Raw genomic sequence first — 47,046 nt, 5'->3', positions numbered from 1 at the left:
TCCTCGACGCCCTCGTCTGCCGTAGATGTGTCGTCAGTCATGGTGATCACCAGGTCCCCGAACCGCTGTTGCCATCATCCTCCTCGAACACGTTTCGCCGGGCGATCTCCATCGCGTCGAGCCGGTCGTCGTGAGCAGCGGTGGGAAACTGCAGCCACTCCTGCTGCTCGAACGACGACCAGGTGTCGTCGGTCGGGCTGCCGACGATCCGGAGGTCGCCCGCTTCGAAGTCGCCGGCGAGATCGTGGATCCGCGCCTCCTTGCCCCCTGACGATGTCGTCCCCTCCGCGTTGACGTCCGAGTCATCGCGAAGGCGCTGGGCGACTCCGCGGTTCGCGTTCTGCTCGACAAGGAGCTTCTCGATGGTTACCTCGTCCGGCAGGTTCCGTACGGCCCAGTCCGCGGTCGACTTCACCGACATGCCGCGGTCGCGAACGAGCCTGTAGACGTAGCCGATCTCGGCGGCCGGGTCCCACGGCAGGACCGCAAGCGCTGAGTAGTCCGAGTCACCCTCGACCGCCTGTTGAGGATCGTCCACGAGCCCGACGTCAAGCCCGGCGTACCACTCGTAGGCAGTCCGGGACTTCGGGAGCTCGTCGACGTAGACCAGCCAATCGCTTTTGAACACCTCGCCGGCGAGCGCGTTCGGGTCCTGTTGGTTCTCCCGGCGCCAGATGGCCGTGGAGTTCGACCCGCCGACGATGTCGTACAGCAGCGCCTCGGGCGGCTGCAGCTCCGGCCAGAGGACGCCGACGTCGCGGTTCGGGATGACGCCGTTGTTCGCGATGGCGACGTCCGGGGGGAGGTCGCCGACCGAGTCGTAGAGCTCGCCGTCCTGACCGCGGACCTGCCAGTCGCGTGCCTCGACCACCGACCAGTCGGCCTCGTCGATCGCGGTGTACACGCCGACGTCCCACCGCGGATCGTCAAGGATGTCCGTCTCGTAGATGTCCTCGGGATGCTTGCGCGTCCCGATGGCGACCTGAACGGGGCCGTTTGGAAGGATCGAGTCGTTCGTCGGCAGGTTGTCGACGTAGTCGCCGAAGTAGTGGCGGACGTTCCGTCGCTGGGTGGACGTCCGCTGGTTCTCCCAGTCGGCGATGTCGTCGTAGACGATAACGTCAAAATGCTTCCCCGTTAGCTGGGACTCGAGGCCGTACGGCGAGATCGTCGCCTCCTTGTGGTCGTTCGCCTCGGTCGTCAGCTCCTGGTCGGACGCCTTCGCGATGTCGACCCCGAACAGCGGGGCGTTCCGCTCGACGTACTCGACCACCTTCTCGGTTCGTTCGGCAGCCAGCCCTTTCGTCTTCGAAATGACTGCGACACGGATGTCTGGGTGCGAGAGAATCGCCCAGGTCGGAAAGACGACGCCCGCGGACTCAGTCTTCCCGTGGCCGCGGGGAAGCAAACGAGCGACCCGTGTGGGCGCGTGCGGGTAGTTCTCGTCAACGGCCTTCCAGAGCGTGTTGTACAGCTCTTTCAGGTGCGTTCCCGGCGCCGTCGAAAAGTCGAACAACCGGATCGACGTGATCGCCGGGTGCGCGAGCGGGTTCCGCTCCGCGATCTCGTGGACGTTCATCGCCGGCGAAGCGACGTCATCGGAGGAAGCAGTCTGGCTCATTGTGGGTCCTCGTCGAATGCCTGGTCGAGCTGCTCTTTCTCTGCCGGCGTGAGCCCGAGATCCGTCTCGACCTCGAGCTTGTCCGGCGCCGCCTCGATCAGCCCGAACTCCGACGCCCACTGCCGGGCCTCGGCTGCCTTCCTCGGGTCGCCGGTGATCCGGAACTCGTGGGTCAGACGGCGGACCATCGTCTCCGCGAACTGCTGGCCGTACTCGTCGAAGTCGACTGACTCCAGCACCTCTCGGTGCTCGTCCGGCGCCGGCTTCATCATGTAGTCGTCGAACTCCTTGAGGTTGGAGTAGCCCCCGTGGCTGTGGTTCGGGTTCGACTCGCCCCACTGCTCGCCTTCTACGGGGTGGTTCTTACACGGGCCGACCTCACGATCAACGCCCCAGCCCGCGGCCTGGAGGCAGTAGTTGACGTCGTCACGAGACCGACCGTGCGGCGCCGGCGTCGACCGGTCTGATTTCGTCGCACCACAGATCCGGTGCCCCCGCTCTGGGTGGATTGGGTGCCCCCCGTCGTCGCGTGGGGGTTCATCGGAGATCTCGAATTCGTCGTCTGTCATGAGTGGTTCCGCAAAAGGTGATCCGTCATGAGTGGTTCAGGGCCCCGGACGGGAGACAGACCCCGTCGGTCGCGACGTCCGGCCGCTCGGAGGGCTGACCGTCGGGGCGTCGACGTTGAGCCCGTGTTGACCACCGAGGTGGCACTGGTTGCACAGGGCAACGAGGTTGTGACGGTTGTTGTTCGTCGGGTTCCCGTCGCGGTGGTGGACGTGCATCGCGAGCGTCTCGTCTCGCGACCGACCACACCCGGGGCATCGATAGCGACCAGCGTCGTGAAGGTGCCAGAAGAGCTCCCGGGCACCCTCCCGAACATCGGTCGCGTTGGAGCGGGCCATCAGTAGTTCGTGAGAAGATCGACCGCGCAACTGGGGCAGATGGTGACGGCGTCGTGGAGCTCGTAGCCGGCGTCCTGCATCAGGCCGCCGAACTCGTCGGTAAGCCACGTGGCCTCGCGGAACTGGCCAGCGATCGCCGGGACATCGCCGCCGCGCTCACAGACGCCCTCGATCTGGACGTCACACTCGTAATCGTAGGACATGGATCCGGAGTGTCACGGGCGGTGCTCGTGGGAACGCTCCGTGAGGTCGTCCGCGGTCGGCGGCTCCTCGACGAAGGCGATGTAGTACCAAGTGCCGATGCCGAGCACCAGGAACACGAGGTTGCTCACGATCGCGAATGTCTCGATGAGCGTCGGCGACGTCAGCGCGAGTGCGGCCGAGCCCATGATGATCCCCGAACCGAGGAGGAACGACCCCAGCACGAAGTGCGGGTGGGCTTGCTTGGCGTAGATGAGCTCGTACCAGATCGCGGCGCACACCCAGACCGAGCCCGCGATCAGCCCGAGTGTGTTGACGAGGTTACTCATCGTCCTGGGTCTCCCACGACAGGCTGGGGAGTGACTCCATGAGCCGCTCCAGCCCGAGCAGGCTTGCGATGAGGCTCAGGAGAACGATCTTGTCCTCGATGCTCAGCGTGATGTTCGGGTCGACGGTGTCGAGTACGACGAGCCCGAGGAAGACGAGCAGCGCCGCGAGACCGCCGATTGCTTTGACTCGGTTTCGAGAGGTCATTCATGGTCCTGATGTTGGTTGGCTAGTGATCGACGGCCGCGCCCGGTATCGAACCGGGGACGGGGTAGCCGCGTAGCTCGGTTGTCCCGAGCCCGATATCGGCTCCCGTCACCTCACCTGAGGCGCGGCAAAGCGGCCGGACTTGTGGGTTTGCTCGAAGCTCTGAAGAAGCGGAGTTGGAACGACGTGTAGCGTCTCCCTCGCACGGTGCTCACGGTGGCGAGACTGCCGGCCGCCCGTGTGGCTGTGCGCCTCCCCGGGACAGTGGCGTGACCTGGCCTCGGCGACAACACGTCGCCTCCTGTCCGCTGGGGAGATGCCGTCGCGCGGAGTCGAACCGCGTCTGGGCCCGGCACCCGACGGTCCGCAACGCAGTCGATCAGTCCTCGTCGAGCGGGTCGACCTCGCTCCCGGTGACCCGCCAAGTGACGCCGTCGAGCTCGACCGTGAGGAGATCCTCCGGCCCGGTGCCGACGTCGCCGGCGGGCTCGCGCTCGACCACGGTCGCGACCGTCGGCTCCCCGCGGGGTGTCTCCACGCGGACGGGGTCGTCGACACTCGGATGGCGGGCGCTCATGCGGGAGCCTCCGTCGACGGTGCCTCGAGGACGCCCGCATCAGCGGCACCGGCGAGGACCTCGTTGATGGTGGTAGGGGTGTCCTCGCGAGCAGGGCCGATACCGCGGCCGGCAGCAGACGCAGGCGGGAGTTGGTGGTAGATCTCATCGGCACCACGTGCGAGCTGCCGGGCGTCGACTGTGTAACCCTTCGCGACGAGCGTGTCGTAGAGGTTGACGACGAGATCTCGGAGCCGAGCTGCATCGACATCAGCATCGTCCCAGATGCGCGTGAACGCGTCCGGCGACCCACACTCACAGAACGTCTGGTGTTGGTCGCGGACGGGGACGTCAGGAACGTCGTCGACGGTGGTCCGCCAGCGCAGCCGCTCGCTGTAGCTGGCGATGAACACGCCCTCTTCCTGCACGCGGTTCTGCTTCTCGTCGACATCCGCGTTCCGGTACCGGACCGGACGGGACGCACGTCGACGGAGCCGACCCATGCAGTTGTTGCAGACGTGCCCGTCGTTGAGCACGTCCTCTTGGAAGTCGATCATGGTCAGAAAAGCACCTCCCGGGCGCTCCCGGCGCAGTCTCCCCCACGGCCCCACTCTCGGGTGGTCACGACCGTCTGAGAGGTTATCGTGTCTTGCTTACCCATACCTATAAATCGGCGTTTTTCGGTCCATTTTGGCGCTCGTCTCGGGCGATCGTCCAGACGTTTGGCGAGCCAGAGCCGAACCCGGGCCGCCGCTCGACGAGATCTGCATCGGCGAGGTCCTGAAGCGCGTGCCGGACCGTCGACGAGGCCGAGACCGTGGCCTCTGAGAGCTCGGGCGCACTCAGGGGCGCTTCCGCGGTCATCAGTGTCAGGTAGACGAGTCGACACGACAGCGGGAGATCGTCGAGCCGATCGCGGACGTCCTCGGGGGCGGTCGCGAGCGCCAGGGAGTCGGCGTCGCTCACTGCTCGATCACCCACTCGATCCCGACGACTCCGGCCGGGTCGGCCACCGTGTTGTCGTAGGTCACGCAGGACGGATCCATCACCAGCCCCCATCGCGAGGAACTCTCGACGGTGTGGACCTGCGTCATCCCGGGAAGGACCTGCTCGATACGACGCGGGGCGAGGTACACGTGCTCTCGGGGGATGATCGGATCGTTGAGCGTGACGTGGACGTCGTCGCCGAGTGCCTCCGAGATCTCGTCGGCCGACTGCCGGTCGAGGATGACGACGACGTCTCCCTGCGTGATGTCCACGTCAGCGCCGGTCGTCGCATCGACCTCGCGGAGCGCCTCCAGGAGCGTGTCGGCCACACACGGACCGGTGACGTAGTCGCGGTGCGTGCCGGCCTCGTACCACACCTCGTAGACGTCCTCGAAGATGCTCATCGCTGATCCTCCTTGGGAACCGCTCCACACTCGGGGCAGTACCGTCGCCCGTGTGCGCTGGTGGCGAACTGGTCGAGCTTGCGGTGGCAGTACCCGCAGTAGACGCTCGTTGACTCACTCATGCGTGGACTCGCGCCCCCTGTTGGCTCGACCACGGACGCTCCTCTCCATCCTTGTCGAGCAGCACGGCGCACGACTCCACGCGGTCGGGCTGCTCCTCGCGGAGCCGCTCTCCGCGGGCCCGGCGCTCCGCAGGCGTGGTGCCGCTGGTCGACAGGCCATCACCCTGCGCTTCGAGCTCGGCCTTCCGATCACGGAGTGCCCTCTCGATCCGGGCCCGGGGTTCGCGGTCGTGTTTGTTCGCGAGGGCGCGCTCCACGCCGAGCCAAAACCCACACATCTCGATGGTCTCCAGCCCCCGTATCCGCGCGAGGATCAACTCCCCACTGGACCCATCGCCACCGTCGGGCTCGAGGCTGAGGGACAGAAACCGTGCCGGGTTCTCCCCGTACTGCGCGGCCATGTCGGGGAACGGGTTGGGCGTCGTCGCTGCCTGCTCGTTGTGCTGGGATGTCGCGGGCATGATCACGCCCTCCCAAGCCACTTGAGCCGACCGTCACTCGGCTCGTACATGGAGCCGATCTCTTCCTTGATCTTCCGGATGTACTTCTCCGCCTTGGCGCGGTCGATCCCCTGGTCTTCAGCCACGTCCAGGACGTCCTCAACCGTCGTCTCGTTCTCGTCACTCTCTTGGCAGAGCTCCTGAACGATGTCCTCGATCGTGGTGATGTTGTCGCGCTGCGGCTTCGACGTCCCCGACTCGCGGACGTCGGCGTCGAACTCGCCGTCCTCGTTCATCCCGAAGTCCCGCATCGAGCGCATTGTCAGCGACAGTGCCGTCCGGACGTGCCGCTCTTCGATCGTCTCGGAGAACTCCAGCTTCGCGGCCGCCTCGGCCAGGCGCATCTGCGCCTCGAGGTCGCGCCACGTCGCAGGGACGGGCGCATCCTCGTCCATGTGCTTCGTCTTGAAGTCCGCAAACTCCTCGGCGATGCGCTCTTGGAGCCCCTCCTGCTCGATGACGGGAGATGGCTGCTCGCTTGCGAGAGCCAGCCACTTCCGGAGCAGGTCGCTCTCGACCGGCGGGTCGTACTTGTCTGTCTCTTCGGGATCCACCGTCCCGGGAGCAACATCGAGTCGCTTCTTGTGTTCCCGGCGGCCGACGATGTTGTGGGCGACCTCGTAGACAGTCTCGACATCGTCCGTCTCCGTCACGGTGAACCCGAGGTCGAACCGCGAGATGAGTGTCGAGCCGAGATCGACCTGCTCGACCACCGGTTCGAACGGGTCGAAGCGTCCGTACTTCGGGTTGGCCGCCGCGATCACGCCGACACGCGTCTGCAGTTCGGCGTTGATCCCTGCCTTCGAGACGTTGATCTTCCCGTTGGCCATCGGCTCGAGCATCGCCGCGCGGACATCGGACGGCATGTCGTCCAGCTCGTCGATGCGGACGATCCCACCGTTCGCCTTCACGAACGCACCCGCCTTCAGCGTCCACTCGCCGTCCGAGAAATCGTCGCGAACGGCGGACGCCGTAATGCCGGCTTCGCGAGCGCCTTTCCCTGAGACACCCACCGAACGCGGCGAGTTCGACTGTGCCTGATTGATCAGCGCGGACTTCCCCGTCGACGGGTCGCCCACGAGGAGGACGTTGATCGACCCGCGCTCAACGCTACCGTCCTTCCCCTCCGCCCACTCACCGCCGACGACCGCGAGGACGATCGCCCGCTTGTGCGGATCATACTGTTCGCCGAAGACACCCGGCGCAATCGATCCCGCCGCGACCTCAAGCGGGTCGCCGTATTCCCCGTCGACGATCGCGTTGATCTCCTGGCGCTCCTCGGGCGTGACCTCGATGGACGTCCGATCCGAGTCGTGGATCTCGATGGAGTGGCCCTTCAGGTACGGCTCGAAAGTCGACTTCTTCGCGTTTCCGGACGTTCGCTGCTCGAGACAGAGGCGACCGTTGATGGTGACGCGGTCGCCCGCCGTCACTGTCCCTGCGAGGTCGTCCTCGACGTACACGTCGATCGTCTGCCCTTCGCCGCCAGCCACCTCTGGCGGCTCCGAAAGACGGAGCTTCTGTGAGTCGATGAAGTTTGACTGATCGAAGTTGACATGGAAGGGACCCTGCCGCTCGCACCCTTGGCACTCGTGAGGCTCCTGGAAGCCACTGTCCGTCTGCGGGATGTAGGTCATCGTCCCGCAGCGCTGGCACTCAAACGCTGTCTCGGTGACGCGTGGATCCACGTCGCTGCTGGCGACGATCTCACCGGTGATGCCGACGTATGGCTGTTCCTCGTGGATCTGCGTCGGGCTGAAGCCGCCAGGGTAGTACGTGTGTTCGTCCTGGAGCTCGACGAGCCGCACGTGTGCCCGCGACAGGGAAACGTCCGCGGGAAGGTCGTACTGGCGGAGTGCTTCCTCCGCGTACTCGCGCATCTGATCCGGCTCACTGAGCCAGTCCTCGGCAACGTCTGGAAGCGCCTGATGGAGATCGCCGTAGGAAATCTCGAGTGACCGCTGCTCGTTCGGGTAACGCTGGGCGAGCGTCCCAGTATCCTCCTTGTAGTAGTACCGGTAGAACCGGATCAGTTTCTCGGTCAGCGTGAGCTCTTCGGCCTCGGTCTCGATCGTGGGGTTCGTGTTGTCGGTCGGTGGCATCGGGTTCAGATTTTCCGCCGGAAAAAACGCCGAACAGGCGATTTCCGTCGCCGCCGACGTCGGTCAGACGTCGGTCAGAACGACGGCCTTCCGGCTAGCGAATGGTTGCGTACACTACTGCAGTTGCGTAGATCTAGCTGTAGTACAACGGAGGTGGGATCCCTCGAGCGAAGTGGGGCATCGTCAGCGCACCTCCTCCGCAGTCTCGATTTTTCCGGCGGAAAACGCGGTGCTCCGTTTCGCCTCGCGAGCGTCGACGGCGAGGTGGTAGTTGCCGTCCGACGGGTCGCGTGCGATGAACCCGTCGACCCGGCTGCCGGTCTTCTCCTCGTCGAGGCCGGCCGCCTTGCGGATCAGCCGGTAGCAGGTGCTGTCGCCGATCTCGCCGTCGAACACTTCCCACTTGATCGCGTCGTAGTCGAGCGTCGCTCGGCCGTGGCCGTTTGCAGCCTTCCGGAACGCGTGCTCTCGGACTTTCCCGACCTTCTCGTCGGGAGAGAGATCGCTTGCCGAACGGTCCTCGTCGAGCTCGGAGACGCGCAGCTGGAGTGCGGTCACTTCTTCGCGAAGCGCCTCGAGCTCGGCGTCGTGTTCGTCGACGTCCTCGCGGAGGCTCTCTTCAACCTCTTGGGTCCGGGCGAGCGCACGCTGCGCGACCGCGAGGGCGTCCCGCGCGGAAACGTCGTCCTCAGACATGGCGGAGCACCTTGTGGTCCTTCGCGTCGTCTTCGCAGACGACTCGGCGTCCGTGATCAGGGTGATCGATGACGACGGCCGCGGGGTCGGTGCAGCCGAGACAGCCGCAGGTCCGGTCGGCGACCGCCATCACGCCGTCACCCCCGCAGCCGCCGCTTCTGGGCTGTCTATCGCGTTATGTGCTGTAACACTCGGGTTCTCGACAAGAGCCGTTCCGTTACGAACCGAGCTAGAAACGCCGCTATGGGCGTTTATAGCTGGCCATGTAAACAAGTTGTTAGATGGCCGGGGCGGGCTCCGAACCCGCGATCTCCGCATGACCCAGGTACGAGGCTCGGCGGAGCCCCAGTGGGTCGCGGACGCTTCCAAGGCAGGCGTACCGCACCGAATCTCGTAACCCTATGAGTGCGGCGCTATGTCCAGCTAAGCCACCCGGCCTCATTCCCACGTACCGCGATGATACTCTTTAACCTTCCCATCTCTCACGGCGGTGGGACCGGAACACACGGCCCGAGAGAGAAGAACGCGCGACAAACGCTCCGGTTCGGACCGGCAACCCCGCGGATTTATACGCGACGCGACGGATCACCTCGCTAATGAGCCAGGCCGACCTGCCCTCCATGCTCGCGGGCGCGGTCGACGGGGAGGACGTCGTCGCCCACGTCGATCTCGGCGGCGAGGACGCCCTCGCGGTGACGCCGACCCGAACGCTCGTCTACCGCGCGGACGGACTCCTCTCGGACGAGAGCGTCACGGAGTACGCCCACGACGTGGAGCGGATCGACGTCTCCGAGGGCCGCCGCAAGGCGAAGATCCAACTGGAGTACGGCCTCGACGGCACCGAAACGATCACCGTTCCGAGCAAGCGCGTCGACGACGCGCTCCACCCGATCCTCGCCGGCGTGCTGTCCGCGGCGGGCCTCACGGACCCGGGCGAGTCGGTCCTGCGAACCTTCCGCTTCTCCGAGCTGACGCTGATCGTGACCAGCGACCGGCTGGTCAAACACGTCGGCTCCGCGGTGTGGGACGAGGAGTACGAGGAGTTCCACTACGACGACGTGACCGGCCTCGACTTCGAGGAGGGGACCGTCGCCACCTCGGTGGTGCTCACCCACGCCGGGAGGCAGGAGCGATTCAAGGCCCCCAACGAGTCCAAACGCGCCGTGCGTGAGGCCCTCACCGACGCCATCTGTGAGTACCACGAGGTGGGATCGCCCGCGGAGCTTCGTGCGAAGCGAGAAGCGGACGCCGAGGACGACCACGACGCGGACCGCGGGGGGGCCTCGACCACGGACTTCGGCGACGGACCGGACCCCCTCTCGGCCTCCCCGGCGGCGGAGGACGAGGGGTCCGAGCCGGAGGCGTCGGCGGAGACGGCGGAGTCGCCGGAACCGACGGAGTCACCGAATCCGGCGACGCCCGAGGGGGCGACGGCGTCGGAGAGTCCGACGACCGGAGCGACGCCGGAGACGGACCCCCTCGTCTCGGACCCAGTCGAGACGAGAGCGAGCGACACGGAACCCGCCGAGAGCGGGGCGGCGGACGCGCCGGCCGCGGACTCGGAGGGGGGTGACGGCTTCGGCGGCTCGGGGTTCGAGCCGGCGGGCGTCGAGGAGGAGCCGCTCGCGGACGAGGTGGCCGCGCTGCGCGAGACGGTCGAGGCACAGTCCGAGCAGCTGGACAGACAGGCGGAGCTGATCGAGCAGCTGATCGAGGAACTCCGGCGCGGTCGCTGACTCCGGGTCAGTCCCGACCAGTCACCTTTCTGACACAGTCGGGACCGAAGGGGCCGAGTTCGCCGGTCTCGAACCGGACGAAGTGACCCGTCGAGATGGAGGCGCCGCAGCGCCGGCAGTCGAACTCGCCCTCCCGTCGGACCACCTGCGCGTCGAAGTTCACGTACGTGCCACCGGTCCGGACCCGGAGGCGGCCGCCCTCGCGGTCGACGATCCCGCGCTTCTCCGCCGCGTCGAGGATGTCGCGGGTGAGCGACGGGCTATCGGTGACCGTCTCGATCCGGTCGACGGCGTCGGGCAGCGGGAGCTCCTCGCGCTCGACGTGCGCCAGCAGCTTCAGCGCCAGCTCCAGTTTCTCCTCGCGGGACCGGTCGCGCGTCACACCCGCGCTTCGCGGACGGCGGTTATAAGCGAACGGGAGCGGTCCGGCGGGGATGAGCCGTGGACCGGCCGTTCCACAAGGCGTTTATCCGCGGCCGGCTCATCCGGGAGCCGTGAAGCGCCGCCTCGTCGCCGGCTCCACAGTCCTCGCGGTCGTCGTCGCCGGATTCCTGATCGCCTCGCCCGAGGCTGTCCTCGACGAACTGGGGCGGATCGCGGCGCGGCCTCTCCGGTTCGGGCTGGTCCTGTTCGCGCTCGCGGCGGTCCGGCCGTTCCTCGCGTGGCCCACGACGCTGCTGGCGGTCGCCGTCGGGTACGGCTACGGCTGGCCGGGCGTTCCCTTCGGGCTGCTGCTGGTGACGCTCACGGCGCTGCCGCCCTACTGGCTGGCGCTCGTCGGCCGGGGGGACGGGGAGGGTCGGGTCGCGAAGGTGGGCGAGCGCGTCGTCTCCGCGACCGGCGGGACGCGCTCGGTCGCCGCCAGCCGGCTCCTGCCGGCGCCTTCCGACGCCGTCTCCGTCGCCGCGGGCGTGGCCGGCGTGGGAACTGTCCCGTTCCTCCTCGGCACCGCAGTCGGCGAGCTGCCGTGGGTCGTGGCCGGCGTCGCGGTCGGCGTCTCCGCGGACCGCGTCGCCGCCGGCGACCTGTCGGGACTCGATCCGGCGGTGCTGGTCGGGATGGCCGCGGCGGGCGTCCTCCTGCTGGCCGGGCCGCTCTACCGGGGCTACCGCGAGCAATCGGCGGCGTGACGGTTCGCAGTCCGTCGGTGCGTCTCCCCGCGGTTCGGCGCTGGGTCTCCCCGCGGTCCGTCGCTGCGCCGTCCGCGGACCCTCGCCGCCCCGCCCGCTCACTCGCGGGCGCCGGGCGGCAGGTCGTCGGCGTGTTCGGCGACCGCCTCCGCGATCCGGACCGGTTCCTCGTGGACGACCCAGTGTGTCGCGTCGTGGACCATCAGGAGGCGCCCGTCCGCGCAGCGGTCGACGCTGGCGCTCGCCATCGCGGAGCGCAGGAACTCGTCATCGGCGCCCCACACGACCAGCGTCGGGACCTCGACGCGCTCGCGGTCCGGTGCCGGCCGCTCGCGGACGACCGCGCGGTACCAGTTCAGCATCGCCGAGAAGGCGCCGTCACGGGACCACGCCTGCCGGTATCTGGCGAAGTCGTCGGGCGTGAACGTTCCCGGTCGACTCGACCGCCGCATCCCGCGGACGAGGAGCCGCCAGTTCGCCGCTCGGGCGACGCGCTCCGGGACGCCCGGTACCTGAAACGCGAGGAAGTACCAGCTTTTGAGTCGCTGCTCCCACGACCGCCGGAGCGTCTCCTCGAACACCGAGGGATGCGGGACGTTGACCGCGACGAGCTCGGAGACGCGGTCGGCGTGGTGGAGCGCGAGCCACCACCCGACCGCTGCGCCCCAGTCGTGACCCGCGACCGCGGCGGTCTCGCGGCCGTAGGCGTCGATCAGGCCGGCGACGTCCGCCGCGAGTTCGTCGATCCGGTAGTCGCCGACCTCCGCCGGCTTCTCCGAGCGGTTATAGCCGCGCTGGTCGGGGACGACCACGCGGAAGCCGGCGTTCGCCAGCGGCCGGATCGTCTCGTGCCACCCGTACCAGAACTCCGGGAATCCGTGCAGGAGGATCAGGAGCTTGCCGTCCGCGGGCCCCGCCTCGACGACGTGGAGGGTGACGCCGTTCGTCTCGACCAGCTTTGACTCCCCGGGCACGCTCGGAGGGATCTCGTCGTCGAACGCGGCGTCGCGCACCCGGCTGGTCACCCCGGCCGCGGCGTCCCCGGCGTCCGAAGCGTCCGCCTCCGGACGGCTGCCGGTCGGGTCTCCCGACGTGGCGTCGGGTTCGGACGAGTCGCTCATGGGGGTCGGTAACACGTCGGGGCGGAAATAGCTACGGCGCCCCGCGTTCCCGACGGCCCGCCGAGGGGTCGTCGCCGCCCCCGCTGACGGAGCGTCGCTACTCCTCGCTGACGGCCGCGCTCATCGACCAGACGGCGACGAGTCCCAGAAGGACCGCCGGCACCAGGGGGAGCGCGAGGTACGTGCCGAAGAAGGTCAGGCCGAACGAGCTGAGGACGTAGGGGTAGACGTAGATGATTCCCGGGATGACCAGCACGCAGACCAGGAGCGTCGCGGTGAGGACCCAGCCGGCGCGGCCGAAGCCGTCCGCCTCGGGTCCGTCGGTCGCGGTCGGGGTGGCGACGCCCGCGTCCCGGTCGGCGCCCCTCCCGTTCTCGCGGAGCGCGTTCGCGTCCGCCGTCTCCCTGGCGCGGTCGCCTTCGGGGTCGGGTTCCCTCCCGCGGTCCGCCTCCCCGCCGGTCCCGCGCTCCGTCTCAGAACTCACTGTCGGGCTTTACCACCACCTTCCCAAAGCCCTGCCGATCCTCCAGCAGTTCGTGGGCGCGCGCCGCCTCGCTCATCGGCAGGACCTCACGGATCCGGGGCTCGAAGGTGCCGTCCCACACCAGTTCCAGCACGTCGTCGACCTCCCCCGGCGTCGCCATCGTGGAGCCGATCACGGACAGCTGGTTCCAGAAGATGCGGTCGAGACCGGCGCCCGGGTTCGGCCCGGTCGTCGCCCCGCAGGTGACCACCCGACCGCCGCGAGCGAGCGACTTCAGGGAGTCGGGGTACGTCTCCTTCCCGACGTGGTCGACCACCACGTCGACCCCCCTGCGGCCGGTTATCTCGGCGACCTCGTCGGCGAAGTCGTCGGACTCGTAGTCGATGACGTGGTCGGCGCCGCACTCCTCGGCGTAGCGGAGCTTCTCCTCGCTGGAGGCGGTCGCGAACACCTCACACCCCGCGTGGTCGGCGATCTGGACCGCCGCGTGGCCGACCCCGCCGGAGGCGCCGAGCACGAGGACCTTCTCGCCCGCCTCCACGTCGGCGCGCGTCTGGAGCATGCGCCACGCGGTGCCGAACACGAGCGACGCGGAGCCGGCGACCTCCCAGTCGACGCCCTCGGGGACCGGGACGAGGTTCTCCTCGGGCACCGCCGCCTGCTCGGCGTGGACGCCGCGCTGGTGCTCGCCCAAGATGTTGAACCGGTAGCAGAGCGTCGGGTCGCCGTCGCGGCAGAACTCGCACTCGCCGCAGGAGACGCCCGCGGTGACGGTGACGCGGTCGCCCGGCTCGAACCGAGTCACGTCCTCGCCGACCGCCTCGACCACGCCGGCCGCGTCGCTGCCCGGAATGTGCGGCATCTCGAGGTCGACGCCCGGGAGCCCCTTTCGTGTCCAGACGTCGAGGTGGTTGAGCGCGCCCGCCTTCACGTCCACGAGCACCTCGTCCGCGGCCGGGTCCGGGTCCGGGAACTCGCCGTACTCGATCACGTCGCGGTCGCCGTGCTCGCCGAATTGAACCGCCTTCATGCGGATCACCACCACACCGCGGTCACAAGAACGTTCGGGAAGGGGCGGAGAACCGGACGCGACCTCGGCGAGGGGACGGCCGCCGGCGCGAGGAGTTATCCGCCCCGGTAGCGAGTGGACCGCATGGACCGCCACACGGACGGCGGGGTCGGGACGCCGGCGCCGTTCCCCTCGTCGCGGCGACCGCGCGCCGGGGCGGTCGCCGCCTGCGGCGCGCTCGCGTGGACCCTCGCACCCACGCTCGCGCTCGCGGCGTACGGCACGCGCCCGTACGGCGGGACGGGCTTCGACCTCCTCGCGCTGGTCGGCTGGCTGGGCGTCGGGATCGGGGCGCTCGGCCTCGGTCGCGCGTTCGGCCCCTCTCCCACGCGGGTCGACCGGGCGGGTCTCGGCCTCTTCGCGCTCGGTTGGGTCCTCCTCGCGGGCCTGCACGCGCGCTCGGCGGCGGCGTACGTCGCCGCCGGCTTCACCCCGGTCCCGGCGACCGGCGAGGACCCCGCCGGCCTGCTGCTGACGTGGCTGTTCCTCTCCGGCTACGCCGCGGTCCTTCTCGGAACCGGCGCGCTCGGTCTCGCGGTCCGCGCGCGAGGGGAAGGCATCCGGACCGCCGCGGGGTGGCTCCTGCTCGTCGCGCCCGCGGTCCCCGCGGTGCTGGTCCTTCTGGACCTGCTCCGCGCGTTTCCGCCGGCGGTCGGCCGCGTGCTCGTCACGACGAACGCCGCGCTCGTCCCCCTCGGGATCGCGTGGATCGCGGTGGGTGTCCTGCTGTGGCTCGGTCCGGGACGTGGGGACCGATCGAGGAGCGCCGAGCGCGGGGAGTTTTTGTAACCGCGGCCGGAAGCCGGGACCATGAGCGACCACGGGGGAGCGGAGCACGGCGACGACCATCACGACGGAGACGACCGCCACGACGAAGACGGCCACGGAGAGGGTCACGGCCACGACGGCCACGGCCACGACCACCATGGAGACGGCCACGGGGAGGGCCACGACCACACCCACGACGACCACCACGCACACGACGCGGAGACGGTCGGCGTCGCGGTCGTGACGGTCTCCTCCTCGCGCTCGCTCGAGGAGGACCCATCAGGCGACTACGCGGTCGAAGCGATCGAGAACGCCGGCCACGAGGTCGTCACGCGGGAGCTGATCCCGGACGACTTCGACCGCGTGCAGGGGACGGTCAACCGGCTGGTCGGCCGCGCGGACACGGACGCCGTGATCACGACCGGGGGCACCGGCGTGACGCCCGACGACGTGACGCCCGAGGCGGTCCGCCAGCTGTTCGAGAAGGAGCTACCGGGGTTCGGCGAGCTCTTCCGGCGGCTCTCCTACGAGGAGGTCGGGACGCGGACCGTCGGCTCGCGAGCTATCGGCGGGATCGCGGACGGCGTCCCGGTCTTCTGTCTGCCGGGCTCGGAGAACGCCGTCCGGCTCGGCGTCGAGGAGATAATCCTCCCCGAGGTCGGTCACCTCGCGGGGCTGGCGACGCGGGACGAACCGGACCAAGAGGGGACCGCCGCGGACGCCGAGGACGCATCCAGCGCGGAGTGACGCGCCCGCGCGCCGCATGAGGTTTTAAACGCTGGAGCGCCAACGACGGGACATGGGAATCCTCTCGCGCGCCTCCTACGTCATCCGGTCGAAGTTCAACGCCCTCCTCAACCGGGCCGAGGACCCCTCGGAGACGCTGGACTACTCCTACGAGCAGATGCGGGACGAACTCCAGGACGTGAAACAGGGCACCGCGGACCTGACGACCCAGAAGAAGCGCCTGGAGATACAGAAACGTCGCCTGGAGGAGAACGTCGAGAAGCACAACCGGCAGGCGCGCGAGGCGGTCGAGCAGGACCGCGACGACCTCGCGCGGCAGGCGTTAGAGAAAAAGAAGTCGAAGATGCAGCAGATCGAGGAGCTGGAGGCGCAGATCGCGGAGCTGCAGAACACGCAGGACAACCTCGTCGAGAAGAAGAACGAGCTCCAGAGCCGCATCGAGGAGTTCCGCACGAAGAAGGAGACGATGAAGGCGCGCTACGAGGCCGCGGAGGCCTCCTCGCGCGTCTCCGAGGCGATGACGGGCGCGGGCGACGAGATGGAGGACGTGGGCCGGGCCATCGAACGCGCCGAGGACCGCACCGAGGAGATGGAGGCGCGCGCCGAGGCGATGGACGAACTGCAGGACAGCGGCGCGTTCGAGGACGCGCTCTCGGACAAGGACAGCATCGACCGCGAGCTGGACGAGCTCTCCTCGGACCGCGAGATCGAGGCCGAGCTGGCGACGCTGAAGGGTGAAGACGGCGCGGCGGAGCCCGACGCGGACGCCGAGACGACGACCGCGGAGGAGACCGACCTCGATGAGGAGCTCGACGCAGGGGCCGACACGGACGCCGAGGCGGACGCCGACGCTGAGGCCGAGGTCGCCGACGAGGAGATCGAAAGCGAGCTCGAGGAACTCCGGGACGAGGAGCAGTAGCGCCGGATGACGCCGACCCCGGACGACGACGGGGGTGCCGGGACGGGCGCCGATGCGGCCAGCGACACCGCGGCCGGTGACGACGCGGCCGGAGACACCAGCGACGACACCGCCAGCGACGCCAGCGACGACGCGGACGACATGGAGGGTCGGATGGGCGCGGGCCGCGCGGTGTCGTGGGTCGTTCTCGTCGCCGACCGCCGGCTGGTCGCCGCCGGGATACTGCTCGTCGTCTTCTGTACCATCGTCGCGCTCGGCGTGGCGCATCCGGTTCCGGCCGGCACGCTGCTGGAACGCGGCGACTCCATCGAGACGCTGTTCAACGCCCTGGTCGGCTCGACGATCACCGGCGTGACCCTCGTGTTGACCCTCTCGCAGCTGATCCTCTCCCAGGAGCTCGGCCCGGCCGGCGACCAGCGCGAGCGCATGGAGGGAGCGCTGTCGTTCCGCGATGACGCGGCCGAGGCGGTGGGCGAGGCCGTCGCGCCCGCGGAGCCGGCCGCGTTCCTGCGCACGCTCGTCGAGGCGAGCCGGGAGCGCGCCGCGGCGTTCGGGGCGGCGACCGACGGGAGGGTCGCCGACGCGGAGCTGGCTGCTCGGATCGGCGACTACGTCGAGGGCGTGACCGGGAACGCGGCGTCGGTCGCTCGGCGGCTCGAGGGCGCGGAGTTCGGCACCTTCGACGTGCTGCTGGCCGCGCTCGACTTCAACTACTCGCGGAAGATCCACGAGGGGAAGCTGCTCCTGCGCGGGACTGGCGACCAGCTTCCGGACCCCGCACGCGAGGAGCTGACGGAGCTGGTCGGGGTCCTCCAGCTGTTCGGTCCGGCCCGCGAGCACGTCAAGACGCTCTACTTCCAGTGGGAGCTGTCGAACCTCTCCCGCGTCCTGCTGGCGGCCTCGGTCCCGGCGGTGTCGGTCGCCATCGCGACGCTGGTGTTTCTTGACCCGCAGGACTTCACGGCGACGACGCTCGGGGTCGCGGACGCGCTGTGGCTCGTCGCGGGCGCGGCGACGGTCACGATCGCGCCGTTCGCGCTGCTCCTGTCGTACATCCTTCGGATCGTCACCGTGGCGAAGCGCACCCTCTCTATCGGTCCCTTCGTGTTGCGGGAGACCGACGGCGAGGATGAGTGAGCCACCGGCGTCGCGTTACTCCGACCGGAGCCGCGCCCCGGTTCCGGGCGCGTCCTGATCCGCGAGCCGGATCGTCCCCTCGGAGAGGTCCACGCCCTCGTAGGGGTCCGCGGCGAGCAGCAGCGAGCCGTCCAGGTCCGCGTAGTCCAGCAGGGGCGCGAGCTGTGCGCCGGCCGCGATGGCGGCGTTCGACTCGATCATACACCCCAGCATCACCTCCAGTCCGTGCGCGCGAGCGGCGGCGATCATCCGGCGCGCCTCCAGTAGTCCGCCGGTCTTCATCAGCTTCAGGTTCGCGATGTCGCACCGGTTCGCGATGGCGGGGATGTCCTCGAGCGTCACGCACGACTCGTCGGCCGCGATGGGGAGCGCGGCGCGCTCGTAGGCGAACCGGAGCCCCTCGGGATCCTCGGCGGGAACCGGCTGTTCGATGAACTCCACGCCGTGCTCGGCGAGCCACTCGCTCTTGTCGACCGTCTCGCGGGGCGTCCACGCCTCGTTGGCGTCCACGCGGAGCCGGGCGTCCGGCGCCGCATCGCGGACCGCCTCGATCAGCTCGCGGTCGCGGTCGGTGCCGAGCTTGATCTTGAGCACGGGGTAGCCCGCCTCGACCGCGGCGGCCGCCTTCTCGCGCACGCGCTCGGTCTCCGCGAGGCCGACCGTGTAGGAGGTCTTCGGCGCCTCGCCCGGGTCCAGTCCCCACATGCGATGGAGGGGGACGCCGAGGCGCTTGGCCGCGAGGTCGTGGACCGCGATGGAGACCGCCGTGCGGGCCGCGGGGTTTCCGCGGACGACCTCGCGCATGCGGGCCTCGACCTCGTGGAGCGCGTGGGGGTCGCCCACCTCCTCGACGACCGCGAGCAGGTCTGGGAGGACGGCCGCGACGGTGTCGGCCGTCTCGCCGTAGTGACCCGAGGGCGCGGCCGCACCGACGCCGGTCATCCCTCCTTCGTCCGTCACCCGGACGATCAGGTTCTCGGCCTCGGTCTGTGTCCCGCGCGCGATGGAGAACGGCTCGTCGAGTTCGAGGGTGACGCGCTCGACGGACGCGTCGAGGCCCATCAGTCCAGCACCTCGCGCTCGACCGCGTCGACGATGACGTCCGCGCCGTCCCGGACGGGGTCGATCGCGGGCACGCCGATGGCGTTCGCGTAGTCGCTCACGCGCTCGGTGGCCGTCTCGTCGTCGGCCACGTCCTTCGTGTTGAGCGCGCCCGCGACGACCGGCGCCTCGTGGACCGGCGCGGCGAGGCTCTCGTAGAGGCCGACGTACTCGTGAAGCGGCGGAAGCGGGAAGGACTCGTAGCCGCGCACCGCCTCGCGGCCGTCCTTGTGACACAGCACGAGGCCGTCGGCCATCGCGCCGTGGAGGATGCCGCAGGTGACCGCAGAGTAGGCGGGGTGGACGATCGAGCCCTGTCCCTCGACGACGAGCAGGTCGTGGTCGTCGCCCTTTTCGAGGATCATCTCCTCGACGGCGCCGGCGGTGAAGTCGGAGACGACGCGGTCGATCGGGTTCCCCCAGCCGGCGATCATGATCCCGGTCTGTCCGGTGGGGACGAACGCGGCGTCGATGCCGCGCTCGCGGGCGGCGGCAACGATCTCCAGCGAGGCGGTCATCTTGCCCACACCGCAGTCGGTGCCGACCGTGAGCAACACGTCCGCGTCGACCTCGGCCGAGCGCCCCTCGGCGACGGAGATCCCCTCGTGGGGTTCGCGCACGTCGTGGAGGTCGACGCCGTGCTCGGCCGCGAGTCGCGAGAACTCCTCGTCCTCGTCGAGGAAGTAGTGGAGGCCCGCCACCACGTCACAGCCCGCTTCGATGGCCGCGCGCACGTCGGGACGCCACGACTCGTCGAAGCCGCCGCCGATGGGCGCGACGCCGATCAGGAGCGCGTCCACGTCGCCGTCGGCGGCCGCGAGCGCGTCCGCGAACGTCTCCACGACCGGCGCGTCGGCCGGGAGCGTGTCGTCGTGGTCGTGGACGCGGCTGCCGGCCTTCTCGCGGTCGAGCACGGCGGCGACCTCTTGGTCGCCGTAGCGCATCACGCCGAGCGCCGTCTTCGCGTGGTCGGGGAACTTCTCGTGGGCGAGGATGACGATCCGGTCGTCGCTCATGATCGATGGGTCCTCGCCGGCGGACATAAATGAGGCGGGGACTGTCCGGACTGTCGGTGGCCGAGCGTCGCGGTCGAGCGTCGCGGTCGAGAGCGCTGCTCCGACGCCCCTCAGTAGAGCAGCTCGTCGTCGTTGTCGATCATGTACAGCGAACGCGCGGCGATGTTGACCGCGTGGTCCCCGACGCGCTCGAGGTCGCGGATCGTCAACAGGAGCCGCTGGACCTCCCGCATCGTCGTCTCGGCGTTGGCGTCCTCGCCGATCTCCTCCTGCTGGATCAGGTCGCGGACGACGACCTCGCTGGCGGCCGCACAGAGGTCGTCGACCTCGTTGTCGCGCTCCGCGACCGCGTAACAGCGGTCCTCGTCTCGGTCGGCGTACGCCTCCATCGCCGCCTCCAGCATCTCCAGCGTCTCGTCGCCGATGCGTTGGACGTCCACGTCGGGGAACAGCTCGCGCTCCGCCTGTCCCGCGTACTCGCCGAGGTTGGTCGCCAGGTCCGCGATGCGTTCGAGGTCGGTGATGATCTTGAACGACGCGGCGATGAACCGGAGGTCGCCCGCGACCGGCTGCTGCAGCGCGATGAGGTCGGTGCACTGCTTTTCCAGCTCAAGGTACATCTCGTTGACCTCGTGGTCGCGGTCGATGACCTCCTGACCGAGGTCGCCGTCCTGCTGTTCGAGTGCGTCGAGCGACATCCGCAGTCGCTCCGCGACGACCTCGCTCATGTAGAGTACGTCGTCGCGCAGTTCATCGAGTTTGGCCTGATATTCCTTTCGTACCATGTGTCGTGTGGGGGTTGGGTCCGAGTCTGCCTCGTCCGGGTTCGGCTACCGAAACCGACTCGACCGACCGACATAAATGTGAACGACGCGACCGTGCGCTGGGCTACCCGAACTTGCCCGTGATGTAGTCCTCGACGCGCTGGTTGTCGGGGTTCTCGAAGATGCGGTCGGTGTCGCCGAACTCCACGAGCTGGCCGCCCGTCAGGAACACGGCGGTCTTGTCCGAGATGCGGGCCGCCTGCTGCATGTTGTGGGTGACGATGATGACGGTGTACTCCTCGGCGAGCTCGTCGATGAGGTCCTCGACCTTCGCGGTCGCGACCGGGTCGAGCGCGGAGGCCGGCTCGTCCATCAGGATGACCTCCGGGTCCGGCGCGATGGCGCGCGCGATGCAGAGGCGCTGCTGTTGTCCGCCGGAGAGGTCCAGTCCGGAGGAGTCGAGCTGGTGGTTCACCTCGTCCCACAGCGCCGCGCCCTTCAGCGCGCGCTCGACCGCCTCGTCGGTGACCTCCTTGCCCTGCACCTTCAGCCCGTAGGCGACGTTGTCGTAGATCGACTTTGGGAAGGGGTTCGGCTTCTGGAACACCATCCCGATGCGGCGTCGGAGCGCGACCGGGTCCACGTCGTCGTCGTAGACGTTCTTCCCCTGGAACCGAAGCTCGCCGTCGACCCGACAGCTGTCGATCATGTCGTTCATGCGGTTGATACACCGCAGGAACGTCGACTTCCCACAGCCCGAGGGACCGATGATCGCCGTGACCTCGTTCTCGGGGAGACCGACGCTCGTGGGCTGGAGCGCCTGCTCCTCGCCGTAGTGGACGGTGAGCTCGTCGGCGGTCAGCGCGGCCTCACGCTCGGGGATCCGCTCGACCGACGGGGTCGCCTCCGCCGTCTCGGCCGGCGCGGTCGTCGGCTGGTCGTCGGACTGGTCGTCTGCCGTCGCGTTGTAGCTGTCACTCATGGCGGAAAGAATACGTCGGTGTTCGCGACGAGAGCGGCACGACCGCGGACGGGCCGGCCTCGCCGCGCGCGCCGGCCGTTTCCCCTTCGGCCCCGGCCGAGTCGACCGGGTCACTTGGGGTCCACTCCTCCGTTACGGAGGCGTCACTGGTCATCAATACGGGATTGAGCGGCAGGGACCTAAATACGCTGCTATCACGTCTATGTACCTCTATATATTGATACGTATTCTGGTCGAGATCTGGGTCGATGTCGAATCCGATCCGAGACTATCCGAGACGGTGAGCTGCGTATTCCCGACACAATAGGTGTATTTGGTCCACCAGTGCAGAAAATATATACTTGATTAGGTTTATCAGTAGAGTCGGCGTATGGGGTCGCATGGAGACCCGCAAGGTCCAGGTCACCGGGGGGTCGACGTACACCGTCTCGATCCCGAAGGAGTGGGCGACGGAAAACGACGTGAGCGCGGGCACCGAGGTGGAGTTCTATCCCGAGGGGGACTCGCTGTTCCTCACGCCCCACTCGGAGGAGGAGCGCACGCGGGGCACGCTCGACATCACGAAGCTGGAGGGGCAGGAACTGACGCGCGCGGTGATGACGATGTACGTCAGCGGCTTCGACGTGATCGCCCTCGAAGGGGGACGGATCTCCACCGAGCAGCGGGCCACCATCCGCGAGGCCACCCAGAGTCTCGTCGGACTGGAGGTGCTCGAGGAGACCCGCGACCGCGTGGTCGTCCGCGACCTGCTCGACTCCTCGGAGCTGTCGATCCACAACGCCGTCACGCGGATGCGGCTCATCTCCACCTCGATGCTGGAGGACGCGCTCGCCGCGCTGCGGGACCTCGACGCCGACCTCGCGCGGGACGTGATCAACCGCGACGACGACCTCGACCGGCTCTGGATGGTCGTCTCGCGGATCTTCCGGGCCACGCTCCGGACGCCGAAGGCCGCGGAGGAGCTGGGCGTCCCCCGCGAGGTCTGTTTCGACTACCACTCCAGCGCCCGCCAGCTGGAGCGGATCGGCGACCACGCGACCAAGATCGCCCACCTCACCCTCAACATCGACGAGGCGATCCCGGAGGAAGTGCTCGACGCCATCGACGAGCTTCACGCCGACGCTGTCGAGGTGATAGACACCGCGATGGACGCGCTGTTCGAGGAGGAGAGCGAGGCGGCGACCCGGAAGGCGAACGACGCGCGCGAGCAGGTCCGCGAGATCGACGAGCGCGTCAGACAGATCGACGAGCTCCTCCGCGACCTCGACCCCACCCGCGCGCAGCTGCTCGGACTCGTCGTGGACTCCGTGCTCCGGAGCGCGGACTACGGCGGCAACGTGGCCGAGACCGCGCTCCAGAAGGCGGCACCGACGCCGTAGTCGGCACACGCTACGGCCCCACACCGCCCGGCTCCCGGAGGTTTATGACCCGCGCGTCCGATGTGCGACGCATGGTTACGCTACTCGAAACCGTGCTCACGGTCGTCACCGTGCTCGTCGCGATCGGCGGGCTCGCGGGGGTCGTCGCCCTCTCGACCAACTACGAGGGCGTCATGAACCGGACGGACAAGCTCACCGTGGCGGTCGCGGCGGTCCTGATCGCGTTGACGACCTACACCGCCCTGTTCTGATCGCTTCGGTGCGGCACCGATCGGCGACTCCGATCGGTAGGGGGCGGCCGCGAGCCCTCGTCGCCTCGCCACCGGTCGGCGGGACGTTTTTCTTTCGCCCCCGAGACCGACCCGTATGGACGAGGTCGAACTCGGCGTCCCGCGGGGCGTCATCGAGTCGCTGCCGGAGGAGTCGGAGTCGGTCGAACAGGACATGCGTCGCGCCATCGTCGGCGTCCAGTCCGGGATCAACGAGGCGGTCGCGGAGGCCGACGACCCCGGCGAGGCGGCCGCGGCCGCGGTCGACGCCATCGAGTACATGGAGGCGCGCATGGAGCGCTTCGACGAGTTCGTCCCCGAGCTCCGGGCGTGGGGGCAGTCGCCCATCTACGCGATCGCGTGGCGCAACCTCTACGCCGAGCTGATCGCCCAGCTGTACGACCACGACTGGCTCGCCGCCGAGTTGGACCGCGAGCGGAACTACCGACTCGTCGAGGACGGGATCCGGTTCGGCGGTCAGTAGCGGCTCGCTTCGGGCCTCCCCTCGCCGCCGGCCGCCTGTCCGCGTTCGGCGCGCTCGCGACGCGGGTTTAAGTCGCCGCCGGCCGAGGGGCATCCATGGAGCTGGAACTTCGGTTCTTCGCCACCTTTCGGGAGGCGGCCGGGGGCAAGACGGTCGCCTACGAGGTCGACGACGACGCGACCGTCGGCGACGTGCTCGCGGCGCTGGAGGCCGACTACGAGGGGCTGGCGGGCAACCTGCTCGTCGACGGCGACCTCGCCCCACAAATAAACGTCCTCAAGAACGGTCGGGAGGTGCTCCACATCGACGGCGTGGACACCGATCTCGCGGCGGGCGACACGCTCTCCGTGTTCCCGCCGGTCGCGGGTGGTCATGTCTGATCTCACCCCTGCGGACGGCGAGGAGGAACGCGAACGGTCGTACCGCGGAATCTCCCGCCGGCTCGCCGCCCACTACCTCCGCAACCTCGGCGGCGAACTCGTGGGGACCGACGACCCCGCCGAGGCGACCCGGATCGAGGGCGTCGACTGGCGCGTCGAGCTGAGCGCCGCCAAAGTGAACCCCGCCGGCTCGCTGGAGCTGACGGAGGTGACCGTCCGTTTCGTCGGCGACCCCGACGCGCTCGACGAGTTGGTGGACGCCTTCGGGCAGAAGGCGATGCGCGCCGGCGGATGAGGGGGGCGAGCGCGACGTGACTCCCGACCCGGACGAGTCGGCGGCCGAGATCCCCTTCGACGGGACGGTGTTGCTTCAGGCGGGCGCGCTCGCGAGCGTCGCGCCGACGCGGCTCGGACCCCTCCTCCGACGGGTGCAGGCGGACCTCGGGCCGCGGCTCGGCGACTACCGCCGCGAGTACGAGCGCGCCGTCGCGGAGGCGGACCGCGAGGCGTTCCTCGTCGAGCCGGCCCACTGGGACGCGGTCGCGGCGCGGCTCGATCTCACGGACCGCGAGCGCGACGCGGTCGAGCGGGCCCACGAGGCGCAGCTGAAGCGACTGGGCAGCGTTCACGGCCGGCGGTCGGAGCTGGAGTCGGCACTGGAGATCCGGAGCGCGGTCGTGATCTCGACGACCGACTGACAAAATCGGCTTTATCCGACGCTATCCGGGTTCGGCGTCGCCCCGGTTTTTCACCGCCGGCTTCCGAGGCGGGAGCGATGGCACCCATCGAATTCGTCGTCGGCGTGCTGATCGGCGGGAGCGCCCTCGCCGTCGGCGCGCACGTCGGCGCCTATCGGGACCGGTACGGCAGCAGCGACCTGGGGCACGCGGTGGTCACCGCGCTGCTCGGTGCGCTCGTGTGGGCGCTCCTCGCGTGGATCCCCCTGATCGGGACGCTGCTCGCGCTGGTCGGCTGGCTCGCGGTCGTGAAGCGGCGGTACCCCGTCGGCTGGCTCCGAGCGGCCGTCGTCGGTGCGGTCGCGTGGGCCGTCGCCGTGGTCGCGCTCGCGGCGCTCGAACTCGTCGGCGTCGGCGGGCTCTCTGCGGTCGGCGTCCCGGGCACCTAGCTCGGAATCCGGCGGGCCGCGGCGCGCCGGTTCGACACCGCTTTCACGGGCGCCGAGGTTCGATCCGGTATGCACGAGGACCTCCGTGCGGGCGTTCGGGACTCGGTCCCCATCCTGCTGGGGATCGCGCCGTTCGCGCTCGTGGCGGGGATCGCCGCGGTCGACGCCGGCCTGACGCCCGCGCAGGCGGTCGGCATGTCGGTGTTCGTCTACGCCGGAGCGTCCCAGCTCGCCGCGCTGGAGCTGCTCGGGGAGAACGCGCCGCTGGCGGTCGTCGTCGCGACGGCCGTCGTGATCAACCTCCGGATGGTGATGTACTCCGCCTCCATCGCGCCGCACTTCGCTCGGTACCGCCGCCGGACGCGGGCACTCCTCGCGTACTTCCTGACCGATCAGGCGTACGCGCTGTCGATCGCCGAGTACGCGGACGACGAGGCGGGCGAGCGCGACCGCCGCTACTACTACCTCGGCGTCGGGACGCCGATCTGGGTCGTCTGGGTCGTCGGCACGGTCCTCGGGATCGCGCTCGGCGCCGGCATCCCGGACTCGCTGGGGCTCTCCTTCGCCGTCCCGCTGGTGTTTCTGGCCCTGCTCGTCCCCGCGATGAAGGACCGTCCGACGACGGTCGCGGGCGGCGTCGGCGGCGCGGCCGCGGTCGTCGCGGCGGGGCTCCCGTTCAACCTCGGACTGCTCGTCGGGGCGGCCGTGGGCATTCTCGCCGGCCTGCTCACCGGGGTGGTGAGAAACCGATGACCGACTACGGACCGGTCGCGGTGTGGGGCGTCATCGCGGTCATCGGCCTCGCGACCTACGGGCTCCGGCTCTCCGTGATCCATCTGTTCGGGCGCATCGACGAGGTGCCGCCCCGGGCCGAGCAGGTGCTCCGGTTCGTTCCCCCGGCGGTGCTGGCGGCGCTGGTCGCCCCCTCGCTGGTGACGGTCGCGCCGACCCTGCCGGAGACGGTGCTCGACGAGCAGCTGCTCGCGGGTCTTGCGGCCGGCGTGGTCGCGTGGCGCACCGAGAACGTGTTCGCGACCATCGGCGTCGGGATGGGGGCGCTGTGGCTGCTGCGGTTCGTCGTGTTCGCGTAGGACGCACTCCGGGGGTGGTCCGATCGCCTGTGGTCGCGGGCTGCTGGGCTGCGACTCCCGTCGTTCCGCTCGACAGGCTCGCGGGAGCCTCGCTGTCGTCCGAAAATCGGGGATTTTCGGGATGACGGAGAGCTCGTTCTCTCGAACCACGCTCCTCGCTCTCCGCCGCGCGCGCCGACAGCTCAGCACCGCGGCGACACCAGCACGGCCACACCGAAACCGCCTCAGCACTGGAACCGCCACGGGCCGGAACCGCCACGGCACCGGAACCGCCACGACACCGCCACCGCCACGGGCTTGAGAAAATCGACGTTTCGGTTCGGTCTGCACCACCGGGTGTCGATAGCAGGGCGTCGCGGTAGAGATCCGTACCGGCGGCGTTTTCCCCTCGTCCGCACTACGCCCACGCATGGCCGATATCCTCCTCACCAACGACGACGGCATCGACGCGCTTGGGCTCCGCGCGCTCTACGAGGCGCTCGCGGACGACCACGACGTGACCGTCGTCGCACCGGCGACCAACCAGTCGGGGGTCGGCGGCGAGCGCTCCTGGTGGGACACGACGATCACCTACGAGGAGCACAAACTCGGGTACGCGGTCGAGGGGACGCCCGCGGACTGTGTCGCGGTCGCGTCCGTCGCGCTGGAGTTGGACCCCGACCTCGTGGTCGCGGGCTGTAACCACGGGCCGAACATCGGTGCACACATCATCGTCCAGTCGGGGACCGTCGGCGCGGCGATGGAGGCGGCCTTCCTCGACACGCCCGCGGTCGCGGTCTCGATGTACGACCGCGGGAACCTCCCCATCTCGCCAACGCCGGACGCGGCGGACTTCGCGCTCGCGGGCGAGGTGACCGCCGACCTCGTCGCGCGCTTCGAGCGCGAGGGCCTCCCGCTCGAGGCCGAACTCCTCAACGTCAACGTCCCAAGCGCGGACGACGAGGCGGCCGCGGACCCCACCTACCGCGTCACGGAGCCCGCGCGCGGCTTCGACGTGATGGAGTTCCACCCCGGCGACGAGGAGCCGGCGGAGGGCGGCTTCGCGGAGCGTCGCGGCGAGGCCGGGATGGAGCTGCGCGACCGCTTCTGGCGCGAGTTCCTCAGCGGCGAGGTGACCGACGACCTCGGCTCGGACCGCCGCGCGACCGTCGACGGCGAGGTGAGCGTCTCGCCGCTTTCCGCCTCCCACTCCGCGCTGGAGAACGGTCGCGGCGAGAAGGCGGGGACGGAGCTCGACCTCGGCGAAAGCGACCGATAGCGGCGGTCAGCCGTCGCGGCCTACCCCGAAAACTCCGTGACGACCTCGACGCCGGCGGTGCCGTAGTCGTCCATCGCGGCCAGCCGGTCCGAGACCTCCGAGAGCGCGACCTCCCGCGTCACCAGCGCGCCGGGGTCGACGCCGGCCGCCTCCACGAGGTCGAACAGGCGCCCGTAGTCGGTCGGCGGCATCCCCCGGGAGCCGACGAAGTCGATCTCCCAGCGCGTCATCCAGTCCGTCGGGAGCGACACCTCACCCTCCTCGGCGTCCGTCGTGAGCCCGACCTGCACGTGGGTACCACGGGGCTTCAGACACCGCACCGAGTTGCGACACGTCTCCGCGATGCCGAGCGCGTCCATCGAGACCGCGGCGCCGCCGTCGGTCGCGTCCCTGACCGCCTCGACGACCGCGTCGACGGCGTCGGCCGTCTCGCGAGCGTTCACGGTCGCGTCCGCGCCCAGCTCGACCGCCCGCCCCAGCGCGTCCTCGTCGAGGTCCACCGCCACGACCCGCGCGCCGAGCGCGCTCCCGATCTGGACCGCCGAGAGCCCGACGCCGCCGCAGCCGTGGACCGCGAGCCACTCGCCGCCCGAGAGGCCCGCCCGGTCGGCCAGCGCGTGGTAGGCGGTCATGTAGCGGCAGCCGAGCGCCGCGGCGTCCCGCGGGGACAGAAACGCCGGCAGTTCGACGGCGTTGTAGTCGGCGTTCGGCACGCGGACGTACTCCGCGAACGCGCCGGGCGCGGCCGCCTCGAACCCGAGCGCCGCGCCGTCGGCACAGACGTTGCCGTGGCCGGTCCGGCAGGCCGGACAGGTGCCGTCGCCGAGCGAGAACGGGACGACGACGCGGTCGCCCTCGCGCACGCGCTCGACGTTCGCGCCCGTCTCCACGACGGTCCCGGCGGGCTCGTGGCCGAGCGTCAGCCCGAGCGGGACCCGGTCGTCGGCCCACTCGCCGTGTCCCTTCCAGGCGTGCCAGTCGCTCCGGCAGACGCCGCACGCCTCCACCTCGACGACGGCGCCGTCCGGTCCCGGGTCCGGGTCCGGTACCTCGCGCACGTCGAGCGGTTCCCCATACGCCTCCAGCACGGCTGCGCGCATGCTCGTCGTGTCGGGCGGCCGGTGCTTAAAAATGTGTGCGGCGGCTCCGGCCGGTTGCGCCGATCAGTCGGACCCCGCCAACCGATTGCGCCGGCCGCGGTCAGACGAAGTCGCCGAGCCCCGACTGGCCGTCGTCGCTGTCGGCGTCGTTCCCGTCGTCGGTCGCGTCCGAACTCCCGGTCGCGTCGTCGGCCGCTGCGGTCGGCGCCGCGGCATCCCGCTCGTCGCCGCCGGCCCCCCCGTCCGCTCCCGCGTCGTCGCTCTCCCGCGTCGGAACGCCCGCGAAGGCGCCCTCGGCGTGCTCCTCCATCGCCTCCTCGCGGCGCGCCTGTGCCGCCTCGACGATGCCCTGAACCTTGTTGGTCGACTCGCCGGAGCCGGTGACGAACGACACTTCCGCCTCGTCCATGTCGTAGGCGGCGGCCATCCTGATCGTGAGCTCCTTCGGCTTGCAGTGGTGGGTCATCGCCTCCAGAAACGGGAGGACGCGGCGGCGCGCGATGTCCATGCTGCACCCCTCCGCCGCGGCGACCTTTCTGACCACCTCGTCGGCGGTCTTGTCCGAGGACGGCCAGAACTGCGGTCGGCCCCAGCGCGTCCAGCCGCCCTTCTCGCCGTCGCGGGCGGCCGCGACGCCCGCGGCCGCGTTGTCCGTCGCGTAGCGCCAGTAGGAGTAGTTCTGCGAGGCGCGGACGCGGCCGAGCCACACGTCGGCGTTCGCGAGGAAGTCGTACGCGCGCGTGGCCTCGTCGGCGTCGTACACCGTCAGCATGTTGTCCTCGACCCACTTGGTGAGGTCGTCCGGCGTCTCGTCGACGCTGTACGCGGACTGGAGCGCTTCCTCGGCGCCCTGTTCCTTGAGGACCGCGTCGAGGAACGGGAAGATCCCCATCGACTTGTCGCGGTCGCCGGTCACCACGTCGTCGAGGGTGACCGCGTCGCGTCCCTCCGCGATGGCCTGTAAGTCGTTGACCGCGCCGCGGAGGTCGCCCTTGTTGCGCTCCGCGATGCGCTGGAGCGCGTCCGACTCGAACTCGATCTCCTCGCGCCGGCAGATGTCGCGGAGGACGGGGACGATGGAGCGCGCGCCCACGTCCCGGAACTCGATCTCCTGACAGGCGTTGCGGAGCCCGCGGGACATGTCGTAGTACTCGTTGGCGATGAGCACGATCGGCTGGCCCGACTCCTTGACCAGCTTCGTGATCGCGGACTTGCCGCCGCGGTCGTAGTTGCCGTGGATGTTGTCGGCCTCGTCGAGGATGACGAGCTGTCTGCTCTCCGTGTCTCCGCCGGCCGCGCCGCCGCCCGCGGCCGACCCCGCGAGCGTGGCGTTGCGCGCCGCTCGCCCGGCGAACTGCTCGATCACGTCGCCCGTGCGTTTGTCGGAGGCGTTCAACTCCATCGTCTCCCAGCCCATGTCGTTGGCGAGCGCGTGGGCCGCGCTCGTCTTCCCGACGCCCGGGCTGCCGTGGAGGACGACCGCCTCGCGGTGATCGTCCCACGTGTCGGCCCACTCCTGGAGCTTGCCGGCGGCCTTGTCGTTGCCGCGGAGCTCCGAGAGGGAGGTCGGCCGGTACCGCTCCGTCCAGTCAGCCATTACCGGGGGAAGGTGCGAACGGCGTTTAGTGGTTGCGGAGCGGTGCGGGAGCGGAACTGCCCCCGTCAGTACTCGTACAGCGAGACCACGAACGGGAGCTTGTTGTACATCAGCACCGCGACCGGGAGCCCGACGATGCTGAGCGTGAACAGGTAGGCGACCGACATCCAGACGCCGCTGGCCCACCAGCCGACGAACACGAAGTAGACGCCGCGGACGGCGAGCCCGTACGGCTGCTCGCCGCTCCCGCCCTCGGCGTCGACGAGGTCCCGCTCCTTCAGCGAGAGGACCTTCGGGACCTTGTTGATCATCTTGATCCCTATCGGAATTCCGATGATCGTCACGTTCAGGAACCAGGCCACGCCGAGCCAGATCCCGGTCGCCCACCAGCCGACGAGCAGGAACCAGACCGCTCTGACGGCGAGCGACCGCTCGGTATCTCCGCCGCCTCGTGCAGCGTTCTCCTTCATGGCCTTTCGAAGGTGGAGGGGTGGACGGAAATACGCGGGGGTGGATCCCGCCCCCGCGTCTCGGCCGGTTCCCGCCGAGCCGCGTCCGACGCGACACCGCGATTTATGCGCCGGCCGGCCGAACGGGGCCACATGAGCAGTGACAGCGAGACGTCCGACGGATCGACGGAGAAATCCCCCTCTCGGCTCGGCCGCGTCCTGCTCGGGCTCGGGCTGGCGCTGCAGGCCTCCGAGGACTTCCGCGACATGGACGACACTGTGGAGTACGCGGAGTCCGCGGGCGTCCCGCTGCCCGACCTCGCGGCGCCGTTCGCCTCGGGGATGATGGTGGTCGCCGGACTGGGGATCGCGCTCTGGCGGCTCCCGCGGGTCGCCACCGGCGCGGCGGTCACCTTCCTGACGGTCGTGACGGCGACGATGCACGACTTCTGGAACGCCGACCCCGACGACCGCGACGGCGAACGGCTCGCGTTCTTCGGCAACCTCGCGATGATCGGCGGCGCGCTGGTGTTCCTGCGCGAGGCGTGGCGGCGCTGAGGGCGGCGGGCGGTGGTCGAGAGGTGAGCCCGAAGCGTCCGTGGACCGTCCCTACTCGCCGTCAGCGCGCTCGGCGGCGACGACCTCGCCGACCATCCTCCACCCCTCCTCCTCGGGGCCCTGCCGACCGAGCAGAATTCGCTCGTAGTCTTCGGAGCTTATGAGCCTGAACGCCGCGTCCGTGTCCGCGTCGACGCGCGTGCCCTCGCCGCGGAACTCGCGCTGGAAGAACTCGGTCGAGTCGAACCGGTAGACGCCCGACGCGGCGCCTTCGTCGCTCTCGTCGCCGCCGCCGTGCTCGCTGCCACCCTCCACGGTCAGTCGGACCGGGTCGGGCTGGACGTTGTGGATGCGCTTCGCGACCGGGTGGAGGTCTGCCATGCCCCCGACGACGCGGCGCGGCGAGTAAAGCGCGGCGTTCGGGCGCGGACTCAGACGCGCGGCGGCGCGGTCAGCAGGTCAGCGAGTGCGTCGCCGGATCGGCCGGCCGCGAAGCCGAGCGCGACCGCGATTCGTGCCTTCGCGGCCGGGAGGTCGTCCGCGAACGTGACGCCGTGGTCCGCGAGGGTGACGGCGCCGCCGGGCGTGCCGTAGACCGGCTCCGTCGGCCCCGCCGGAGAGCGCGAGGAAACGACCACGGGGACGGGGTTCTCAGACCCGAGCGCCTCGCCGACCGCGTCGCCGAGCGCCCCGGTGGCGTTGCCGAGCCCGGTGCCCTCGATCACGACCGCCTCGACGGACTCCGCGGCGAGCGCGCGCTCCAGCCCCGCCGCGCCGACGCCGGTGCCGGACTGGACGACGGGCACCTCCGGGACGGCGTCGGCGTCCGCCGCCCCGAGGTCGAGCGGCGGCGCGTCGACGCGCCGCGCGGGTTCGCGGTGGACCCGGACCGCGGCGCGGGTGAACTCCGCGACCGGGCCGCCGTTCGGCGACCGGAACGTCGAGAGCGCGTTCGTGTGGCCCTTGATCGCCTCGCGTGCGGCGTGGAGTTCGTCGTCGAACGCGACGTGGACGCCCGGCGCGTACCGCTCGTCCGCGGCGGCCCGGACCGCGGTCGTCAGGTTCGCGGGCACGTCGCTGGAAGGCTCGTCGAGCCGTCGCTGCGCCCCGGTCACGACCACCGGGACCGGGAGGTCGGTCAACAGGTCGAGCGCGAACGCCGTGTCCGCGAGCGTGTCGGTGCCGTGGGTGACGACGACGCCGTCGGCGCCGGTCTCCCCCGCAGATCCGTCGTCCGCGACCGCCTCGCGCGCCGCGTCCGCGGTCGCGAGCACGTCGCGCCAGCGCATGTCGAACCCGGGCTGGCCGCACACCTCGCGGGCCTCGACCCGCGCGTGGTCCGCGAGTGCGGGCACCGCCTCGACCAGTTCCTCGCCCGCCTTCGCCGGGGCCGCCCCGTCGTCGTCCGGTTCCGAGGCGATCGTTCCGCCGCAGGCCAGCACCGCCACGGTGGGGTGACCGTCGCCCGGGGCGTCGTTCGGATCGTCGCCCGGGTTGTCGTCCGGGTCGCCGTCGTCGACTGTGTCGCTCATACGTCCGCCACCGGCCTCGGAGGGAAAGGCGTTGAGTCGGCGGCACCGGCTGCCGGCGTCGCTCCGACGCGGACCACACGTCTGAAACCGCTGGCGACCGGATCGAGGAGTATGAGCGAGTACGCCGACGAACTGGTCGCGAACCGCGCGGAGAAGGACGACTTCTTCGCAGAGCACCCCCAGTCGCCGATCCCGCCCGAGCACCGGGACGACTTCTCGGGCCTGAACTACTTCGACCCCGACGAGGCGTACCGCGTCGCCGCGGTCGCGACGGTCCACGACGACCCCGAGCCGGTCGAGATGGAGACGACCGCGGGCGCGCCGGTCCGCTACCTCCGCGTCGTGACGTTCACGTTCGAACTGGACGGCGAGACGTACGAACTCGCCGGATACAGACAAGAGAGCGACGACGGCGAGGGGCTCTTCGTCCCCTTCCGCGACAAGACGACCGGCCAGGAGACGTACCGCCACGGCCGGTACATGGAGCTGGAGCCGGAGGGCGAGCTCTCCGACGGCGACCCCGTGACGCTGGACTTCAACCTCGCGTACAACCCCTTCTGCGCGTACAGCGAGACGTTCTCCTGTCCGCTCCCGCCGGAGGAGAACTGGCTGGAGACGACGATCCGGGCCGGCGAGCGGACGACCGACTTCTGACTCGCGACGGATCGTCGGGGCGGCCGACCGCGATTATCGTTCGTAGACGACCTCGCCGTCCACGACCGTCATCGTCACGTCCATCTCCCGGATCCCCTCGGGGTTCTCCCACGGTGAAGCCTCCAACACCGCGAAATCGGCCCGGTTACCCGGCTCGACCGTTCCGAGTCGGTGTTCGTCGAACCCGGCGTAGGCTGCGCCGCTGGTGTACGCGCGCAGGGCCTCGGTCACCGACAGCCGCTGCGCCTCCGCGGGCGCGTTGACCGCCCAGTGGACGCCGAGAAGCGGGTCCATCGGCATCCCGTCCGAGCCGAACGCGAGGTGGACCCCCGCGTCGAGCAGGTCGCGGTAGCGGTTCGTCTCCGCGGTCCGGTCTCCGATGCGCGACTCGTAGAGTCCTCCGGCGTCCGCCCACTTGAGGAAGTTCGGCTGGACGCTCGCGACCGCCCCGGTTGCCGCGAGGCGTTCGATGGCCTCGTCGCTCGCGAGCTCGACGTGCTCGACGCGATGGCGGGCCTCGCCGGGGTCCGCGGCCGGAGGCTCGGCGGCCGTCTCGTAGGCGTCCAGCACCGCGTCGATGGCCACGTCGCCGATGGCGTGGGCGGTGAACTGGAACCCCTCGGCGGTCGCGGCCGCGACGTGCTCGGCCAGTTCCTCGGGGTCGACGACCCACTGGCCGGTGGCGTTTTCGGCATCAGCGGGGGCATCCTCGTACGGCTCAGAGAGCTTCGCGGTCCGGCCGCCGAAGCTCCCGTCGGTGTACGACTTCACCGCGCCGACCTGCACGAACTCGGAGCCGGCGTTCGTCGTCAGTCCGGTCTCCGCGAGCGCGTCGAGGTGGTCGGTCCAGTAGTTGATCCGGACGCGCGCTGTCAGCTCGCCTTCCTCGTCCAAGTCGCGGTAGACGCGGGGGGCGTGGGAGTTGCGGACCATGTCGTGGAAGCCCGTGATCCCCTTCGCCGCGCAGTCCGCGAGCGCGGCCTCCACGATGTCGCGCGTCTCCGCCGGGCCCGGTTCGACCGCCTCGTAGACGGGGTCGATCCCCTCCTCGAGCAGGACGCCGGTCGGCTCGCCGTTCTCCGTGGGGAGACAGTCGGCGGGCACCTCGTCCGCGAAGCGGTCCAGCACGACGGAGTTCACGGAGGCGACGTGCATGTCCTCGCGGAAGGCGACCACCGGGCGGTCGTCGTCGACGGCGTCGAGGTCCGCGCGCGTGAGGTAGCGCGCCTCGGTCCACGTCGACTCGTCGTAGCCGTAGCCGAGCACCCACTCGTCGGGACCGCACTCGGCGGCGCGCTCGGCCAGCAGGTCGACCGCGTCGCCCGGCGAGTCGGCCCCGGAGAGGTCGGCGTGGACGAGGTAGCGCCCGACGGTGGTGAGGTGGGTGTGCGCGTCGACGAACCCCGGGAGGAGGACGCGGCCATCGAGATCGACCACGTCGGTCTCGGCGCCGGCGAGGAAGGACACGTCGTAGCTGTCGCCGACGCGGACGACCGCGCCGTCGCGGACGGCGACCGCCTCGTGCGTCTCGTCGGGGTCGGCGAGGGTGTGGACCTCGCCGTCGAGAAAGACCCGGTCTGCGGGTGCGCTCATACCTCCGGGGCGGGGGCCGCGGAGGTTAACGGTTCGGGAAGCGGGCGGTTCGGCAACGGCCGCCTCCCGAACCGTCAGTTGCCGGACCGCGCCGCGAGGTCGGGGACCGCGTCAGAAGATCCCCTCGAACGCCCCGCGGAAGACGACGAGCGCGATGCCCGCCAGCACCACGAGAGCGATGAAGGTGAAGCCGATGATCGCCGCCCGCCGCCACGTGAGCGCGTCTTCGTCGCCGAGGAAGTCGAGCACCATACCCCTTGAGTCCCCCAGGGAGACCTTGAAGGTAGCGACCCGGACCGGCGCCGAGTGGGTCCACCGCACCGGTTCCGCGAACCGACACGCCTTAACGGTCGCCGGAACCACACTCGCGCATGACCACCGCCGAGGACCTGGCCGCCCGCGTGCGCGAGGGCGACCTGCGCCTGCACGAACTGGAGGAGCACGCGGACGCCGACACCGCGACCGCGGCGCGCCGCCTCATCGTCGCCGAGCAGTCCGGGGCCGACCTCGAGACTGCGGGCGCGTACGCCTTCGACGCCGCCGACGCCGACCCCAACATCGAGAACATGGTGGGCGCGGTGCAGGTGCCGATGGGCGTCGCGGGACCGGTCCGGATAAACGGCGGCGCGCTCGCCGGCGAGCGCTACCTCCCGATGGCGACCACCGAGGGGGCCTTGGTCGCCTCGATCAACCGCGGCTGCTCCGTCATCAACGCCGCCGGCGGCGCCACCGCCCGCGTGACCAAGTCCGGGATGACCCGCGCCCCCGTCTTCCGCGTCGCGGACGTGGCCGAGGCCGAGGCGCTCGTCTCGTGGGTCCGAGACAACGAGGCCGCGCTGCGGGAGGCCGCGGAGGCGACCACGAGCCACGGCGAGCTGCTCGACGTGACGCCGTACGTCGTCGGCAACAACGTCTACCTGCGGTTCCGCTACGACACGAAGGACGCGATGGGGATGAACATGGCCACCATCGCCACGGGCGAGGCCTGCGACGTGGTGGAGGCGGAGACCGGCGCCTCGCTGGTCGCGCTCTCGGGTAACCTCTGTTCGGACAAGAAGCCCGCCGCGGTCAACGCCGTCGAGGGACGGGGACGCTCGGTCACCGCGGACGCCACGATCCCCCGGGAGGTCGTCGAGGAGCGACTCCACACCACGCCCGGCGCGGTCGCGGAGATCAACACCCGCAAGAACCTCGTCGGCTCCGCGAAGGCCGGGTCGCTCGGCTTCAACGCGCACGTCGCCAACGCGGTGGCGGCGATGTTCCTCGCGACGGGCCAGGACGAGGCGCAGGTCGTCGAGGGGGCGAACGCCATCACCACCGCGGAGGTGACCGACGACGGCGACCTCTACGTCTCCGTCTCGCTGGCCAGCCTCGAGGTGGGGACCGTCGGCGGCGGCACGAAGCTCCCCACCCAGGCCGAGGGGCTGGAGGTGCTGGGCGTCCGCGGCGGCGGCGACCCCGCGGGCGCGAACGCGGACGCGCTCGCGGAGGCAATCGCGACCGGCGCGCTCGCGGGCGAACTCTCCCTGTTGTCGGCGCTCGGCTCGCGGCACCTCTCCTCGGCGCACGCGGACCTCGGCCGCTGACGGCGCCCGCACTCCTCACCGCCGGCCCGACGGTCCGGTGCGCGACCGGGGGATGCGCCGGCCGACCACGTCGCGCACCAGCAGGAACCCCCCCGTGCTTAGACACAGCAGCCCGACCAGCGCGCCGAGCCCCTCCGGGACCGCGGCGACGACGACGAACCCGACCCCCGCGAGCAGATGCGTTCCGGCTTGCACCCCGTATCCGTCCCGAGCGTAGGCGGCGGCCGCGGCGAGGAACGCGGCGCCGCAGACGGCGAGCGCCAATCGGACTACCGAGACCGCCGTCGGCGCCGGGTCCAGAAACGCCACCGCACCCCCGCCGAGCAGTGCTGCTCCGAGGACCGCTCCCGTCAGCCCCAGCGCGCGACGCCCGCCGATCATCGTGGTAACAATAGACAATGACAGGGCATAAACGTGAGTCAGACGCACGCGTGCCGTGTGTCTGTCCGGGATGGGTCCGATGACCGATCCGTTCGGAATCGTCACACCTCGCTACAGCACCCGGTAGCGGCCGCGCGACTCCGAGAGCTCCCCCCGTCGCGTGAGGCGGTCGAGTATCTCGCGAGCGCGTTCGGGGGGAACGCCGTGCTCGCTCGCGAGGTCCACGATCGCCTCCGCGGTCGGATCCTCGGCGTCCTCGACGGCGTCTCGGACGACTTCCGTCCGCGAGCGCGAGTCGCCGCTCGACCGCCCTTCGCCGCGCTCCGCGCGCTCGCCGGCCGCCGCGACCGCGTCCGTGTCGAGCCCCGACGCCTCCAGGTACTCGTCGTCGTCGACGCCCGCCTCCTCGACGCGCGCCTCCAGGTCCGCGACGTGGTCGACCTCCGCGAACGCCTCGCTGGCGTCGTGTTTCTTCGCGAGCAGCGCCGACCGGGCCTGCTGGGCAGCCGTCCGGTCCTCGGACTCGAAGAAGCGCTTCAGCTTCGCCGTGCGATGGGTCTTCCCGCACCGGGGGCACTGGGCGGTCTCGCTCGTCTCCGGGTCCGTGACGAGCCACATGGTCGCGCACTCGTTGCAGCCGACGACCGCGTACATGGACGGGCGTTTCGCGGCAACGGTTTTCAACCCTCGGGAGCGCGGCGGCCGGTGGTGACCGGGACAGCCCTCCGACCGCGCGGTGGTCGGCGCGGTCAGACGAAGTTCAGCGGGACCATCAGCAGCGCGCCGGCGACGGCGCCGCCGACGAACTCCGGCTTCCCGCCGCTTGGGAGCTCCGCGCCGAGTTCCATCGCCTCCGGGACGAACTCCGTGAGCACGAGGTAGATCATCGCGCCCGCGGCGAACCCGAAGCCGTACGGGAGGACATCCCGCGCGAGGCGGACGAAGGTGAACGCGACCGCCGCGCCGATCGGCTGGGGCAGGCTGGAGAAGACCGCCCACCAGACCATCTTCCAGCGGGAGACGCCCATCGCCCGCAGCGGGATGGAGATCGCGGTCCCCTCCGGGACGTTGTGGATCGAGATGGCGACGGTCATGAACACCGCGAGCACCGGAACGGTGAACCCGACGATGGTGGTCCCGCCCTCGATGCCCAGGTCCGCGAAGGAGACGCCGACCGCGATCCCCTCGGGAAAGCTGTGGACCGTGAGTACGCCGAGGATCAGGAGCAGCTTCTTGAAGTCCGCCTCCTCGTACTGGCGCGGGTCGACCTCCGCGTTCGTGATGACGTTGTGGGCCGACACGACGAGCAGGACGCCCGCGGCCATGCCGACAGCGAGCTCCGCGGGCGTCCCCTCAGCGAGCCCTTCCCGGAGCAGTCCGAACAGCGATGCGGAGATCATGATCCCGGAGGAGAACCCCCAGAGCACGACGTTCATCCGGTTGTTCACGTCCCGGACGAAGAAGAACGGGATCGCGCCGAGCCCGGTCGCGAGCGCGGTGACGAGCCCCGCGAGCGTCACCAGCAGGAGGTTCTCGAGGAAGGCCACGGCTCGGACCGCGCTTCGACGCGCGGCGATAAAGCCCCGGTGGTCGCGGTGCACGGGACCGGAACCTTACGGTGGGTCTGCCCTCGCGGGCCGGCGGCGGTGTGCAGGGTGGTGCTGGTGCGGTGCTGGTGCGGTGCTGGTGCGGTCGCGGTGCTGGTGCGGTCGCGGTGCTGGTGCGGTCGCGGTGCTGTGCTGTTGGCGCGCGCCGCGGCGACCGCGGAGCGTGTCGCCGCGACCGCGCGAGGGAGGTCGCGGGCCGGCCGCCTGCGGTGCGGTGCTGTTCCGCGGCCGGCCCGCGGCCGAGGTTGGGGAGGTGCGAGGCTGCTGTGCGGTCGCGGGGCGGTTGCGGTGCGGTCGCGGGGCGGTTGCGGTGCGGTCGCGGTGCGGTCGCGGTGCGGTCGCGGTGCGGTGGGTGGGACTGAAAGGGGCAGCCGGATCGATCCGGCTGGGCTTTCTGGATGTTGCTGTCAAGATCAGCAGCACCTGCACCAGATCCCGATCAGTAGCAGGGAGAGTCGGGTGGGGCTTTTCGGGCGTTGCTGACCAGACCAGCAGGATCAACGGCAGTTACAGAAAAACGCCGTAGAGAGAGTCGACCGGGGCGTTCCGACCGGCGCGGTCCGGACCAGTAGGGTCCCCGTTCGCGCCCGGAGCTTTATGCCGTCCCGCCTCCCTCCACCCGTATGGACATCGTACACGAGGACGAGACGAAGCCCGTGGAGGCGGTCCCCGGGGTCCACCTCACGCAGGAGGCTACCGGCGAGGAGACGAGCGTGCAGGGATTCACCATCGCGCCCGGCGCGGAGGTCCCCGTCCACAGCCACGAACACGAGCAGGCGGGCGTCATCACGCAGAGCACGCTCACGTTCCTCGTCGACGGCGAGGAGCTGCTGGTCCACGAGGGCGACTCCTACGTCATCCCCGGCGACGAGCCCCACGCCGCGCGCAACGACACGGAAATTCCGGTCGAGGGCTACGACATCTTCTCGCCGCCGCGGCCGAACCCCGACTGGCAGGACTAGCGGGACTGAGGACCCTGCGGGCGGCGTTCTCGACGACCGGTCGCGTTCCGCCACCGTGCTCCGCGGATCGGAACCGATATAGGGTTTTAGGCAGGCCTAAAAGATATGTCGTCAGACGACAGCACCGACGGACCGACGCGCAGACGGTACCTCGCCTTCGGTGGGGCCATCGCGACCGGCGCGCTCGCGGGCTGTACCGGAAGCGGTGAGGATCCGTCGGCGGAGCCGGAGGGGACTGAAGCCGAACCGACGCCGACCGACGCGCCGGAGACGCCGACCGAGACGGACGTCGAGGCGGGAGACGAGGGCGCCTACGAGATGACGATGGAGCCGGTCGGGACCGTGGCGTTCGAGTCGGTTCCGGAGACGTGGTTCCCGTACACGGGCGACTACGCCGACATGGGCGTCGCGCTCGGGCAGGCGGACGGGCTCGCGGCGGTCGGCGTGAAGGCGCGGTTCGCGTCGCACCTCTACGAGGAGCTGCCGGGCGTCTCCGTCGACGAGGAGTCGCTCGTGGAGCTGTGGCAGAACGGCACCGACAAGGAGGCGTTCTACGAGCTCGACGCGGACGTCCACGTCATCGACCCGAACTTCATGGTCAACCGGCTGCAGTGGAGCCGCGACGAGGTCGCCGAGATCGACGAGAACGTCGGCCCGTTCCTCGGCAACACGATATTCTCCCACGTCTACGACTGGCACGACTACCCGTACTACGACCTCTACGAGGCCTTCGAGAAGCTCGCGGAAGTCTTTCAGGAGCGCGAGCGGTACGAGGCGTTCGCGTCCTACCACGACGAGGTCATCGCGGACGTCGAGTCGCGGCTCCCCGAGGACCGCCCGGACGTGGCGGTCGTCTACCCCGAGCAGGTGCCGCCGGAGTCGTACTACCCGTACCTGATCGGCGAGGGAACCCAGTCGAAGCACTGGCGCGACCTCGGCGTCGGCGACGCGCTGGCGGAGCACGGGGTCACCGACGCGCAGGCCGGCGGCGCGACGATCGACTACGAGACCTTACTGGAGATCGACCCCGACGCGCTCGCCGTGCGCCTGCAGGGCGAGATCACCCCGGAATACTTCGACGAGGAGATCCGCTCGCACCTGGAGTCCCACGACGTGGCCAGCGAGCTCACCGCGGTACAGAACGATCGCGTGGTCTACGGCGGCGTCACCTATCAGGGGCCGGTCGTCCACATGTTCCAGCTCGAACGCGCCGCGCAGGCGCTGTACCCGGACGCGTTCGGGAGCGAGGAACTGTTCGACCGCGACCGCGTCGCGGCCATCGTCAACGGGGAGTTCTGACGTGGGCGACGCCGAAGCCGAGAGCGATCGGGAGGGGTCCGGCGCCGACCGAGACGTAGTGGTCGTCGGGGGCGGGCCGGCCGGCAGCGCGGCCGCGGTCTTCACCGCGCGGTACGGCCTCGACACGCTGGTGTTCGACCGCGGCAACGCGGCGCTCCCGCGCTGTGCGTACCTGGAGAACTACCCCGGCTTCCCGGGCGGGATCCCGGTCGACGCGTTCCGCGACCTCCTCGACGAGCACGTCCGCGAGGCCGGCGCGACCATCGAGGCGGAGCTGGTGGAGCGCGTCGACCGCTCCGAGGAAGGGTTCGTCGTCGAGACGGACGAGGGGACGACCGTCACGGCCGAGAGCGTCGTGGCCGCCTCGTGGTACGACGGCTCCTACCTGCGCCCCCTCGACGAGGGCGACATGTTCACCGAACAGGAGCATCACGGCGAGGTGGAGGAGCGGTTCGACCCGACCTACCCGGACGCGGACGGGCGGACCGACGTGACGGGGCTCTACGTCGCCTCGCCCGCGGACGACCGGAGCGCGCAGGCGGTCGTCGCCGCCGGCAACGGCGCGCACGTCGCGCGCGGTCTGATCGCCGACCGGCGGCGCGAGGAGGGGTTCACCGGCGAAGTCGTCGACCACTACGACTGGCTCCGTCAGGATTCGGAGTTCTCCGGCGAATGGGCCGAACGCGACCGCTGGCGCGAGTGGTTCGACAACGAGACCGAAGGCGAGACGGACACCCCCGAACACCGGGAGCGCCGCGAGCGCTACATCGACCGCGCCTTCGAGACACGGCGGACGCCCGAGGAGGTCGAGGACCTGGCCGAGCGCGGTCTCCGGCGCTTCGTGGAGACGGTCGGCACCGACCGCGTGCTCGACGCGCTGGACGAGGAAGCGATCCGCGAGCACCTCGCGGAGGCCGAAGAGACGGACGACTGACGGGCGGTTCGCAGGGGCCCCACCGGCAGCTCCCCGCTACGGGGCGCGGTCTCGGGTCCGTTTGACTCCGCGTCGCGGCGGGGATCACGACGCGTCGTCAGCAGCTTCGCAGCGTTGCAGCGTTTCAAAAAAGCGGGCGAATCGGACGCCGGATGCCGTCTACGCGAGCTTCTCGATGTTGTCGACGACCGCCTCGGCGAACTCGGAGGTGGCGAGCTTCTCGCCGCCCTCGATCTGGCGGTGGAGGTCGTAGGTGACCTTGCCGGAGGAGATGGTCTCCTCGACGGCGTCGCGGACGAGGTCCGCGGCGTCGGACCAGCCGAGGTAGTCGAGCATCTCGCGGCCGGAGAGGATCATCGCGGTCGGGTTGACCTTGTCCTGACCGGCGTACTTCGGCGCGGAGCCGTGGACGGGCTCGGCCAGCGCGCGGCCGTGACCGTAGTTGACGCCGGGCGCGATGCCGAGGCCGCCGATCTGGGCGCCGGCGGCGTCGGACATGTAGTCGCCGTTGAGGTTCATCGTCGCGATGACCGAGTAGTCGCTCGTCCGCGTCAGGAGCTGCTGGAGCATGTTGTCGGCGATGCGGTCCTTGACGACCACGGTGTCGTTGGGCTGCTCGCCGTCGTACTCGTCCCACAGCTCGTCCTCGGTGATGAGCTCGTCGCCGTACTCTTCTTCGGCCAGCTCGTAGCCCCAGTCGCGGAACTGCGCCTCGGTGAACTTCATGATGTTGCCCTTGTGGACGAGCGTCACCGAGTCGCGGTCGTTCGCGAGCGCGTAGTCGTACGCCTCGCGGATGAGCCGCTTGGAGGCGTATTCGGAGATGGGCTTGACGCCGATACCGACGGGGCCGTCATGGATGACGTCGGCCACGTCCATCTCGTCCTCGAGGAAGTCACGGACCTGCTCGACGTCGTCGGTGCCGGCCTCCCACTCGATGCCGGCGTAGACGTCCTCCGTGTTCTCACGGAAGGTGATCATGTCCATCTCCTCGGGGTTCTTCACCGGGGACGGGACGCCGTCGAGGTGGTAGGTCGGGCGGACGTTCGCGTACAGGTCGAGCGTCTGGCGGAGCGCGACGTTGAGCGAACGGAAGCCGGAGCCGACCGGCGTCGTCATCGGGCCCTTGATCGCGACGCGGAACTCGCGGATGGCGTCGACGGTGTCGTCGGGGAGGTTCTCGTCGTACTTCTCGCGGGCGCTCTCGCCGCCGTACACGCGCATCCAAGCGATGGAGCGGCCGGTCGCCTCGGCGGCGGCGTCGAGCACCTTCTGGGCGGCGGGACCGACGTCGGTCCCGATACCGTCACCGTGGAGGATCGGGATGATCGGGTTCGCCGGCACGTCCAGCTCGCCCGTCTCCTCGTCGGCGAGGGTGATCGCCTCGCCCTCTTCGGGCACGTCGACCTTGTCGTAGCTCATGAACGTTCGTGGCTTCTTGGAGCGCCCTAAAGTGCCTGCCGCTTTTGCTCCCGACCGCGAAGACTGCCGCAAACGGACGCGTGCGTCGAGTTCCTCACTCGCCTCGCCGCGCTTCCAACAGCCGGAAGCCCGCGGTCGCGTAGCCCGCCAGCGCGATCACCATGTACGTCCCGCGGTCGAAGACGTAGCCGATCCGCTCGGTGTCCTCGTCCGCGTCCGGGCCCATGTCCGCGTAGGTCCAGTAGTGCTGCTCCCCGGTCGACCCGCGGCTATGGTCGCTCCCGACCGCGGTCCCGCCGTCGGCGGTCCGCTCGAACTCGATGAACGTCTGCTCGAAGCCGCGCTGGTCGGAGATCAGCAGGTGTCCTGACAGGTCGATGAACTCGTCGTGGACGGGCCACAACAGGTTCGCGCCGTTGAAGAAGGCGTCCAGCAGCACGGCCGCGACGATCCAGCCGCCGAAGAGGCTCACCCACGCGAGCCGCCAGCCTCCCGGCCCCCAGCGGGCCAGGATCCGTGAGTCGGCTCCGCGCCGTACGTCGACCCACGCCGCGATGAGCAGCACAGAGGGGACCAGCAGGTTGTGGAGCACGGCGCGGTGACCGCCGTCGATCAACCACAGCCCGATGAACGTGTCCAGGTCCGGGACGACCGCGGCGCCGACCACGACCGCCAGCGCGCGAGCGTCGAAGTCGTCCGTCAGCAGCGCCGCCGCGAGCAGCGCCGCGAACCCGGCGTGGATCAGCGTCGAGGGCATATGCGGTGGTAGTCGTTCACAGGGATAGCGCTTCCGCGGGCTGGGCCCGACCAGACAGGCCGCCGTCGGTGACCGCTCGACCCGGCCGCCCCGACCGCTTCCCCGAGGCTTAACCCCGTCCCACGAATCCTCCTGCGTATGCGAGTCATCGTTCACGGCGGCGCGGGCGGGAGCCCGGACGAGCCGGAGCCGCGACAGGCGGTCCTTGACGAGGCGGCGGCGACGGGGACCGAGGCCGGGCGTCCGCTCGACGCGGTCGAGGCGGCGGTGCGGGTGCTGGAGACGAACCCGCGGTTCAACGCCGGCGTCGGCGGCGCGGTCCAGTCCGACGGCGTCGTGCGCACGGACGCGGGCCTGATGACCTCGGACCGCGCGGTCGGGGCGGTCTGCTCGATGCCGGGCGTCGAGCACGCCGTCTCCGCGGCGCGCGTCGTGCTGGAGGAGACACCGCACGTGTTCGTCTCCGGCGAGCACGCGGTCGACCTCGCGGCGGAGTTCGGCGTCGAGACGGGCGTGGACCTGCTGACCGCCGAGAAGCGCGAGCGGTTCGCCGAGGAGAACCCGCCACAGGGCGGCCCGCGCGAGCACCTCGACTGGCTGCACGAGCGGTTCGGGTCCGGGAGCGATCAGGCCGGCGGAAGTGGCGGGGACGGAGCGGGCGTCACCGACCGCGCCGGCGGGGGGCGCGACGAGCGCGAGGCGCCCGACCACGACACCGTCGGCGCGGTCGCGTTCGACGGCGAGACGTTCGCGGCCGCTACCTCGACGGGTGGACGGTCGTTCGCGCTCGCGGGCCGGGTCGGGGACGTACCGCAGGTCGGCTCCGGCTTCTTCTGTTCGCCGGCGGGGGGCGCAAGCGCCACGGGAGCCGGCGAGGACATCGCGCGCGTCACGCTCACCCGGCGGGCGGTGCGGTATCTGGAGGAGGGGTCGAGCGCGCAGCGGGCCGCCGACCGCGCGCTCGCCGAGTTCGGCGAGATCACCGGCTCCGGAGCGGGCCTGATCGTCCTCGACGACGCCGGTGCCGGGAGCGCGTTCAACACCGACGGGATGCAGACGAGCGTCGCGGCCGACTTCTGACCGCGGGCAGTCGATCCCCGCGACGCCCCGTGTCCGTCAGGCTCGGGCGTCCTCGTCGGCGGCATCCTCGTCGATCGAGGAGTCCGGCGCGCCGGACGACCGCGTGAACGCTTCGCGTTCGCGGGCGTCGGCGAGGCGCTGATGGCCGTCGGCGACCGCCTCGACCGCCGCGAGCAGTCGGTAGGCGATGAAGCCGAGGGCGACGAGCGCGACGAACAGCACGCCGGCGAGGATGCGCGCCCGTATGAAGACGCTGTACACCAGGACGATGACCGAGAGGGCCGCGAGCGCGGTCCCGAGCGGCGTGCGGAGGGCCTTCGAGAGAGTGAGCGGGGAGTATCCCATACCGGCAGCCATCCGACGGTACGGACTTAAGCGATACGGCGGAAGCGTTCAGTCGAACGAGTTCTCACGGCGACGCACGTGCAGGTTCACCGCGACGCCGACGGCGGCGCCGACCGCCACCGCGACGATCACCACGGTCGCGGTCGACAGGAAGGGCCGCGCCGCGGAGACGGCGTACCGGACCGCGAACAGCGCGAGCGCGGCGTAGCTCACCGCGGCGACGCCGGCCAACGCGCCCCGCACCGGGGGCGACGCAACGCGGGAGAGACGGCGATGAGCGAGTCCGGCCGCCACGACTCCCGCCACGAGGCCCGCGGGGAGTCCGAGAAACAGCGAGAACTCGACGGCCGACGCCGCGAGTTCCGTCACGACGGCGGTGGCGACGAGGAACGCTGTCAGGCCGACGCCGAGAACGGTGACCGTACGCGAGAGGGACATACCCATTGCCTCTCCGCCGAGCCGATTAGCGCTTGCGGCGATAGTGGCGGTTTCAGAACGCCCCGATCAACGTCGAGACCTCGTCGAGCGACCGATTCAGTCCCATTCCCCCGTCGACTGTCGTTGTGCGGTGAGGTTTTTTGTAGCTGTGGTTGCGGTGCTGATGCGGTCGCGGTGCTGATGCGTTGCTGTCGCTGGGCAGTTTTCTGTCGACGTCGTGGTACCGCGGCGGCGCGAGGGCGCGAAGCGCCCGCAGCGCCGACCGCGGCCCCTTTTTGATCGACATTGTTCAAGGCTTGCGAGACCCGACGGGTCTCGCTGATCCCCGAGCAGAGCTCGGGGAGATGGGTGAGCGCGGCGCTCGCGCCGCGCAAACCCGACGCAGAAAAATGTCGAGATGAAAGGTCGGTCCCGGTCGATCAATCGTCCGCGGGCGCGCCGGTGCCGCCCGTGGAGACGCCGGTGCCGGGGCCGACGCCGATGCCGAGGTCGTCCAGTTTCTCGTCGGGGACGACGCCGTCGACCCAGCCGCGGTGGTCGTAGTACTCCGCCTTCATCTCGTCGAGCTCGCAGAGCTCGCCCTCGCTGGCGCCCTGTCCCGGGATCGCGTCCGGGTGCCCGTCGAGGAAGCGGTTGGGGAGCGTGTCGTCGTCGCCGTCGAAGCCGGCGAGGTTGTTGTAGTAGCGCTCGAGGTTGTAGACGCGCTCGCCCGCCTCGAACAGCTCGTCCTCGGTCACGTCGCGGCCGGTCATGCCGTTGTACTGGAGGACGTACTCCTCGATCCCCTCCGCGAAGGCGTTGAACTTGCAGATGTCGAAGGAGTCCGACACCGCGTGCAGGTCCTGGAAGGTGGCGGTGAGCTCGCCCTTCCCTTCCCACTCGTAGGGGTCGACCTTCTCGGGGACGCCGAGGATCTCGGCCGCGGGCGTGTAGGCCCGCAGGTGGCACGCGCCGCGGTTCGAGGTGGCGTACGCGATGCCCATGCCCTTCATGCAGCGCGGGTCGTAGGCGGGGATGGTCTGGCCCTTGACGGAGAGCTTGTTGTCGTGTGCGCCCACCTCGTCGGCGACGCGCTCGGCGCCCTCCGCGAGCAGGTCCGCGAGGTCGCCCTCACGGTGCGCGATGGACTCGATGAGGTCGACCATCTCCGTCGAGTCGCCCCA

Annotated in this window: 61 protein-coding genes and 1 tRNA gene; 23 read left to right on the top strand and 39 right to left on the bottom strand. The window is 70.1% G+C overall.

Annotated features, from left to right (window positions below; genetic code table 11):
- Positions 1-46: 46 nt before the first annotated feature.
- The 15 genes from AN233_RS10085 to AN233_RS17345 form a co-directional block, all read right to left on the bottom strand.
- Entirely contained in the window at positions 47-1,621 is a 1,575-nt protein-coding gene (locus AN233_RS10085; RefSeq protein ID WP_125920014.1) for a phage terminase large subunit family protein, read from the bottom strand.
- Positions 1,618-2,190, bottom strand: a complete 573-nt coding sequence (locus tag AN233_RS10080; RefSeq protein WP_058366652.1) for a hypothetical protein — start codon at positions 2,188-2,190, stop codon at positions 1,618-1,620. The genes AN233_RS10085 and AN233_RS10080 overlap by 4 nt, the downstream gene beginning before the upstream one ends.
- Before the next feature lie 335 nt (positions 2,191-2,525).
- Positions 2,526-2,729, bottom strand: a complete 204-nt coding sequence (locus AN233_RS10075) for a hypothetical protein (protein WP_058366651.1) — start codon at positions 2,727-2,729, stop codon at positions 2,526-2,528.
- Between the two features lie 12 nt (positions 2,730-2,741).
- The gene (locus AN233_RS10070) at positions 2,742-3,056 is read right to left on the bottom strand and encodes a hypothetical protein (protein WP_058366650.1); all 315 of its coding nucleotides are present in this window, start codon (positions 3,054-3,056) and stop codon (positions 2,742-2,744) included.
- Positions 3,049-3,261 carry a hypothetical protein gene (locus tag AN233_RS10065; protein WP_058366649.1) on the bottom strand — a complete coding sequence of 71 codons (213 nt, stop codon included), beginning with the start codon at positions 3,259-3,261 and terminating at the stop codon, positions 3,049-3,051. Before AN233_RS10065 ends, AN233_RS10070 begins: the two co-directional genes overlap by 8 nt.
- 379 nt (positions 3,262-3,640) lie before the next feature.
- Complete coding sequence (locus AN233_RS10060) at positions 3,641-3,838, bottom strand: hypothetical protein (RefSeq protein WP_058366648.1); 198 nt, start codon at positions 3,836-3,838, stop codon at positions 3,641-3,643.
- On the bottom strand, positions 3,835-4,374 hold the full coding sequence (locus AN233_RS10055; protein ID WP_058366647.1) for a hypothetical protein: 540 nt from the start codon (positions 4,372-4,374) through the stop codon (positions 3,835-3,837). Before AN233_RS10055 ends, AN233_RS10060 begins: the two co-directional genes overlap by 4 nt.
- Before the next feature lie 106 nt (positions 4,375-4,480).
- Positions 4,481-4,783, bottom strand: coding sequence for a GntR family transcriptional regulator (locus tag AN233_RS10050; protein ID WP_058366646.1), 303 nt, complete (start codon positions 4,781-4,783; stop codon positions 4,481-4,483).
- Positions 4,780-5,208, bottom strand: a complete 429-nt coding sequence (locus tag AN233_RS10045; RefSeq protein ID WP_058366645.1) for a hypothetical protein — start codon at positions 5,206-5,208, stop codon at positions 4,780-4,782. The genes AN233_RS10050 and AN233_RS10045 overlap by 4 nt, the downstream gene beginning before the upstream one ends.
- Positions 5,205-5,330 carry a hypothetical protein gene (locus AN233_RS18235; RefSeq protein WP_281176553.1) on the bottom strand — a complete coding sequence of 42 codons (126 nt, stop codon included), beginning with the start codon at positions 5,328-5,330 and terminating at the stop codon, positions 5,205-5,207. The genes AN233_RS10045 and AN233_RS18235 overlap by 4 nt, the downstream gene beginning before the upstream one ends.
- Entirely contained in the window at positions 5,327-5,791 is a 465-nt protein-coding gene (locus AN233_RS10040; RefSeq protein ID WP_058366661.1) for a hypothetical protein, read from the bottom strand. The genes AN233_RS18235 and AN233_RS10040 overlap by 4 nt, the downstream gene beginning before the upstream one ends.
- A gap of 2 nt (positions 5,792-5,793) precedes the next feature.
- Positions 5,794-7,932 (bottom strand): minichromosome maintenance protein MCM, encoded by a 2,139-nt coding sequence (locus tag AN233_RS10035; protein ID WP_058366644.1) that lies wholly within the window; start codon positions 7,930-7,932, stop codon positions 5,794-5,796.
- Positions 7,933-8,115: 183 nt separating this feature from the next.
- Positions 8,116-8,628 (bottom strand): hypothetical protein, encoded by a 513-nt coding sequence (locus AN233_RS10030; protein ID WP_058366643.1) that lies wholly within the window; start codon positions 8,626-8,628, stop codon positions 8,116-8,118.
- Positions 8,621-8,758, bottom strand: a complete 138-nt coding sequence (locus tag AN233_RS17350) for a hypothetical protein (protein ID WP_176696675.1) — start codon at positions 8,756-8,758, stop codon at positions 8,621-8,623. Before AN233_RS17350 ends, AN233_RS10030 begins: the two co-directional genes overlap by 8 nt.
- A 152-nt stretch (positions 8,759-8,910) precedes the next feature.
- A tRNA-Met gene (locus tag AN233_RS17345) sits at positions 8,911-9,066 on the bottom strand.
- 158 nt (positions 9,067-9,224) lie between these two features.
- Here AN233_RS17345 and AN233_RS10025 point away from each other — a divergent pair.
- The gene (locus AN233_RS10025) at positions 9,225-10,364 is read left to right on the top strand and encodes a DUF7115 domain-containing protein (RefSeq protein WP_058366642.1); all 1,140 of its coding nucleotides are present in this window, start codon (positions 9,225-9,227) and stop codon (positions 10,362-10,364) included.
- Between the two features lie 7 nt (positions 10,365-10,371).
- On the opposite strand, the gene AN233_RS10020 is transcribed toward AN233_RS10025, so the two are convergent.
- Positions 10,372-10,746, bottom strand: coding sequence for a DUF5830 family protein (locus tag AN233_RS10020; protein WP_058366641.1), 375 nt, complete (start codon positions 10,744-10,746; stop codon positions 10,372-10,374).
- Positions 10,747-10,858: 112 nt separating this feature from the next.
- Between AN233_RS10020 and AN233_RS10015 the strand changes: the two genes are divergently transcribed.
- Positions 10,859-11,494, top strand: a complete 636-nt coding sequence (locus tag AN233_RS10015; protein ID WP_245626050.1) for a TVP38/TMEM64 family protein — start codon at positions 10,859-10,861, stop codon at positions 11,492-11,494.
- A 98-nt stretch (positions 11,495-11,592) separates the two neighbouring features.
- On the opposite strand, the gene AN233_RS10010 is transcribed toward AN233_RS10015, so the two are convergent.
- The 3 genes from AN233_RS10010 to AN233_RS10000 all read right to left on the bottom strand — a co-directional run bounded on the left by AN233_RS10010 (position 11,593) and on the right by AN233_RS10000 (position 14,129).
- Entirely contained in the window at positions 11,593-12,615 is a 1,023-nt protein-coding gene (locus AN233_RS10010; RefSeq protein WP_058366639.1) for an alpha/beta fold hydrolase, read from the bottom strand.
- Between the two features lie 97 nt (positions 12,616-12,712).
- Positions 12,713-13,099 (bottom strand): hypothetical protein, encoded by a 387-nt coding sequence (locus AN233_RS10005; protein WP_058366638.1) that lies wholly within the window; start codon positions 13,097-13,099, stop codon positions 12,713-12,715.
- Positions 13,089-14,129, bottom strand: a complete 1,041-nt coding sequence (locus AN233_RS10000) for a zinc-binding dehydrogenase (RefSeq protein ID WP_058366637.1) — start codon at positions 14,127-14,129, stop codon at positions 13,089-13,091. The genes AN233_RS10005 and AN233_RS10000 overlap by 11 nt, the downstream gene beginning before the upstream one ends.
- Positions 14,130-14,252: 123 nt before the next feature.
- Between AN233_RS10000 and AN233_RS09995 the strand changes: the two genes are divergently transcribed.
- The 4 genes from AN233_RS09995 to AN233_RS09980 are packed head-to-tail and all read left to right on the top strand — an operon-like array spanning position 14,253 to position 17,739.
- On the top strand, positions 14,253-14,957 hold the full coding sequence (locus AN233_RS09995) for a hypothetical protein (protein WP_058366636.1): 705 nt from the start codon (positions 14,253-14,255) through the stop codon (positions 14,955-14,957).
- A gap of 21 nt (positions 14,958-14,978) precedes the next feature.
- Complete coding sequence (locus AN233_RS09990) at positions 14,979-15,683, top strand: MogA/MoaB family molybdenum cofactor biosynthesis protein (RefSeq protein ID WP_058366635.1); 705 nt, start codon at positions 14,979-14,981, stop codon at positions 15,681-15,683.
- A gap of 52 nt (positions 15,684-15,735) precedes the next feature.
- Positions 15,736-16,602 carry a PspA/IM30 family protein gene (locus tag AN233_RS09985; protein WP_058366634.1) on the top strand — a complete coding sequence of 289 codons (867 nt, stop codon included), beginning with the start codon at positions 15,736-15,738 and terminating at the stop codon, positions 16,600-16,602.
- Positions 16,603-16,608: 6 nt separating this feature from the next.
- Positions 16,609-17,739, top strand: a complete 1,131-nt coding sequence (locus AN233_RS09980) for a hypothetical protein (RefSeq protein ID WP_245626049.1) — start codon at positions 16,609-16,611, stop codon at positions 17,737-17,739.
- A 15-nt stretch (positions 17,740-17,754) separates the two neighbouring features.
- Here the strand turns inward: AN233_RS09980 and AN233_RS09975 are convergent, their stop codons facing one another.
- From AN233_RS09975 to pstB, 4 genes are all read right to left on the bottom strand, one after another.
- Positions 17,755-18,801 (bottom strand): dipeptide epimerase, encoded by a 1,047-nt coding sequence (locus AN233_RS09975; RefSeq protein ID WP_058366633.1) that lies wholly within the window; start codon positions 18,799-18,801, stop codon positions 17,755-17,757.
- On the bottom strand, positions 18,801-19,856 hold the full coding sequence (locus tag AN233_RS09970) for a DUF1611 domain-containing protein (protein ID WP_058366632.1): 1,056 nt from the start codon (positions 19,854-19,856) through the stop codon (positions 18,801-18,803). Before AN233_RS09970 ends, AN233_RS09975 begins: the two co-directional genes overlap by 1 nt.
- 110 nt (positions 19,857-19,966) lie before the next feature.
- The gene (gene phoU / locus AN233_RS09965) at positions 19,967-20,641 is read right to left on the bottom strand and encodes a phosphate signaling complex protein PhoU (protein WP_058366631.1); all 675 of its coding nucleotides are present in this window, start codon (positions 20,639-20,641) and stop codon (positions 19,967-19,969) included.
- Between the two features lie 103 nt (positions 20,642-20,744).
- Positions 20,745-21,602 (bottom strand): phosphate ABC transporter ATP-binding protein PstB, encoded by an 858-nt coding sequence (gene pstB / locus AN233_RS09960; RefSeq protein WP_058366630.1) that lies wholly within the window; start codon positions 21,600-21,602, stop codon positions 20,745-20,747.
- A gap of 380 nt (positions 21,603-21,982) precedes the next feature.
- Between pstB and AN233_RS09955 the strand changes: the two genes are divergently transcribed.
- The 10 genes from AN233_RS09955 to surE all read left to right on the top strand — a co-directional run bounded on the left by AN233_RS09955 (position 21,983) and on the right by surE (position 27,589).
- Positions 21,983-22,981, top strand: a complete 999-nt coding sequence (locus tag AN233_RS09955; RefSeq protein ID WP_058366629.1) for a phosphate signaling complex PhoU family protein — start codon at positions 21,983-21,985, stop codon at positions 22,979-22,981.
- 71 nt (positions 22,982-23,052) lie between these two features.
- Positions 23,053-23,232, top strand: a complete 180-nt coding sequence (locus AN233_RS09950; protein WP_058366628.1) for a hypothetical protein — start codon at positions 23,053-23,055, stop codon at positions 23,230-23,232.
- Positions 23,233-23,347: 115 nt separating this feature from the next.
- A complete protein-coding gene (locus AN233_RS09945; protein WP_058366627.1) occupies positions 23,348-23,734 on the top strand; it encodes a hypothetical protein in 387 nt (128 codons plus the stop codon).
- Between the two features lie 95 nt (positions 23,735-23,829).
- On the top strand, positions 23,830-24,114 hold the full coding sequence (locus AN233_RS09940) for a ubiquitin-like small modifier protein 1 (RefSeq protein WP_058366626.1): 285 nt from the start codon (positions 23,830-23,832) through the stop codon (positions 24,112-24,114).
- Positions 24,107-24,409: a hypothetical protein gene (locus AN233_RS09935; RefSeq protein WP_058366625.1), complete on the top strand. Its 303-nt coding sequence runs from the start codon at positions 24,107-24,109 to the stop codon at positions 24,407-24,409. The genes AN233_RS09940 and AN233_RS09935 overlap by 8 nt, the downstream gene beginning before the upstream one ends.
- 16 nt (positions 24,410-24,425) lie before the next feature.
- Positions 24,426-24,812: a hypothetical protein gene (locus tag AN233_RS09930; protein WP_058366624.1), complete on the top strand. Its 387-nt coding sequence runs from the start codon at positions 24,426-24,428 to the stop codon at positions 24,810-24,812.
- 77 nt (positions 24,813-24,889) lie between these two features.
- Positions 24,890-25,240, top strand: coding sequence for a hypothetical protein (locus AN233_RS09925; RefSeq protein WP_058366623.1), 351 nt, complete (start codon positions 24,890-24,892; stop codon positions 25,238-25,240).
- A 69-nt stretch (positions 25,241-25,309) separates the two neighbouring features.
- On the top strand, positions 25,310-25,993 hold the full coding sequence (locus AN233_RS09920) for an AzlC family ABC transporter permease (RefSeq protein WP_058366622.1): 684 nt from the start codon (positions 25,310-25,312) through the stop codon (positions 25,991-25,993).
- A complete protein-coding gene (locus AN233_RS09915; protein ID WP_058366621.1) occupies positions 25,990-26,331 on the top strand; it encodes an AzlD domain-containing protein in 342 nt (113 codons plus the stop codon). The genes AN233_RS09920 and AN233_RS09915 overlap by 4 nt, the downstream gene beginning before the upstream one ends.
- A gap of 409 nt (positions 26,332-26,740) precedes the next feature.
- Positions 26,741-27,589 (top strand): 5'/3'-nucleotidase SurE, encoded by an 849-nt coding sequence (gene surE, locus AN233_RS09910; protein WP_058366620.1) that lies wholly within the window; start codon positions 26,741-26,743, stop codon positions 27,587-27,589.
- A 20-nt stretch (positions 27,590-27,609) separates the two neighbouring features.
- On the opposite strand, the gene AN233_RS09905 is transcribed toward surE, so the two are convergent.
- The 3 genes from AN233_RS09905 to AN233_RS09895 all read right to left on the bottom strand — a co-directional run bounded on the left by AN233_RS09905 (position 27,610) and on the right by AN233_RS09895 (position 30,756).
- On the bottom strand, positions 27,610-28,689 hold the full coding sequence (locus AN233_RS09905) for a zinc-dependent alcohol dehydrogenase family protein (RefSeq protein WP_058366619.1): 1,080 nt from the start codon (positions 28,687-28,689) through the stop codon (positions 27,610-27,612).
- Between the two features lie 100 nt (positions 28,690-28,789).
- A complete protein-coding gene (locus AN233_RS09900) occupies positions 28,790-30,286 on the bottom strand; it encodes a replication factor C large subunit (RefSeq protein ID WP_058366618.1) in 1,497 nt (498 codons plus the stop codon).
- 65 nt (positions 30,287-30,351) lie between these two features.
- Positions 30,352-30,756 (bottom strand): YccF domain-containing protein, encoded by a 405-nt coding sequence (locus AN233_RS09895; protein ID WP_058366617.1) that lies wholly within the window; start codon positions 30,754-30,756, stop codon positions 30,352-30,354.
- A 132-nt stretch (positions 30,757-30,888) separates the two neighbouring features.
- Between AN233_RS09895 and AN233_RS09890 the strand changes: the two genes are divergently transcribed.
- Positions 30,889-31,293, top strand: coding sequence for a DoxX family protein (locus AN233_RS09890; RefSeq protein ID WP_058366616.1), 405 nt, complete (start codon positions 30,889-30,891; stop codon positions 31,291-31,293).
- A gap of 51 nt (positions 31,294-31,344) precedes the next feature.
- Here AN233_RS09890 and AN233_RS09885 read toward each other — a convergent pair whose 3' ends face one another.
- Together AN233_RS09885 and AN233_RS09880 are read right to left on the bottom strand one after the other, a co-directional pair.
- The gene (locus AN233_RS09885; RefSeq protein WP_058366615.1) at positions 31,345-31,674 is read right to left on the bottom strand and encodes a hypothetical protein; all 330 of its coding nucleotides are present in this window, start codon (positions 31,672-31,674) and stop codon (positions 31,345-31,347) included.
- 50 nt (positions 31,675-31,724) lie between these two features.
- The gene (locus AN233_RS09880; RefSeq protein WP_080508422.1) at positions 31,725-32,825 is read right to left on the bottom strand and encodes an asparaginase; all 1,101 of its coding nucleotides are present in this window, start codon (positions 32,823-32,825) and stop codon (positions 31,725-31,727) included.
- Positions 32,826-32,936: 111 nt separating this feature from the next.
- Here AN233_RS09880 and AN233_RS09875 point away from each other — a divergent pair, with 111 nt between their 5' ends.
- Positions 32,937-33,479, top strand: a complete 543-nt coding sequence (locus AN233_RS09875; protein ID WP_058366614.1) for a DUF1684 domain-containing protein — start codon at positions 32,937-32,939, stop codon at positions 33,477-33,479.
- Between the two features lie 33 nt (positions 33,480-33,512).
- On the opposite strand, the gene AN233_RS09870 is transcribed toward AN233_RS09875, so the two are convergent.
- Both AN233_RS09870 and AN233_RS17340 read right to left on the bottom strand, forming a co-directional pair.
- The gene (locus AN233_RS09870; RefSeq protein WP_058366613.1) at positions 33,513-35,072 is read right to left on the bottom strand and encodes an amidohydrolase; all 1,560 of its coding nucleotides are present in this window, start codon (positions 35,070-35,072) and stop codon (positions 33,513-33,515) included.
- A gap of 111 nt (positions 35,073-35,183) precedes the next feature.
- Positions 35,184-35,324, bottom strand: a complete 141-nt coding sequence (locus tag AN233_RS17340; protein WP_176696674.1) for a hypothetical protein — start codon at positions 35,322-35,324, stop codon at positions 35,184-35,186.
- A gap of 119 nt (positions 35,325-35,443) precedes the next feature.
- Between AN233_RS17340 and hmgA the strand changes: the two genes are divergently transcribed.
- Entirely contained in the window at positions 35,444-36,658 is a 1,215-nt protein-coding gene (gene hmgA, locus AN233_RS09865) for a hydroxymethylglutaryl-CoA reductase (NADPH) (protein ID WP_058366612.1), read from the top strand.
- Between the two features lie 15 nt (positions 36,659-36,673).
- On the opposite strand, the gene AN233_RS09860 is transcribed toward hmgA, so the two are convergent.
- From AN233_RS09860 to AN233_RS09850, 3 genes are all read right to left on the bottom strand, one after another.
- Positions 36,674-37,039, bottom strand: a complete 366-nt coding sequence (locus tag AN233_RS09860) for a hypothetical protein (protein WP_058366611.1) — start codon at positions 37,037-37,039, stop codon at positions 36,674-36,676.
- Positions 37,040-37,150: 111 nt separating this feature from the next.
- Positions 37,151-37,693, bottom strand: coding sequence for a DUF5817 domain-containing protein (locus AN233_RS09855; RefSeq protein WP_058366610.1), 543 nt, complete (start codon positions 37,691-37,693; stop codon positions 37,151-37,153).
- Between the two features lie 95 nt (positions 37,694-37,788).
- Positions 37,789-38,586, bottom strand: coding sequence for a ZIP family metal transporter (locus tag AN233_RS09850; protein WP_058366609.1), 798 nt, complete (start codon positions 38,584-38,586; stop codon positions 37,789-37,791).
- A 683-nt stretch (positions 38,587-39,269) separates the two neighbouring features.
- Here AN233_RS09850 and AN233_RS09845 point away from each other — a divergent pair.
- From AN233_RS09845 to AN233_RS09835, 3 genes are all read left to right on the top strand, one after another.
- Entirely contained in the window at positions 39,270-39,608 is a 339-nt protein-coding gene (locus AN233_RS09845) for a cupin domain-containing protein (RefSeq protein ID WP_058366608.1), read from the top strand.
- Positions 39,609-39,713: 105 nt separating this feature from the next.
- Positions 39,714-40,907: an ABC transporter substrate-binding protein gene (locus AN233_RS09840; RefSeq protein WP_058366607.1), complete on the top strand. Its 1,194-nt coding sequence runs from the start codon at positions 39,714-39,716 to the stop codon at positions 40,905-40,907.
- A 1-nt stretch (position 40,908) separates the two neighbouring features.
- Entirely contained in the window at positions 40,909-41,841 is a 933-nt protein-coding gene (locus AN233_RS09835) for an FAD-dependent oxidoreductase (protein WP_058366606.1), read from the top strand.
- A 159-nt stretch (positions 41,842-42,000) separates the two neighbouring features.
- Here the strand turns inward: AN233_RS09835 and icd are convergent, their stop codons facing one another.
- Together icd and AN233_RS09825 are read right to left on the bottom strand one after the other, a co-directional pair.
- On the bottom strand, positions 42,001-43,263 hold the full coding sequence (gene icd / locus AN233_RS09830; protein ID WP_058366605.1) for an isocitrate dehydrogenase (NADP(+)): 1,263 nt from the start codon (positions 43,261-43,263) through the stop codon (positions 42,001-42,003).
- Positions 43,264-43,357: 94 nt separating this feature from the next.
- Positions 43,358-44,020 (bottom strand): metal-dependent hydrolase, encoded by a 663-nt coding sequence (locus AN233_RS09825; protein WP_058366604.1) that lies wholly within the window; start codon positions 44,018-44,020, stop codon positions 43,358-43,360.
- 138 nt (positions 44,021-44,158) lie between these two features.
- On the opposite strand from AN233_RS09825, the gene AN233_RS09820 reads away from it, so the two are divergent.
- Entirely contained in the window at positions 44,159-45,100 is a 942-nt protein-coding gene (locus AN233_RS09820) for an isoaspartyl peptidase/L-asparaginase (protein WP_058366603.1), read from the top strand.
- 36 nt (positions 45,101-45,136) lie between these two features.
- Here the strand turns inward: AN233_RS09820 and AN233_RS09815 are convergent, their stop codons facing one another.
- From AN233_RS09815 to AN233_RS18050, 4 genes are all read right to left on the bottom strand, one after another.
- The gene (locus AN233_RS09815) at positions 45,137-45,445 is read right to left on the bottom strand and encodes a hypothetical protein (protein WP_058366602.1); all 309 of its coding nucleotides are present in this window, start codon (positions 45,443-45,445) and stop codon (positions 45,137-45,139) included.
- 48 nt (positions 45,446-45,493) lie between these two features.
- Positions 45,494-45,883, bottom strand: coding sequence for a hypothetical protein (locus AN233_RS09810; RefSeq protein ID WP_080508421.1), 390 nt, complete (start codon positions 45,881-45,883; stop codon positions 45,494-45,496).
- Positions 45,884-45,935: 52 nt separating this feature from the next.
- Entirely contained in the window at positions 45,936-46,169 is a 234-nt protein-coding gene (locus AN233_RS17700; protein ID WP_218055078.1) for a hypothetical protein, read from the bottom strand.
- Positions 46,170-46,302: 133 nt separating this feature from the next.
- A partial coding sequence (locus AN233_RS18050) for an aldehyde ferredoxin oxidoreductase C-terminal domain-containing protein (RefSeq protein ID WP_245626048.1) occupies positions 46,303-47,046 on the bottom strand: 744 nt, incomplete at its 5' end.

Source organism: Haloparvum sedimenti (assembly GCF_001462205.1).
GTDB classification, from domain to species: domain Archaea; phylum Halobacteriota; class Halobacteria; order Halobacteriales; family Haloferacaceae; genus Haloparvum; species Haloparvum sedimenti.
The sequence above is the reverse complement of the archived record's forward strand: the minus strand, read 5'-3'. Positions and strand labels throughout refer to the sequence as shown.

Excerpts from the sequence above, each read along its gene's own strand:
- AN233_RS10085 (WP_125920014.1), bottom strand. The coding sequence starts at position 1,621 with ATGAGCCAGACTGCTTCCTCCGATGACGTCGCTTCGCCGGCGATGAAC.
- AN233_RS10080 (WP_058366652.1), bottom strand. The coding sequence starts at position 2,190 with ATGACAGACGACGAATTCGAGATCTCCGATGAACCCCCACGCGACGAC.
- AN233_RS10075 (WP_058366651.1), bottom strand. The coding sequence starts at position 2,729 with ATGTCCTACGATTACGAGTGTGACGTCCAGATCGAGGGCGTCTGTGAG.
- AN233_RS10070 (WP_058366650.1), bottom strand. The coding sequence starts at position 3,056 with ATGAGTAACCTCGTCAACACACTCGGGCTGATCGCGGGCTCGGTCTGG.
- AN233_RS10065 (WP_058366649.1), bottom strand. The coding sequence starts at position 3,261 with ATGACCTCTCGAAACCGAGTCAAAGCAATCGGCGGTCTCGCGGCGCTG.
- AN233_RS10060 (WP_058366648.1), bottom strand. The coding sequence starts at position 3,838 with ATGAGCGCCCGCCATCCGAGTGTCGACGACCCCGTCCGCGTGGAGACA.
- AN233_RS10055 (WP_058366647.1), bottom strand. The coding sequence starts at position 4,374 with ATGATCGACTTCCAAGAGGACGTGCTCAACGACGGGCACGTCTGCAAC.
- AN233_RS10045 (WP_058366645.1), bottom strand. The coding sequence starts at position 5,208 with ATGAGCATCTTCGAGGACGTCTACGAGGTGTGGTACGAGGCCGGCACG.
- AN233_RS18235 (WP_281176553.1), bottom strand. The coding sequence starts at position 5,330 with ATGAGTGAGTCAACGAGCGTCTACTGCGGGTACTGCCACCGCAAGCTC.
- AN233_RS10040 (WP_058366661.1), bottom strand. The coding sequence starts at position 5,791 with ATGCCCGCGACATCCCAGCACAACGAGCAGGCAGCGACGACGCCCAAC.
- AN233_RS10035 (WP_058366644.1), bottom strand. The coding sequence starts at position 7,932 with ATGCCACCGACCGACAACACGAACCCCACGATCGAGACCGAGGCCGAA.
- AN233_RS10030 (WP_058366643.1), bottom strand. The coding sequence starts at position 8,628 with ATGTCTGAGGACGACGTTTCCGCGCGGGACGCCCTCGCGGTCGCGCAG.
- AN233_RS17350 (WP_176696675.1), bottom strand. The coding sequence starts at position 8,758 with ATGGCGGTCGCCGACCGGACCTGCGGCTGTCTCGGCTGCACCGACCCC.
- AN233_RS10025 (WP_058366642.1), top strand. The coding sequence starts at position 9,225 with ATGAGCCAGGCCGACCTGCCCTCCATGCTCGCGGGCGCGGTCGACGGG.
- AN233_RS10010 (WP_058366639.1), bottom strand. The coding sequence starts at position 12,615 with ATGAGCGACTCGTCCGAACCCGACGCCACGTCGGGAGACCCGACCGGC.
- AN233_RS10000 (WP_058366637.1), bottom strand. The coding sequence starts at position 14,129 with ATGAAGGCGGTTCAATTCGGCGAGCACGGCGACCGCGACGTGATCGAG.
- AN233_RS09995 (WP_058366636.1), top strand. The coding sequence starts at position 14,253 with ATGGACCGCCACACGGACGGCGGGGTCGGGACGCCGGCGCCGTTCCCC.
- AN233_RS09990 (WP_058366635.1), top strand. The coding sequence starts at position 14,979 with ATGAGCGACCACGGGGGAGCGGAGCACGGCGACGACCATCACGACGGA.
- AN233_RS09985 (WP_058366634.1), top strand. The coding sequence starts at position 15,736 with ATGGGAATCCTCTCGCGCGCCTCCTACGTCATCCGGTCGAAGTTCAAC.
- AN233_RS09980 (WP_245626049.1), top strand. The coding sequence starts at position 16,609 with ATGACGCCGACCCCGGACGACGACGGGGGTGCCGGGACGGGCGCCGAT.
- AN233_RS09975 (WP_058366633.1), bottom strand. The coding sequence starts at position 18,801 with ATGGGCCTCGACGCGTCCGTCGAGCGCGTCACCCTCGAACTCGACGAG.
- AN233_RS09970 (WP_058366632.1), bottom strand. The coding sequence starts at position 19,856 with ATGAGCGACGACCGGATCGTCATCCTCGCCCACGAGAAGTTCCCCGAC.
- phoU (WP_058366631.1), bottom strand. The coding sequence starts at position 20,641 with ATGGTACGAAAGGAATATCAGGCCAAACTCGATGAACTGCGCGACGAC.
- pstB (WP_058366630.1), bottom strand. The coding sequence starts at position 21,602 with ATGAGTGACAGCTACAACGCGACGGCAGACGACCAGTCCGACGACCAG.
- AN233_RS09955 (WP_058366629.1), top strand. The coding sequence starts at position 21,983 with ATGGAGACCCGCAAGGTCCAGGTCACCGGGGGGTCGACGTACACCGTC.
- AN233_RS09950 (WP_058366628.1), top strand. The coding sequence starts at position 23,053 with ATGGTTACGCTACTCGAAACCGTGCTCACGGTCGTCACCGTGCTCGTC.
- AN233_RS09945 (WP_058366627.1), top strand. The coding sequence starts at position 23,348 with ATGGACGAGGTCGAACTCGGCGTCCCGCGGGGCGTCATCGAGTCGCTG.
- AN233_RS09940 (WP_058366626.1), top strand. The coding sequence starts at position 23,830 with ATGGAGCTGGAACTTCGGTTCTTCGCCACCTTTCGGGAGGCGGCCGGG.
- AN233_RS09935 (WP_058366625.1), top strand. The coding sequence starts at position 24,107 with ATGTCTGATCTCACCCCTGCGGACGGCGAGGAGGAACGCGAACGGTCG.
- AN233_RS09925 (WP_058366623.1), top strand. The coding sequence starts at position 24,890 with ATGGCACCCATCGAATTCGTCGTCGGCGTGCTGATCGGCGGGAGCGCC.
- AN233_RS09920 (WP_058366622.1), top strand. The coding sequence starts at position 25,310 with ATGCACGAGGACCTCCGTGCGGGCGTTCGGGACTCGGTCCCCATCCTG.
- AN233_RS09915 (WP_058366621.1), top strand. The coding sequence starts at position 25,990 with ATGACCGACTACGGACCGGTCGCGGTGTGGGGCGTCATCGCGGTCATC.
- surE (WP_058366620.1), top strand. The coding sequence starts at position 26,741 with ATGGCCGATATCCTCCTCACCAACGACGACGGCATCGACGCGCTTGGG.
- AN233_RS09905 (WP_058366619.1), bottom strand. The coding sequence starts at position 28,689 with ATGCGCGCAGCCGTGCTGGAGGCGTATGGGGAACCGCTCGACGTGCGC.
- AN233_RS09900 (WP_058366618.1), bottom strand. The coding sequence starts at position 30,286 with ATGGCTGACTGGACGGAGCGGTACCGGCCGACCTCCCTCTCGGAGCTC.
- AN233_RS09895 (WP_058366617.1), bottom strand. The coding sequence starts at position 30,756 with ATGAAGGAGAACGCTGCACGAGGCGGCGGAGATACCGAGCGGTCGCTC.
- AN233_RS09890 (WP_058366616.1), top strand. The coding sequence starts at position 30,889 with ATGAGCAGTGACAGCGAGACGTCCGACGGATCGACGGAGAAATCCCCC.
- AN233_RS09885 (WP_058366615.1), bottom strand. The coding sequence starts at position 31,674 with ATGGCAGACCTCCACCCGGTCGCGAAGCGCATCCACAACGTCCAGCCC.
- AN233_RS09880 (WP_080508422.1), bottom strand. The coding sequence starts at position 32,825 with ATGAGCGACACAGTCGACGACGGCGACCCGGACGACAACCCGGGCGAC.
- AN233_RS09875 (WP_058366614.1), top strand. The coding sequence starts at position 32,937 with ATGAGCGAGTACGCCGACGAACTGGTCGCGAACCGCGCGGAGAAGGAC.
- AN233_RS09870 (WP_058366613.1), bottom strand. The coding sequence starts at position 35,072 with ATGAGCGCACCCGCAGACCGGGTCTTTCTCGACGGCGAGGTCCACACC.
- AN233_RS17340 (WP_176696674.1), bottom strand. The coding sequence starts at position 35,324 with ATGGTGCTCGACTTCCTCGGCGACGAAGACGCGCTCACGTGGCGGCGG.
- hmgA (WP_058366612.1), top strand. The coding sequence starts at position 35,444 with ATGACCACCGCCGAGGACCTGGCCGCCCGCGTGCGCGAGGGCGACCTG.
- AN233_RS09860 (WP_058366611.1), bottom strand. The coding sequence starts at position 37,039 with ATGATCGGCGGGCGTCGCGCGCTGGGGCTGACGGGAGCGGTCCTCGGA.
- AN233_RS09855 (WP_058366610.1), bottom strand. The coding sequence starts at position 37,693 with ATGTACGCGGTCGTCGGCTGCAACGAGTGCGCGACCATGTGGCTCGTC.
- AN233_RS09845 (WP_058366608.1), top strand. The coding sequence starts at position 39,270 with ATGGACATCGTACACGAGGACGAGACGAAGCCCGTGGAGGCGGTCCCC.
- AN233_RS09840 (WP_058366607.1), top strand. The coding sequence starts at position 39,714 with ATGTCGTCAGACGACAGCACCGACGGACCGACGCGCAGACGGTACCTC.
- icd (WP_058366605.1), bottom strand. The coding sequence starts at position 43,263 with ATGAGCTACGACAAGGTCGACGTGCCCGAAGAGGGCGAGGCGATCACC.
- AN233_RS09825 (WP_058366604.1), bottom strand. The coding sequence starts at position 44,020 with ATGCCCTCGACGCTGATCCACGCCGGGTTCGCGGCGCTGCTCGCGGCG.
- AN233_RS09820 (WP_058366603.1), top strand. The coding sequence starts at position 44,159 with ATGCGAGTCATCGTTCACGGCGGCGCGGGCGGGAGCCCGGACGAGCCG.
- AN233_RS09815 (WP_058366602.1), bottom strand. The coding sequence starts at position 45,445 with ATGGGATACTCCCCGCTCACTCTCTCGAAGGCCCTCCGCACGCCGCTC.
- AN233_RS09810 (WP_080508421.1), bottom strand. The coding sequence starts at position 45,883 with ATGTCCCTCTCGCGTACGGTCACCGTTCTCGGCGTCGGCCTGACAGCG.
- AN233_RS17700 (WP_218055078.1), bottom strand. The coding sequence starts at position 46,169 with ATGTCGATCAAAAAGGGGCCGCGGTCGGCGCTGCGGGCGCTTCGCGCC.